The following is a 57,671-nucleotide window of genomic DNA, read 5'->3' on the forward strand; positions in this document are numbered from 1 at the left end:
GGGGTGCGGCCGGACCCTGGGCCCAGCCGGGCGGGATCGATCTTCGCCTTGTACCGGCCGTAGGGTTCAAGGGCGCTGCGTGGCACCCCTGCGGCGTCGGCTATTTCCTCTATGGGGCGGATCGCGGCGTTTCTCGCAATCTCCAGATCGCTCATAGGGTCAACGTATCAGCCGCCGGGTCGAACCTCAGGAAAGCCCGGCGTTCTCAAGGATGTACTGCGTCATCGGCGCGTAGAGGCCCGGCTGTACGTTGTCGTCGAGGGGAACGGCTACCTCGAGCTGCCCTTCGGCCTCGGAGATGAACAGGCCCGGGTCATTGCAGTCGGCGAAGCCCAGGGCCGGGATCCCCACGCTTGCCGCATGGCCGGCCCACCCGTGGTCGGCGACAACCAGGTCGGGGGCCGCGGCGCCGCTCGCCTCAAGCTGGGCCAGGCTCAGGCGCATCGGCTCGGGGAAGTGGGTGTGCATGAGCCCTCCGTGCTGGTGCCAGGCAAGCACCGAGCACACCTGGCGGATGTCTCCTTCCCGGAAGCGGGCGCCTCCGGGCAGCTGCACCACGTGGGCTCCGGACCGTTCCGCCGCGGCAGCGAGCGCGGCATGCACGGGAAGGAGGCCGGCGGGGTGGCCGGTGGCGAAAAGGATGCTTTCCTTCGCCTCGACCGCCTGGCCAAGGCGGTCGGCGAACCGGTCGAGGGCTGCCACGCACTTCGCGGCATCGATTGTGTCCTGGCCGACGGTGTGTTCGCGGTCCGCGCTCGTTCCGACCCGTTCATGCATCAGGTCGAAAACCTCGTCGAAGGTCCACTCCCGGGTGGTGCGCACCCCGAACTCGAGGTGCTCGTTGCCCTCGAGGAACAGGCGCATGTGGCGCAGGTTGTCCTGACGCGGGGTGGCTACTTCGCCGGTGATCCGGACGTCGTTGAGGTATTGGGCGAGCTCGAAAGAATCCACCGTCCCATCCTAGGGGCGCCGCGGCTCACCTCACTGACGCCGTCTCGAAATGCTCGATCGCGCTCCGGTAGGACTGCGCCGTGAGCAGCGCCGTGCGCTGCCAGCCGAAGGCAAGGGCGTGCACCGCCGCTGCCCGGCCGAGGGATTCCCTCAGCCCCCGGTCATCGAAGAGTCTCTCGAGCGCTCCCGACCATTCCCGTGCCGAGTGCCCTTCAAGGAGAAGGCCGGTCCGACCGTCGCTCACGGCCTTGGGCAGGCCGCCCACCCTGGCGGCGAGGACAGGTGTGCCGCAGGCCTGGGCCTCGAGGGCGACGAGGCCGAAGGATTCGCTGAAGGAAGGCATGGCAACCACGTCGGCGGAGCGGAACCAGTGGGCCAACTGCACCGCCGACACGGGCGGGTAGAGCCGCACGGTGTCGTGAAGGCATGCCTCATCGATCATCGGTTGGAGCTGCAGCGCTTCCGAGCCGCTGCCGGAGCCCAAAATGCTCACCACCAGGGGAATGTCCGGCCTGCGGGCGGCGAGGTCGCGCACGGCGGCCACGAGCACCTGCGGGCCCTTGAGTTTCTGGATGCGCCCAGCGAAGACCACGTGGAAGGCCCCTGGGGGGAAGGCGAGCAGTTCCCGCGAGCGGCCGCGTGCGGCGGAGTTGAAGATTTCCAGGTCCACGCCGGGGGCGACGACGTCGATCCGGTCCGGGGACGCCCCGTAAAGCGACTCGAGTTCCGACGCCTCAGTTGTGGTGTTGGCGATCAGCCGCGCAGCGCCGTCGACGACAGCCTGCTCGCCCCGCACCCGCACGAGGGGCTCCGGCGTGCCGAGGCTCTTCATATGAAGGTTTTTTACCTTCGCCATGGTGTGCATCGAGTGTACGAGCGGAAGGTTGAGGTTGCGGCCCACCGTCAGGCCCACGGCTCCCGAAACCCAGTAGTGGGAATGGAGGACATCGAAGTGCCCATCGGCGAGGAGGCCCGCCACCTCGGTCATGGCGCTGGCAAAATTGCCCGCAAGCCCTGGGAGGGCTTCCTTGGGGATTCGCCGGCTGGGCCCGGCCTTCAGGTGGTGAACGCTCACGCCGTCTGCAATGTGTTCACGCTCGGGGCGACCCTCGCCCGCCTCACGGGTGAAGATCTCCACCTCAACGCCGACCTCGGCCAACTGCAGGGCAACAGAGCGGACGTAGACGTTCATTCCCCCGGCGTCACCGGCCCCCGGCTGGGTCAACGGCGAGGTATGCAGGGACAACATTGCCACGCGTCTTACCGGGGGCATGCCATCTCCTCTCCCCGCGATCGGCACAGGCAGTGCGCTCAATCCGCTTGAAACCATATAACGCCGGGAGGCGGTGTCCCATTCCGCGTGGGTGCCAGGAGCACAGCGCGGGACGCGGCGAGTGCCCGATGCCGCTTATGCAGGGAGCCCGCACCGTGCGGCGGCGCGGGCTCCCTGGGCCGGACCTGAACCGGCCCGAGTCAGCGGTCGGCGAGGCGGAGGCAACGTGGATGAACCAGTCACTTGATGTACATGGTGTGCTGCGGGAGGACGAAGCGTTGCGCTCCATCCCATGCCTCGTCGACGCGCTGGGTCCGGACCCGGTGCCAGACGGAGATGCCGGTCCGCATCCGGAAAAGCAGCGACCGGACCTCCTTCCGCCGGTGGAACCCCGGCACCGCCCCGGGGCGGTCCTCGGGATTCGGGGGCCGGTTGTCCTCCCCGATGGCCGGAGCATCCGCCGATGGCGCCGGACGGCTTAGTGACCCCGCCATAAGGAATTCCCCGCAGGGGCTTTGAGGTGGTTTATCAAAAGGATCCGGTGATTTCACCGGAAAAGAATCAGCAAGGGGCTGGGAATTGGGCATGACTATCTTTCGGAACGCAGAATGGGAGCTATTTCGTCGAGATGCGACGAATGCCATAAAAGGAATAAGGCGGGTAAACCGGAGGCCGGCTCATCCGAAAGCACGGCGGGAGGGTTCAGCGGCGGGGCATCGCCCCGGGGCCGTCGGCTAAGCGCTGAGGCGCGGGCGGACGGCGACGGCGGGAAGGACGCCTCCGGCCATGATGCCGCTCAGAGTGATATACACAATCCCACCTCCTGTCCGGTCGTACAACAATAGATACGGCAGTCTGCATCCGCGGGCCGTTGCCCATTCGGAACGTTCAAGAACTACGGAATAAAAACTACAGCACCGCGGTGCCGCCCGCATAGTGCTTTAACGAAATTAGTCGGAAAAAAATCGGGGAATCAGGTTTACAGGTTCCAGTACACAATCGCCGGGGTCCGTTTGTCCCAGCCGAGCGCACACACGGCCGCCGTGCCGAGCACGAAGCGCCGCCCCTCAAGGGCCTGGAATTCCAGCCAGCGTGCTGCGACGACCCGAAGGAAATGCCCATGAGCCACGAGCAGCGCGTTCTGGACCGGCCGAGCCGTGGGGTCCGGGTCCGCCGGTGTCCCGCAGCCTGCCTGGACGCGGGCGATGATGCGGTCCGCCCGCTCTGCGACCTGTGCCAGCGACTCCCCGTTGGGCGCCCCGTCGTTCCAGATCAGGTAGTCGGGGTTTTCCCGGCGCACCTGGGCGCTGTTCCTGCCCTCGTTGTCTCCGTAGTCCCACTCGTGGGCATGAGGCACCACCTCGGCCTCGGGGAATCCGGCAAGTTCAGCAGTCCGCCGGGCCCGCTGGAGGGGCGAAGTCATCACCAGGTCGAAATCAATCCCCTTCAGGTGGCGGCTTGCCTCCCTGGCCTGGTCCTCGCCGCCGGAGGTCAGCGGAATGTCGGTCAGTCCGGTGTAGTTGCCGTCCCTCGACCATTCCGTCTCCCCATGCCGGAGGAGCCACAACCGCGGCAGCGGTGTGCCGGCGGCGGTGAGATCCGGGCTTGCTGCACCTGTGAGCGGGCTCATGCTGGGTCCTCCTGGGATTCGGGCTGCTGCGACCACCACAGCCGCAGCCTTGCTTCGGCGGCCCCGGCGCCAAGAGGGCCGTTTTCCATGCGTTCCTCCAAAAGATACCGGTATGCACGTCCAACCACCGGTCCGGGACGGATGCCAAGCAGGTCCATGATCTCCTGCCCGTCGAGGTCCGGGCGGATGGCAGCCAGTTCCTCCTGCTCCGCGAGGACCGCGATCCGGTCCTCGAGGTCGTCGTAGGCAAAGGCAAGCCGCTCGGCCTTGCGCCGATTCCTCGTCGTGACGTCCGAGCGCGTCAGCCGGTGGAGGCGCTCGAGCAGCGGCCCGGCGTCGTTGACGTACCGCCGTACCGCGGAATCCGTCCAGCCGGCCTCGCCGTAGCCGTAGAAGCGCATGTGGAGCTCGACCAGCCGTGACACGGCCTTGACGGTGTCGTTGTCGAAGCGCAGGGTGCGCATGCGCTTGGCCGTCAGTTTCGCCCCGACGGCATCGTGGTGGCGGAAGCTAACCACGCCGTTCGTCTCGAACCGGCGGGTGGCGGGCTTCCCGACGTCGTGCATCAGCGCCGCGAACCGCAGCACGAAGTCCGGTCTGGGAACGGGACCCTCAGCATCGGTCTCGAGGCCGCAGGCCTGTTCAAGGACCTTGAGCGAATGCTGGTAGACGTCCTTGTGGCGGTGGTGCTCGTCGACCTCAAGGCGCAGTGCGGCAACCTCGGGCAGGACATGGTCGGCGAGGCCGGTTTCGACAAGCAGATCGATTCCCCGGGCAGGCTCGGCGCCGTTGATGAGCTTCACCAGTTCATCGCGCACCCGCTCGGCGGAAATGATGCTGATCCGCTCGGCCATGTCCGACATCGCCGCCGCAACTTCGGGGGCCACCCTCACGCCGAGCTGGGAAGCGAACCGTGCGGCGCGCATCATGCGCAGCGGGTCATCGGAGAATGACGACGACGGGGCGCCGGGGGTGCGCAGCAGCCCCGCGTGGAGGTCTTTCACGCCTCCGGAGGGGTCCACAAGCTCCAGCGAGGGAAGCCGCAGGGCCATCGCGTTGATCGAGAAGTCACGCCGGAACAGGTCTTCTTCAAGGCTTGTGCCGAACGCCACCGTCGGCTTGCGGGAGTCAGGGTCGTAGGCTTCGGCGCGGTAGGTCGTAATTTCAATTTGGTGCTCACCCTTGCGCAGGCCGATCGTTCCGAAGGCGCGTCCGATCTCCCAGTAGGCGTCCGCCCACCGACGCACGACGGCGAGGGTCTGGTCGGGGTCGGCGTTGGTTGTGAAGTCGAGGTCGGGCGAGATCCTGCCGAGGAACAGGTCGCGGACCGGACCTCCAACGAGGGACAGTTCATAGCCGGCTCCGCTGAAAAGCTCCCCCAGGTCGGTTACCACCGCGGGCAGGGGGGCGGTCAGGGTCGAATTCTCCAACGGGTGCACCATAGTTCTTTAAGGGTGCCAGACGCAGGCCCAAACTCCACTTCCGGCCAGCCCAAATCTGTCTTGTGGGCGGCGGCAGCGGCGTCGCGACGCGCGCGGGCGCGACGGGCGCCGTCATTGTGGGTGCTGAAAGATCGTTAGAGTGGACTGCATGGACCGACCCGTTCCAAGTGCACCCAAACGCACCCCGTTGACTGTGTCAATGGGTAGTGCGGGCACGCCTGCGCCGCACCATCAGCTGCCCACGGTGGAGGAAGTCTCGGCGGGTGGAATCGTGGTCGACGCCTCTTCCGGGTCCCTGAACGTGGCGATCATCGCCCGCCTGAACCGTGGCGGACGCCTCGAGTGGTGTCTTCCAAAGGGGCACCCCGAGAATGAGGAAGACAGCGAGCAGGCCGCGGTCCGGGAAATCGAAGAGGAAACGGGAATCAAGGGCAACGTCGTCACGGCCCTTGGCAGCATCGACTACTGGTTCACTGTCAGCGGACACCGGGTACATAAGACCGTCCACCACTTCCTGCTGCTTGCCACCGGCGGCAACCTGACGATTGAGAACGACCCGGACCATGAGGCCGTTGACGTGGCGTGGGTGCCGCTCAACGAGCTGGGCCGGCGCCTCTCCTTCCCCAACGAGCGTCGCATCGCGGACCTCGCCCGCGAGGTCCTTCCCGACTACCTGGAACGCCCCTAACTCTTTGAAGTGAGACGATAGTTCTCGATGTCGGAAACAAACACAGCTTCAATTCCCCTCCAGGACACCGGTGTGACACCAGCCAGATCCCGGCCCGGCGCTGCCGCGGCACCCGAGGCGTCAGGACCGGCGGACCCGGACACCGAGCGTTCCGGACCCGCGGCGGACACTACCGCCCGCTCAAGCGCGATCATGGCCGCCGGCACCCTTGTCTCGCGGCTGCTCGGCCTGATCCGGGTGGCGCTGCTCGCTACGGCAATCGGCACCCTCGGGCAGGTCTCGGACCTCTTTCCTGCTGCGAACAACCTTCCGAACTTCATCTACCTGATGATTGCCGGCGGGGTCTTCAACGCAGTGCTCGTCCCACAGATCATCCGGGCGAGCCGCAATGAGGACCGCGGCGCCGACTACATCAGCAGGCTGTTGACGCTGGCGGTCTGTGCCCTCGCCGTTCTCACCGTGCTCGCCACGCTGGGCGCGCCCTTCATCGCGGATCTGGTCAGCAATGTGTCCGGGGACCGCCTCGCCCTTGTAACGACCTTCGCCTACTGGTGCCTGCCCCAGATTTTCTTCTACGGGCTCTACGCCATCATCGGCCAGGTCCTTAACGCGAACGGGTCGTTCGGGCCCTATATGTGGGCGCCCGTGGTGAACAACATCATCTCCATCGGGTTCCTCATTGCCTTTATAGTGCTCATGGGCACCGAGCACGCGGTCAGCCACACCCCCGAGTCCTGGACGTTGTCCCACACCCTCCTCCTGGCAGGGGGGACGACCCTCGGCATCGTCGCCCAGGCGCTCGTGCTGATCATTCCCCTCCGGAGGCTCGGCCTCGGGCTGACGCCCCGCTTCGGGTGGCGGGGGGTGGGCTTCGCACAGACAGGCAAACTGGCCTCGATCACCATCATCACGATGCTGATCGGCAACGGCCTCTACCTGGTCAACCAGTGGGTTGCGACGATCGCCACCGAGGCGCGGGAGGCATACCTCCAACGCACCCCGCCGCAGCCCATTGCCGGTCTGGCGAACCTTGAGGTCGGGTCGCTGGTGTACGTCCTTCCCCACTCGGTGATCGCCGTCTCCCTGGCCACGGTGATGTTCAACCAGCTTGCCGCCGCCCACGCCGACAACGATTTCGCAGCACTGAAGGAAACCCTTTCCCGCGGGCTGAGGACCATCGGCGTTGCAACAGTCTTCGGGGCCGCCGCCCTGCTCACCCTGGCCGGCCCGCTGGGCATGCTTTTCAGTGGCGGATCCGCCCAAAGCGGCGCCATCAACGCCGTCATCATCTCGATCCTGGCGCTTGGCGCACCATTCCTGAGCGCCAACTTCTTCCTCAACAGGGTCTTTTACGCGAGTGAGGACGTCGTCAGCCCGCTCAAGATCCAGCTGGTGCTTTCAGTCCTCGGGGTCGGCCTCGCGCTTGCTGCGGGCACGTTCATGCCGGAGCTCATCGTCCCGATGCTGGCGGTCGCCTACTCGGTCGGCAACGCCGTCGCAGTGGCGGTCAGCCACTGGTTCCTTGTCCGGAAGTTCGGTCCATACGGCGCCGGGCATATCTTCGATGTGCATGTGCGCCTGACGCTGGCCGGCATCGCCTCCGCCGTCGGGGGGTCCGTGGTGCTGTGGCTTTTCGGCGGCTACGACCCTGATGGTTTCGTCTGGCAATCCGTCGGCCACGCCGCGCTGGTCCTGGTAATTGGGGGTGCAGTGATGCTCCCCATCTACCTGGGCGCGCTGAAGGTGCTGAAGGTGACGGAGCTGAGTGAGTTCCTTGCCCCGCTGCTCGGGCGGTTTCGCCGCTCCGGGTAGTAATCCAGAGAAGTCAACGTAAAACCCGGGGTTCCACGGGCCGACCGGTAGCATGGGTAAAAATCAGCCAGCATTCCGCGGGAGGAACACGTGCCAGAAGCAGTAGACGTCGGTTCAGTACTAGGAGGCCGATACAAGGTCACCGGCTATGTGCTGGCATCTGCTGACAAGGACCTTGTGCTTGACGGTATTGATCAGGTACTCAACCGTCCGGTCAGTATCCTTGTGGCATCCCCAGCGAACGCCGGCCAGGTGGCCGCTAGCGCGCGCGAGGTGGCAACGGGTGAGCGCCCGGGAAACATCCAGGTGCTCGATCTGGGGATCACCGACGGCGGGACGTACCTGGTGACGAACCGCGCCTCGGCCCCCGATCTGCTGGACCTCATCGTCCAGCAGGACGCCCCGTACATTGAGCCTTTCTTCACCGATACGCTTGGGTCGGAAATTTTTGGTGTTGCCCGCTCCACGGAGCCGGAGAGCTTCGACAATGACGATCACTTCGACGAGGAGCACCGCCCCGAGCGCCGTTCCCGGTTCTCGAACATGTCGCGGAAGTTCGGCCGTTCCGGCGCAGCCACCGCAGGGGCCGTTGTCCCCGATACTGCCGGGCAGCAGATCACCGGCGTCCAGCAGGTCTCTCAGCAGTCGCGGAGCGTCCCGCCCCCTCCCCGCACGCCGCCCGCCTCCTCAGCCCCTGAAAAGGGCAGCTGGCCCGGCAATGCCAAGGTGACCCGCCTCGACGAGGAATCGAGCACCTCACCCTCCGGTCAGCGCGGCGGAGCAGCCGTCGGGCTGGCGGCAGGTGCAGCAGCTGCAGGTGCAGGTGCCTCCGCCGCGTCGGCATCGTCGGCACGCACTGCCACCCGCTTCCCTGCTGCCGCACGCACCAACGGCGACACGGTGGACTACGAAGCCGCGCAGGGTGGCGACGACGTCGACTACGGGAACGAAGATTACGACGAGCCACGGGAAGGCCACCGGAAGTACACCCGGGTGCTGGTCGGTCTGGTACTCGGCGTCCTCCTGATCACCGCCGTCGTCCTCGCCGCGACACAGCTCGGCAGCCTCCGCAACCCGGTTGCCGCTGATTCACCCTCCGCAGAAGCAACCCAGGACGCCGGCCAGGCGGCGCCAACGGAGGCGCCAAGCGCGACCGAGGCACCGGAGCCCACAAAGGTTCCCCCGGTCGCCACCGGAGTCACGCGCCTTGTACCCGGAAACCAGGAACTGGATGCTCCGAATGATCCAAGCCTCCCATTGATCATCGATGGAAACCCCGCGACATTCTGGGGAAGCTACGTTTACGCAAACGACGCTTTCGGTGGCCTCGCCCCGAACCTGGCGCTTGTGGTGGAGCTCGAGGAAGAGTCGACGATCTCCGAGGTGAAGATCGACCAGTTGAACGGGACCGGGGGAAGCTTCGCCCTGCTGCTCAACGACGAACCGACGCTCGAGGGCGCCGAACAGATCGCCCAGAGCGGGTTCACAGCACCATCGGTCACCATCCCCGTCCCCGATGGCGCCGAGGGGCCGGCCACCGCACGGTACGTGATTGTCAACTTCACCCAGCTACCGCGCCTCTCGAACATTCAGGCTCAGTTCCCTTGGGGCCTGCGGATCGCCGAGATCGCGGTCTCCTAGCGGGGAATAACGCTCGACCGAACGGTCAAGCCCGACCTGCGGCTGCCGGAGATCACCCCTGTTGTGCGTCGCGGACTCCTCCCTGGGGAGGTTCGCGGAATAAGCTGTGCCCATGTTCGGTTGGAATAGAAGCTCGCGGTGCCCCATGCCTACCGGCAGCCCGTGCGCACCCAGACAGGAAGGTTCACTGAAAACGTGACAAATCAAACGCAAACCGCATCGGTAGACGGAAACGTGGCCGGAGAGAAGGTCCACGATGTCATTATCGTCGGGTCTGGCCCGTCCGGTTACACAGCGGCGATCTACACTGCACGGGCCAACCTGAAGCCCCTGCTCATCGCCAGCTCTGTTACCGCAGGCGGGGAGCTGATGAATACGACCGAGGTCGAGAACTATCCGGGATTCCCCGAGGGAATCATGGGCCCCGAACTGATGGAGAACTTCGAGAAGCAGGCAGCCCGCTTCGGCACGGAGATCCTGTTCGAAGACGTGGTGTCTGTTGAATTGACCGGAGACATTAAGAAGGTGGTCATCGCGACCGGGGAAACCTTCCTCGCACGCTCGGTGATCATTTCCACCGGCTCCGCCTACCGCAAGCTGGGGATCGCGGATGAGGAGCGGCTCTCGGGCCGCGGAGTCAGCTGGTGTGCCACCTGCGACGGATTCTTCTTCGGGAACCAGGACATCGCCGTCGTCGGCGGCGGCGACTCCGCCCTCGAAGAGGCCCTGTTCCTGACCAAGTTTGCCCGAAGCGTCACGGTGGTCCACCGCCGCGACACCCTGCGTGCCTCCAAGATCATGCAGGACCGCGCCCTGGCACACGAAAAGATCCGCTTGATGTGGAACTTCGAAGTCACGGGAATCCATGGCCAGGACAAGGTTTCCGGGCTCCAGCTGAAGAGCACCGTCGATGGGTCCACCCAGGACCTCGACATCACCGGCCTCTTCGTCGCGATTGGAAACGACCCCAGGATCGAGCTGGTCAAGGATCAGCTCACGCTGACCCCCGAGGGCACGATTGCCGTCGCGGGGCGCACCTCCAAGACCTCGCTGCCGGGCGTCTTTGCTGCAGGCGACGTAATCGACCCTACTTACCGTCAGGCAATCACCGCCGCCGGCTCGGGCACAGTGGCCGCAATGGATGTTGAGCACTACCTCGCAGACCTTGGGGTCGCCTCAACTGCTGCAACAGTGCCCACGCCTCCGGCAGAAGCCGTTTCCGAAAAAGCTTCAGTCTAATTCCAATAGAGGAGAACCTATGAGTGCGAAAAATGTAAGCGACGCTTCCTTCGAAGCCGATGTCCTTCAGGCAACCAAACCGGTTATGGTTGATTTCTGGGCCGAGTGGTGTGGCCCCTGTCGGATGCTTTCACCCATCCTCGACTCGATCGCCAGCGAGCACGCCGAGAAGATCGACGTCGTAAAGCTCAACGTCGACGACAACCCGGCTATCGCCGCCAAGTACGGAATCACCTCCATTCCTGCCGTATACGTCTTCAAGGGCGGAGAGGTCGCGGCGACTTCAATCGGAGCCAAGCCGAAGCACGTCCTCGAGCAGGAGTTCGCCGAGTTCATCAAGTAGCACCCGCCGCGGGACACGTTCCCAGGTAGCAAAGGCCGGTCCTCCTCTGGAGGGCCGGCCTTTCTGTTGAGAAGGGGCTGAATGTCACCTACTCCGTATGGGGCGGCGAGCCGGCGGCCCGCACAAGGTACACCCGGTTCCACGTGAAACGCAGCGATGCGCTCACAGATTGTAAGCAACCCTCCGGGAGGTGCCGGCCGTCGGCTGGAACAATCCCGTCTGCCCTGACGACACAGGAGTGCCGCGGATAGGCAGGTGAGCGGACTACCCGTCCCAAGGTCGTAACGAACGGTCCGCTAACGCGATCCTCAAACGTCCCTGAACGACCGCCTGAGGCGCGGTTGGGGAGGGCGCCGGGTTCAGACCGCCCAGGATCGCGAATGACCGCCATACGCCTGCTGGAACCTCTGACGCAGGGGCGATCCCGGCCTGACGGCAGGGCGCCGCACCGCCGGACGACTTGGCAGGAAGCGCCCGCAAGACTGATGCCAACACCGACCTTCTTCGTCGACACCAGTGCGTCCTATGCAAACGGTGACCGTCTCGAAATGACCGCGGCAGGAGTGCTATCCGGCCAACAACGGGGCGGGGCGTGCCGGCCGCGGGTTCCGGTCGACGCCCGGTAGCGACACCGAAGCCTGCTGCTTCCGGTTCCGGATCTCGCGCAGCACCTCAAAGTGTCAAGGACGGTTCGAGGTGCTGTGCCATGCAGTGCGTGCCTCCTCTTTGCCCCAGCCACTCACACCGTCCTGTGAATCGCACGAGCTTGGAGGTCGTAGTCGCGCTCGTAGAGAATCGATGGACGGGAGGACCGGTTGCACGTCGTTTCACGTGAAACAGCAGGCCTGCTCGGGTCGGCCTCGTCACGTCCACGATGTCGTGCTCCAACACGCAATGAGAAGGCGATGAGCGGATCGGAACAAGCCGGAAGCACAAACATCTAAACGCCTACAGGTAGCTAAGGCCGTTGCGCGCCCGCCCTCCTGGCAGTGATCCACGTACCGCTTTCGTGAACGCATTCCCCGGCAGCGCGCACGAATCGTGCACGACATTCCCCACCACCACAGTAGGTCCTTGTGATGCGGCTCGGCGCCTATCCGGACCGGCATGGGCGGCCAAGGCCCCCAGGCTTTCCAACTCCGGGCGTCCGACCCATCTGATGGCAGTATGCGGTGAACCGCTGTCCGGGCAAGGCCGCGCAATGCACCCTCGGACGTTTCACGTGAAACCTTTGTCTGATCCACTAAACGCCCATTTGGTGCCCGTGGATGCTAGGACTGCGCGCCGGACCCTGTTTCACGTGAAACGGTCGGCGGCGCCACACGAACGCTCATCCGAGGTGGGAAGAATCGGTGCAATAGCAGTGGGCACCTTCGGCAGACGACCGTGGCAGCGGCTGTCCCCCTCGAGAGAACGAGCATTGCATCGGCCGGGAAGGGACTAGGAGAAGGCACGGGGCCTCCCAAGCTTCCCGATACGCGCGGCAAGCCGACCGTTCCCGCGGCTCCCGCAGGTCTTCTTCGGCAGTACTGCCCGCTAGGGACGCAGGAGCCAATCCGCCCCCGGGATACAGCGATCAGCGGGCCATCCCGAGATACAGGCTGCTTCCCTTGGAGTGGTTGCGCCTAGGAGCCCCCAACGCGGATGCCCGTCATCCGAGCCGCGAAACCAAAGGGCAGGGCGATGTGGGAGCGCGGACCATGCCCCAGCCCCACATATCCGCACATCGCGGTCCAATCCGCCCCGACGAGTTTCACGTGAAACACACGTCAGCACGTTGTCCTGCAGGTCGACGGCCAGTCTCGCCTTGATGGTTTCGAATCGTTCCAGTACGGCGGTGAAAAGTGCCTGCTGCAGGCGGTGGCATACACAGGGAGCGGTGCCTCCCTTGGTTGGCGAATCGAGGTGCGACCAGGGATCCGCTAGCCGCGCCCCCGCGCGCAGGCGCTCCGGGAATGGACCGCCGCGGACGGCTGGGCGTGCCGTCTGAGGGTGTCTATTCCCGCTCTAACCCCCCACGGAGCGCTCGGCGGCTGAGGTGGACAAGCGGCCCGGTCCGTTTCACGTGAAACACCGACTTGTCCTGGTCCTCAGGCCTACGTACCCGGGCACCTTTGCTTCACCTGAAACGTCCGCTGACCCGACTTCAGGTGGGGCAGAGCGCGAACCAGCGGCGTTTCACGTGAAACCCAGCGGGAGCTAGGACTGTCCCGGCGAGAGAACAGACATGATGCGGTTCAGGTCGTCAACGCTCGCGAATTCAATGCTGACCTTGCCCTTCCGCGCGCCCAGGGTGATCTTTACGTTGGTATCCAACCGATCGGATAGCGATGTCGCCAAGTAGTCAAGGCGCTCGTGCCGCGCAGGATTACGAGGGGAGGCCGGCTTTGCGGCTCGGCGCAGCCCATCGCTCATCGAGACGATCTCCTCGGTCGAGCGCACCGAGAGGCCCTCAGCCACGATGCGCTGCGCCAGCTTTTCAATCTCGGCCGGGTCGGACAGCGCCAACAGCGCCCGTGCATGTCCGGCGGAGAGCACACCGGCAGCGACACGCCGCTGCACGAGGGGTGGGAGCTTCATCAGCCTCAGAGTATTGGATATCTGGGGCCTGGACCGGCCGATGCGCTCCGCAAGCTCCTCGTGCGAGCAGCCGAAGTCCTCGAGCAGCTGCTGGTACGCTGCTGCCTCTTCGAGCGGATTCAGGGAGCTGCGGTGCAGGTTCTCGAGAAGCGCGTCGCGGAGGAGATCATCGTCGGCGGTGGAACGAATTATCGCGGGAACGGCAGCCAATCCGGCTTCACGGGTTGCGCGCCAACGCCGTTCGCCCATAACGAGCTCGTAAGGCGCACTCCCTTCTTCAGGGGAGGGGCGGACGACAATGGGCTGGAGGACCCCGATTTCGCGGATCGAGTGCACGAGCTCGGCCATTTCGTCCGCGTCGAACACGGATCGTGGCTGTTTCCGGTTGGCGTGGATGGCGTCGATGGGCAGTTCGGCGAACCGAGCCCCGGGCACCTCAACCAGTTCCGTGCCTCCGGAGCCGTTCGAAGCGGGGGTTGCCTGACCCGGTTCACGTGAAACGGCGGCCGTTTCTGGCGCGAGCGCAGCTGTTTCCGGAGGGAGATCCGAACCCGGGTCGGATTCTTCGACCGTCGACCGTTTGCCGTCCGACGGGATACCCGCGTTCGACGGATTCGCCTCCTCTTCGGGAGCTTCGACGGCAGGGGCAACACCGGACTCGCGCGCACCCTCCGTACCGCCCGGCCGGATGTCCTCAGTCGGCGCCTGTCCGCTCAGCTTGTCGGCTCCCGGTGCAGAAGACGCCGCTGCTGCGGCGGCGGGCGGAGCCATCTCGCTGTCATTGCCCCGGGCTCCAACCGCATGTAGTTGACCCCCGACGTTGTGCGCCAGCGCGGGCTGTACATCGTCGGTGGCGCCCACCCGAGTCTCCGGCGCCTTGTGCTCGGCCGGCGCGAATTCCGTTGCTTGAGCGGTTTCACGTGAAACAGTTTTCGGCTTCGCCGGGGTCTCGGATGTATTCCGTTTCCCCTTGGGGGCGGAGGCGGCGCCGTTCTGATCCCTGCCGGCCTCTGCATCCCTGGAGCTCGGCGCGGTGCGGGAGCTTGGAGCCTTGCTGGTCTTGCGGCGGGCGGGTGCTACCAGGGCATCCTTGTTGATGCCACCGCGGCTGGCGCTGCGCGCCTCCTCCGCCGAGTTGGCCGCTCCCGTCCCCGATTCAAAGAAGAGGTCGGCGGGACGTCCCGTCGAGCTCCTGGTCGCAACCTCCGGCGTCGCTTCCTCTACAGGTGCACTTGGAATGAGGGCGCCAAGCCCCCGGCCGAGGCCGCGGCGTTTTTCAGCCATTGGTGATCCTTTCAGGGTGCGCACACAGGAACTGCCCGCGACAACAATCAATAACGCCAGTCTACGGTGTAGGCTCCGCCCTCAAGTAAAGGACTAGCCGCGTTCCGCAATCTCCGCCGCAGCCTCGAGGTAGGAGAGAGCGCCACTTGAGGAAGGGTCGTAAGTCATAACCGTCTGCTGGTAGCTCGGGGCCTCGGAGATTCGCACCGAACGCGGAACCACCGCCTTGAGGACCTGCTTGGGGAAGTGCTCCCGCACCTCCGCCGCTACCTGGGCGGCAAGGTTGGTCCTGCCGTCGTACATGGTCAGCAGGATCGTTGAAACGACGAGGTCGGCGTTCAGGTGCTTTTGAATCATTTCGATGTTCTTCAGCAGCTGGCTGAGCCCCTCGAGCGCGTAGTACTCGCACTGGATCGGAATCAGCACCTCGCGCGCGGCGACGAAAGCATTGACCGTGAGGAGCCCGAGGCTGGGTGGGCAGTCAATGAACACGTAGTCCAGCCGCTCCTCGCCGTTCTCGGCGCGTTCCTTCGCATAGACGTCTATCGCCCGCCGCAGCCGCTGTTCGCGGGCCACGAGGGAAACAAGTTCGATCTCTGCGCCCGCGAGATGGATTGTGGCCGGTGCACAGATCAAGTTGTCGATGTCCGGGCACTGCGCCACCACCTGGCCAAGCGGCATGTCGTCAATAAGGACGTCATAGATGCTGTCTACCTCGGCGTGGTGCTCGATGCCCAAGGCGGTCGAGGCATTTCCCTGCGGGTCGATATCGATGACGAGCACGTTCAGCCCTGCCGATGCGAGGGCGGCAGCAATATTCACGGTCGTGGTGGTCTTTCCCACGCCGCCCTTCTGGTTGCTGATGGTGACAACCCGTGTCTGTTCAGGCCGGGGAAGTTTACGGCCCAGGAGCTTCTCCCGCCGCCGCGTCTCGCTTGCCAGCTCCCGGCCCAAAGGCGAGGAGTCGTCTATCGCTTCAATCACATTCTTGCCCTTGGTTACCTTTGCAGCTCCGTTGTCCGGGGGTGTGCCGTCCGTGAGGGAGAACGTTGTTTCACGTGAAACAATCCCGGTGTTCGCGGGGTCTGCAAACACTTCCGGTTGAATTTGTCCGAGACCTACCGCCAAAGGAGCGCCAGCAACCAGCAACGTCGGGTTCTTCTTCGTTGCGCTGTCTTTTGTGCTCACTCGATAGCTCACTCTCAACATGCCAGGCAGTGTTACTTCTAAGACTAGCGGCTTGGGGCGGGTTTCCCGCCCAGCGCCGCCGGGCGGAGGGCAGGTAAGGGGGCTGCACGCCGCCCTGGTACCGATCCGGGCGCCGGTTAACCCACAGTGATTCGAACCACCGTCGTCGGTTCCTGCAGCACGTCAGCTCCAGCGGTCAGGATCTCAACATTGGATCCACCAAGGCGCCGGATCGTCTTGCCCGCCTTGGCAACTTCCTCCGCCGCGCTCTGGCCCTTAATCGCAAGCACCTGCCCGTGGCCGCGCAGCAGGGGCATGGTCAGGCCGGCGAGGTTGGTCAGGGCGGAAACCGCACGGGCAGTCACGAAGTCGACATCCACGGTTTCAACGGCTTGTTCCGCTCTCGCCCGGAGGACCCTCACGTTCTGCAGGGAAAGGTCGTCAACGACTTCGTTGAGCCAGGCCACCCTGCGCTCAAGCGGTTCGATCAGCACGAGGGAGAGATCCGGCCGCGCAATCGCCAGTGCGAGTCCGGGGAGCCCGGCGCCGCTTCCGACGTCGGCGACCGTGGCATTTGGTTCGATCAGTTCAGCAATCACAGCGCAGTTCAGCACGTGTCTTCCCCACAGCCGGGGAACCTCCCGCGGGCCCAGGAGGCCGCGTTCAATCCCCGACGTTGCGAGGTGGTGGACGAACCGCTCGGCAAGGCCGAAGCGTTCGCCGAAAACGGCTTCAGCGGCATGACGCTCTTCGCCGCTGATGTCTACGGTGCCAGCTCCATCGGACGCCCCGAGATCCGGATCAGTCATTGGCAGCGGAAACGACGATGTGCCGTCCGGCACCTTCACCCTCCGATTCGCTGACGAATCCAAGCTCGGCGACGACGTCGTGGACGATCTTGCGCTCATAGGCCGACATTGGCGAAAGCACCACTTCGCCACCGGTTTCCTTAACCTCGGCCACAGCATCCTCGGCGATTTGCCTCAGTTCCTGGCCGCGGACGCCCCGGTACCCGTCGACGTCGAGCACCAGCCGCGATCGCGCCGATGTCGCCGTGAGCACGGAGAGCCGGGTCAGTTCCTGGAGAGCTTCAAGGACTTCGCCGTCCTTGCCCACAAGGGACTTCAGCCCGCTGTTGGCGCTGTCGTCCGAAACAATCGAGATGTACGTCCGGCCGCTGCGCACTTCAATGTCGATATCCCCGTCGATATCGGCAATGTCGAGGAGTTCCTCGAGGTAGTCGGCTGCGACGTCGCCCTCATCCTCGAGCTGGGAGGCTTTGGATGCGGCGCTGGTCTCTGCCTCAAGTTCCTCAGGGGGGCCGATTTCATCGTTCTCGATGCTCATTTTTTCTTCCTCTTCTTCCGCTGTGGCTGTACACGCTGAACCCGTGGCTGCGGCACTGTCTCAACGATCGGCTCGGACTTGCGCTCACCCAGGAGGGGCACCATGGGCAGCCCCTTCTTGGCGCGCCGTTCGGCCAGCGCCTTGGCGGCGGGCGAACCCGGGGTGGGCATGCGGCGGATCACGTAGAACTGCTGGGCCATGGTCCAGACGTTCGTGGTGGTCCAGTAGATCAGGACGCCGATGGGGAAGTTGATGCCGCCGATGCCGAAGACCAGGGGAAGGATGTAGAGCATGATCTTCTGCTGACGCATGAAGGGGCTCTGCATTGCCTCCTCGGACATGTTCTTCGCCATGATCTGCTTCTGCGTGATGAACTGCGAAGCGGTCATTGCGATGATCATGAGGACCGAGAGGATGATCACGCTCAGGTTGATGTTGCCGCCAAAGCTTCCGAGGAAGGTCGAGGACAGCGGCGCCCCGAAGATGGTGGCATCGTCGAACTCGTGCACTGCCTCCGGCGAGAGCGCCCCGATCCCGGCGTTCTCATCGCTCGCCTTCGAGATCCCGTTCAGGACGGTGAAGAGGGCGAAGAAGAACGGCATCTGAATCAGGATCGGCAGGCAGGCCGCGAACGGGTTCGTCCCGTGCTTCTTGTACAGGGCCATCTGCTCCTGCGTCATTGCCTGGCGCGAAAGCTGGTCGGTCTTGCCCTTGTACTTTTGCTGGAGCTTGCGCAGGTCGGGCTGCAGGGCCTGCATACCGCGCTGTGCCTTGATCTGCTTGACGAAGACCGGGATCAGGGCCGCCCGGATGACCACAACCAGGCCGATGATGGAAAGCGTCCAGGTCCAGCCCGACGCCGCATCGAGTCCCAGGAAGGTGAAGCCTTCGTGGAACATCACCATGATCCAGGACACCAGCCACCGGAAGGGGAAGAGTATCGTCTCGAAGAAATCCATGTCAGTTAGCTCCTCGGACCGCGGGGCGGCTTTCGTCATCGTCCGGAATCACCGGGTGGTTCAACACAACAATTTTGGGGACTTTTCCATCGGGAAAGGCGCGCGGGCCCTCCGGGACGTGGTCGACACCGCCGTCGTTCCAAGGATGGCACCGCAGTAGCCGGCGCGCGGCGAGGGAACTGCCGCGGATGGCGCCGTGAACCGTAACTGCTTCAAGGGCGTAAGCCGAGCAGCTCGGATAAAACCTGCATACCTGCCCATAGAGGGGGGAGACAACCTTCCGGTATGCCGTCAACAGGAGGATCAGCACTAACCGGGGGAGGTCGATGAGGCGGGCAAGGGTTGGAGCATGCCGGGAACCGGTGGTTCTCACGATGCCCTGCCTCCGTCTTTGCCATTAGGTGAAGTGGTCAGCCGCCGCGTTGCGGCGGCCACCGCCTTCTCAAAGTCCATGCTGATGTCGTTCCAGCCGGCGGCCGCAGAAGCCGGCAGTGCCCGGACCACCAGATCGATCCCATGCGGGTGATCGGACACGTAGTGGGCAGCTGCTTCGCGCAGTCTCCTCTTAACGAGATTCCGCGTCACCGCGTTCCCTACATTCTTCCCTACGATGAAGCCGACCCGGGTCGGATCCACATCCCGCGTGGCTGCCGCATATAAAACGACGTTCCGGCGCCCAGATCGGGCACCGGAACGTACAGTCCGCGAAAAGTCCGTCGAGATGCGAACCCGGTTGGCCTTCGCGAGCATCTAATGCGCCTCTCCAAACAACCCGGAAAAGTATTTGATACCGCATGATCCAGCCCAGGGGCTCGATCGCGGGACTGGTTGAACCGCCTAGGCCGAAAGCTCGGTGCGGCCTTTGCTGCGGCGTGCCGAAAGAATGGCACGGCCTGCGCGGGTACGCATGCGAAGGCGGAAACCGTGCTTCTTGGCACGACGGCGGTTATTCGGCTGAAAGGTCCGCTTGCTCACTGTGATTACTCCAAGACGATCTTGAGATGCGCCCGGCCCATTGCAACAAGGGGGAAGAACAGACTGACGCGACTAAGGTACATACCCGCAATCGCTCGAAACGCCGTCACGGTCCCGAGGCCTCTTACTACCCGGAACTGTTGTGATGGCATGCGAAATGCAGACATAAAGGACTACATAACGTTAGGTGACCCGCCCTACCAGCGTCAAACCGGAAAGAACCGCCCTGTGGGGCCCGGGTTATCCCCACCTGTGGACAACCGGGGCCTTTGAACGGGCACATCCGACCCCCGAGACGCACCGTCCACAGGTCTTTGTACGCCTACTGATCAGTGTTTGCCCGCTATCTTCTGTACTTTGCATCCCTTAGTCTTGGCTCTGGCCCGTTTATCCACCATCTGTGTAAAACCCTGTGGATGACGGGCATTCAAGTGCACAGCGTGGCTTAAGGGGCAGTAGTGGTGGAAACAGACGAGGTCAACGACGTCGGCAGCTCATGGCGGAAGGTGATCCGCACTCTTGAGCACGACGACCGTGTCACACCTCGCCAGCGCGGATTCGTCGTCCTGGCGCAGGCCCAGGGGCTCATTGGAACGACGATGCTGGTGGCCGTCCCCAACGAACTCACCCGTGAGGTTCTGCAGACGCAGCTCAAGGCGGCGCTCGATGAGGCTTTGCATTCGGTGTTCCGCGAGGACATCCAGTGCGCCTTCGTCATCGACCCGGAACTTACGCCCGTAGCGGAGGAGGAACCCGCCCCGGAGCCGGATCCCTCTCCCGAGCAGCGCGGCGAACCCAAGCCCTCGCCGACCCCGCCGAGCAACTCCCACGAATTCGGCCGGCTCAACCCCAAATACATCTTCGACACCTTCGTCATCGGCTCGTCGAACCGTTTCGCCCACGCAGCGGCCGTGGCCGTGGCCGAAGCCCCCGCCAAGGCCTACAACCCGCTGTTCATCTACGGCGATTCGGGGCTGGGCAAGACCCACCTGCTCCACGCCATCGGACACTATGCCCGCCACCTCTACACGGGAATCCGGGTGCGGTACGTGAACTCGGAGGAGTTCACCAACGACTTCATCAACTCGATCCGCGACGACGAAGGCACGAGCTTCAAGCAGACCTACCGCAACGTGGACATCCTGCTGATCGATGACATCCAGTTCCTTTCGGGCAAAGACCGCACCCAGGAGGAGTTCTTCCACACCTTCAATGCGCTGCACAACCACAACAAGCAGGTGGTGATCACCTCCGACCTGCCGCCCAAGCAGCTGTCGGGCTTTGAGGAGCGCATGCGGTCCCGGTTCGAGTGGGGCCTGCTCACCGACATCCAGCCGCCGGAACTTGAGACCCGTATCGCCATTCTGCGCAAGAAGGCGATCAGCGACAGCCTGAGCGCCCCGGATGACGTCCTTGAGTACATCGCCTCGAAGATCGCGACGAACATCCGCGAGCTCGAAGGGGCACTGATCCGGGTCACGGCCTTCGCGAGCCTCAACCGGCAGCCCGTTGACGTGAATCTTGCTGAGATTGTCCTCAAGGACCTCATCTCCGACGACGGTGCCCAGGAAATCACCTCGACGGTGATCATGGCCCAGACCGCCGACTACTTCCAGATCAGCATGGAAGAACTCTGCAGCAAGTCGCGCACCCGCACCCTGGTGACGGCGCGTCAGATCGCGATGTACCTCTGCCGCGAGCTAACGGACATGTCACTTCCCAAGATCGGCCAGGAACTCGGCGGACGCGACCATACGACCGTGATCCATGCCGACCGCAAGATCCGCGAACTCATGGCCGAACGCCGGGCGATCTTCAACCAGGTCACCGAACTGACCAACCGGATCAAACACAAGCAGCGTGAGGTCTGAAAATCCGCGCCGTTGCGCGGTACCACGGCCGTGAAATTAACAGGTGTGGACAGACCTGTGGATAACTCGGTGAACAAGTGTCCGCTTCCTGAGGAAAACCGGCATGCTGGCTGTGGATCCGCGCAATGACAAGGATTTTGCCCACAGCCCCCGCATGCAGGCCGGCGTTCAGCCTCACAGGTTGTCCACAGGCCACATCCGCGCATCCCGGCGCAGCAGGCCGGTTATCCACAGTTTCCACAGCAGTTATTAACACTACGAACCTTAACCTCCAAAGCTTTTCAAATAACATTTCCCCTCCGGGTTCCCTGCCCGAACCCCCGACCCCCTCTGTCTGGGACTGCCCCCGCCGGTCTGCGCAACAGGCCCGCAGCACGACGGGCTGGCAGGCTAAGCTGTCTCCAAGCAGGGTTGTCTCCGCCGTGCCCTCCCGTGCGATGAGTCCGGAGCGGACATGGAGTCAGGCTCCCGCACCTCAGTGTTGGTTCTACCCACTCAGTACGTTGTGAAAGGCGGCATCTTTCCGTGAAATTCAGAGTTGAACGGGACGTTTTAGCGGAGGCTGTCTCATGGACGGCACGTTCGCTTTCTCCGCGGCCGCCGGTCCCCGTACTGGCCGGCCTGCTGATCCGTGCCGAAGGTGGAACGCTGAGCCTTGCCAGCTTTGACTACGAAATTTCCGCACGGCTGGAGATCCCGGCCGACATCGCCGAGGAAGGAACCATCCTGGTTTCCGGGCGGCTCCTCGCCGATATCTGCCGGAGTCTTCCTTCGGCCCCGGTCGAGGTGGCAACTGACGGTTCGAAGGTCACACTGACCTGCCGCAACAGCCGGTTCAATCTTTCGACGATGCCCGAGGCCGAGTACCCGGAGCTTCCGAAGCTGCCCAACGTCAGCGGCGTCGTTGACGGGGAAGCGTTTGCCCAGGCCGTTTCCCAGGTGATCATTGCCGCGAGCAGGGACGACACCCTGCCGATCCTCACGGGTGTGCGGATGGAGATCGAAGACGACCTGATCACCCTCCTCGCCACCGACCGGTACCGCCTTGCGCTCCGGGAGGTGTCTTGGAAACCGTCGACTCCGGGCATCTCCACCTCGGCCCTGGTCAAGGCAAAGACCCTCAGCGAGGTCGCCAAAACACTCGGCAGCGCCGGTGATCTGAACATCGCCTTCTCGGAGGACAGCGAACTGATCGGTTTCGAGAGCGGCGGCCGGCGTACGACCTCGCTTCTCGTGGACGGCGACTACCCGAAGATCCGATCACTGTTCCCCGAGACCACTCCAATCCATGCGGTCGTTGAGACCTCATCCCTCGTCGAAGCGGTGCGGCGTGTCTCCCTCGTTGCCGAGCGCAACACACCGGTCCGGCTCACCTTCACCCAGGGCCAGGTTGCCCTCGACGCCGGCACGGGCGAGGATGCCCAGGCCTCCGAAGCCATCGAAGCCGCCCTCGACGGCGACGACATCACCGTGGCTTTCAACCCGCAGTACCTCAGCGAGGGACTTGGGGCGTTCAGCAGCAAGTTCGTGCGTTTCTCCTTCACCGCGCCACCGAAACCCGCGGTGATGTCGGCCCAAGAAGATCAGGCAGGCGAGGACCGGGAAGACTACCGCTACCTCCTGATGCCCGTCCGGCTTCCCAACCAGTAGCCGGGCACCCCCCGGAGCCCGAGGGCTCCAGCCCCACCCCAGAAAGAGGATTTTCAATGCACATCGGCCTCATCGGACTCGGCAAAATGGGTTTCAACATGAGAGAACGTTTGCGGCGTGGAGGAATCACGGTGACGGGTCTCGACCGGAACCCCGGCATCACAGATGTTTCCTCCATCGACGAGCTGATCCAGACGGTGCCCAGCCCGCGGCTCATCTGGGTCATGGTGCCGGCGGGGGCCGCCACCGACGCCGTCGTCCGTGAGCTTGCCGGCTCGCTCCAGGAGGGGGACCTGGTCATCGACGGCGGCAACTCGCGGTTCACCGACGACCAGGCCCACGGTGCCCTGCTCGCGGAGAGGGGAATCGCCTTCGTCGACTGCGGCGTCTCCGGAGGAGTGTGGGGCCTGGCCAACGGTTACGGCCTGATGGTGGGCGGGTCCGCCGCGGATGTGGAGCGGGCGATGCCTGTGTTCGATGCCCTTCGTCCTGAAGGCGAACGCCAGGAAAGCTTCGTCCACGTCGGTGACATCGGTGCCGGCCACTACGCCAAGATGGTCCACAACGGCATCGAGTACGGGCTGATGCAGGCATACGCCGAAGGGTATGAACTCCTCCAGGCCAAGGACATCATCAAGGACGTTCCGGGAACTTTCACCGCCTGGCAGAAGGGCACGGTCGTCCGGTCCTGGCTCCTCGACCTCATGGTCAATGCGTTGAACGAGGACCCGGAGCTGGCGCGCATCGCCGGTTATGTCGAGGATTCCGGCGAGGGCCGCTGGACTGTGGAGGAATCCATCGCCAACGCAGTACCCATGCCGGCGATCACTGCATCGGTCTTTGCACGGTTCGCCTCGCGGCAGGACGATTCTCCCGCGATGAAGATGGTTGCCGCACTGCGCAACCAGTTCGGCGGCCACGCGGTGCGGCCGGCGAACACCGACCCCTCGTGAACGGCGGACGGTGTACATAGAGCATCTCTCCCTCACGGACTTCCGCAGCTACAAGCACCTCGACACCGAGCTGTTCCCTGGAGTTTCGGTGTTCGTGGGGCCGAACGGTGTTGGCAAGACCAACATTGTCGAGGCCATTGGATACCTGGCGTCGCTTTCGTCGCACCGGGTAACGACCGACAAACCCCTCATTGGCTTCGACGCCGAACGGGCGTTCGTGCGGGGCCAGCTGGTGCGCGCCACCCAGCGCACCAGCGTCGAGGTCGAGATCAATGCCGAAGGCCCGAACCGGGCCCGGATCAACCGGGCTAATCCGGTTCGGGCACGTTCCGCTGCGGGAATACTTCGCACGGTGCTGTTCGCTCCCGAGGATCTGGCATTGGTCAAGGGCGATCCCGCCGGCCGGCGGCGTTATCTCGATGACCTTTTGGTGACCCTGATGCCGCATCAGGCCGCCCTGCGCTCGGACTACGAGCGGGTTCTCAAGCAGCGCAATGCGCTGCTCAAGTCGGCCCGCGCCGCGGGACGGTTCTCCACCGGCCACGAAGCGACCCTGGAGGTGTGGGATCAGCACCTCGCCGAATCGGGTTCGAAGCTGCTCGCGGCAAGGGTGGAACTTGTTTCGCGGCTCCGGCCGCACCTGGCGCGTGCCTACGCCCAGCTCACCGAGGGCTCGAAGGAAGCCGGTGCAGCCTACCGGTCGAGCATTTCGGCGGTCTTCGATGACGACGACGAACCCGGCCATCCCGGCTCCGGCCCCGAAAACCTCGAGGGGATCGGCCAGGAGGAACTGACTAAACGTTTCCTTGAGGCATTGATCCAGCACCGTCGGAAGGAACTGGACCGGGGCATCTCCCTCGTGGGACCGCACCGGGATGAACTCGACCTCACGCTCGGACCGGCACCGGCGAAGGGCTATGCCTCCCATGGCGAGACCTGGTCGGTGGCCCTCGGGCTGCGGCTTGCCGCCTACTACCTGCTCAATGTCGAAGATCAAACCGCCGGCGCGACGCCGGTGCTGATCCTTGACGACGTCTTCGCGGAGCTGGACACTGAGCGCAGAACCCGCCTTGCCAGCATCGTGGCCGGAGCCGAGCAGGTTCTTGTCACGGCCGCCGTCGCGGGCGACATCCCCGACGAGCTGTCGGGGCGGCAACTGAAGGTATTCCCTGGAGGAATCGATGTCGAGGCGGGATGAGGAACAGGAGACCCCCGACGCCCGGACCCTGTCCGGGCCGGAAAGCGACGCCAACAGCGAACCCCCGCCGCCCGACGAGGTTGAACGGAATGCGCCGCAGGCACTGCTGAACCGGCTGCGGGCCGCCTCCGCCTCCCGCGGAAATCCCCGGGTTTCGGCATCGCGCCGCACACCCTCGGCGCCCCGGAAGCGGTACTCGCCCGACCCGGTCTACGGAGGAAGGGATCCAGAGGGCCTCGGAAGGGTATTCAACCGGATGCTCTCCGAACGCGGATGGAACTCCCCGGTGGCAGTCGGTTCGGTGCTGGCCCGGTGGAACGAACTTGTGGGATCCGAGATCTCCGCCCACTGCACCCCGGAGAGCTTTGATGGGAACACCGTTCTGGTGCGCTGCGACTCAACAGCCTGGGCCACGCAGCTCCGCCTGATCAGCCCCGACCTGATTCGGCGGTTCGACGCGGAACTCGGCCCCGGAGTCGTGACCCGCATCTCCGTCCTTGGCCCGGCAGCTCCCAACTGGAGGAAGGGCGGCCGATCGGTGAAGGGGCGCGGTCCTCGCGACACCTACGGGTAGTGGATCGGCCGATTCCTCCGGGTGCCGCAGACGCCGCCGCCGGGAAGGGCCGCGGAATCGCCTCGCGCCGTGTGGCGCTCTCAAGCCCTTGGAGACGTATACGTCCCTAGCCCGGCACCCGCGGTCCGCTCCAAAGCGGCATTATTGGCCAGTGAAGGGCGGTTGATGCCGGAATCTCCGGTGCCGCAGGGTAGAATAGGATAGGTTTTTTCCTTTCCAAAACATTGAGGAGTCGACTGCGCCTGTGGCAAACGACAACGAGTTGAACGCTAGCGATGTAAAAATTGGGGTCGGCGAATCACCCGCCCTCGCAGCAGCGACCTCCCACAGCTACGGCGCCAGCGACATCACGGTGCTCGAAGGCCTTGAGGCGGTGCGGAAACGCCCCGGCATGTACATCGGATCCACAGGTCCCCGCGGTCTTCACCACCTTGTCTATGAAGTGGTCGACAACTCCGTCGACGAGGCACTTGCCGGGCATGCCGACAGCATCCAGGTGACCCTGCTCGCCGACGGCGGCGTGCGGGTCATCGATAACGGCCGAGGCATCCCTGTGGACATGCACCCAACCGAGGGCCGTCCCACAGTCGAAGTCGTCATGACCATCCTTCACGCCGGCGGAAAGTTCGGCGGCGGCGGCTACGCCGTGTCCGGTGGCCTGCACGGCGTCGGCATCTCGGTTGTGAACGCGCTCTCGAAGCGCGTCGAGACCGAAGTGCGGCGCCAGGGCTACGTGTGGCACCAGTCCTTCGCCGACGGCGGCAAGCCCGTCGGAGAGCTGGTCCGGGGCGAGGAAACCTCCGAGACCGGAACCACGCAGACGTTCTACCCGGATGAGACCATCTTCGAAAGCGTCGAGTTCGACTACGAGACGCTCCGCGCCCGGTTCCAGCAGATGGCGTTCCTCAACAAGGGACTGCGGATCAGCCTCGTCGACGAGCGGGCCGACATCGAGACCGATGAAATCACCGAGCACCACGAGCCCGGAGAGGAACCCGAGGACGACACCCCGAAGCACCGTCACGTCGAGTACCTCTATGAAAACGGGCTGCTCGACTACGTTCGGCACCTGAACTCCTCCAAGCGCGTCGAGGTCATCCACGAGGACGTCATCGCGTTCGAAACCGAAGACACCGACCGCAAGATCGCCGTTGAGGTCGCACTGCAGTGGACGACCGCCTACTCGGAGAGCGTCCACACGTACGCCAATACGATCAACACCCATGAGGGCGGAACCCATGAGGAGGGTTTCCGTGCCGCCATGACCACGTTGATCAACAAGTACGCGCGCGACAAGAACATCATCAAGGAAAAAGACGACAACCTCACCGGCGACGACATCCGCGAGGGCCTCACCGCCGTCATCTCCGTGAAGCTCGCCGAACCGCAGTTCGAGGGCCAGACGAAGACGAAGCTCGGCAACTCCGAGGCCAAGGGCTTCGTCCAGCGCGTGGTCACCGACCAGCTCGGCGACTGGCTTGAGCGCAACCCCGGCCCGGCCCGCGACGTTATCCGCAAGTCCATCCAGGCCGCCCAGGCGCGCCTTGCCGCCCGCAAGGCGCGCGAGTCGACCCGCCGCAAGGGCCTGCTCGAGTCGGGCGGAATGCCCGGCAAGCTCAAGGACTGCCAGTCGAAGGACCCGGCCAAGTCCGAGATCTACATCGTGGAGGGCGACTCCGCAGGCGGCTCGGCGGTACGGGGACGCAACCCCGAAACCCAGGCGATCCTCCCCCTGCGCGGAAAGATCCTCAACGTCGAACGGGCCCGGCTCGACCGGGCACTGGGCAACAGCGAGGTCCAGGCCATGATCACCGCCTTCGGCGCGGGAATCGGTGAGGACTTTGACGTCGCGAAGGCCCGGTACCACAAGATCATCCTGATGGCCGACGCCGACGTCGACGGCCAGCACATCACCACCCTGCTGCTGACGCTGCTCTTCCGCTACATGCGCCCGCTGATCGAAAGCGGCTACGTGTACCTGGCCCAGCCGCCGCTGTACCGCATCAAGTGGTCGAACGCGCCGCACGACTACGTCTTCAGCGACAAGGAACGCGACGAGACGATCCGGAAGGGCCTCGCCAACAACCAGCGGCTCCCCAAGGACAACGGCATCCAGCGCTACAAGGGACTCGGCGAGATGGATTACACCGAGCTCTGGGAAACCACGATGGATCCCGATCACCGCACGCTGCTGCAGGTCACGATGGACGACGCCGCCGCGGCCGACCAGGTCTTCTCGGTGCTGATGGGCGAGGACGTCGAATCCCGGCGGAACTTCATCCAGCAGAATGCCAAAGACGTGCGGTTCCTGGACATCTAATGAACCGCCGGCACCCGCCGGCAGGATGGGTTGCGGGCCTGCGGGCCCGCACGCCATCGGCGCTTTCCCAGGACGGCGGCAGCGGGCCGACAGCCTGCAACTCTTGTTGCTTCAAACAGTTATAGAACGGGAACTGACTTATGAGTGATGACACCATCGGTGACGGCAATGGTCCCGACGCGCCCCTCGAGGGAGAGGTCCTGACCGACCGCATCGAGCAGGTGGACCTGCAGACCGAAATGCAGCGTTCGTACCTCGACTACGCGATGGCCGTCATCATTGGCCGGGCCCTGCCGGATGTCCGCGACGGCCTCAAGCCCGTTCACCGCCGGGTGCTTTACGCGATGTTCGACGGCGGATACCGCCCGGAGCGCTCCTTCAACAAGTGCGCACGCGTTGTCGGTGAAGTGATGGGCCAGTACCACCCGCACGGCGACACGGCCATCTACGATGCGCTCGTCCGCCTCATCCAGGACTGGACCATGCGCTACCCGCTGGCCCTGGGCCAGGGCAACTTCGGTTCCCCCGGCAACGACGGTGCGGCAGCCCCCCGTTACACCGAAACGAAAATGGCCCCGCTGGCCATGGAGATGGTCCGCGACATCGACGAGGAAACCGTCGATTTCCAGGACAACTACGACGGCAAAAACCAGGAACCGACGATCCTGCCGTCCCGCTTCCCGAACCTGCTGGTCAACGGCTCCTCCGGCATCGCCGTGGGCATGGCGACCAATATCCCGCCCCACAACCTGCGCGAGGTCGCCGACGGGGTCCAGTGGTACCTCCAGAACCCCGACGCCTCCAAGGAGGAACTCCTCGAGGCCCTGATCGTCCGCATCAAGGGCCCCGATTTCCCGACCGGCGCGCAGATCCTCGGCCACCGCGGCATCGAGGACGCCTACCGGACCGGCCGCGGGTCGATCACCATGCGCGCCGTGGTCAACGTCGAGGAGATCCAGGGCCGCACCTGCCTCGTTGTCACCGAACTGCCCTACCAGGCGAACCCCGACAATCTGGCCATCAAGATCGCCGACCTGGTCAAGGACGGCAAGATCAGCGGCATCGCCGACCTGCGCGACGAGACGTCGGGGCGCACCGGCCAGCGCCTGGTGATCGTCCTCAAGCGCGACGCCGTCGCCAAGGTGGTCCTGAACAACCTTTACAAGCACACCCAACTGCAGGACAACTTCAGCGCCAACATGCTGGCCATCGTTGACGATGTTCCCCGCACGCTCAGCCTCGATGCCTTCATCCGGCACTGGGTAACCCACCAGCTCGAGGTCATTGTGCGCCGGACCCGCTACCGGCTGCGGAAGGCCGAGGAAGCGGCGCACATCCTGCGGGGCTACCTGAAGGCCCTCGACGCCTTGGATGAGGTAATCGCGCTGATCCGTGCCTCCCAGACGGTCGACGACGCCCGGAACGGCCTCATGAGCCTGCTCGAGATCGACGAGCTCCAGGCGGCTGCGATCCTCAACATGCAGCTGCGCCGGCTTGCCGCCCTCGAGAGGCAGAAGATCCAGGACGAGCACGACAAGCTCGAGCGGGAGATCACCGAGTACCAGCGCATCCTTGCCTCCCCGGAGGTCCAGCGCTCAATCGTCTCAACCGAGCTCCAGGAGATCGTCGACCGGCACGGCGACGAGCGCCGCACCGAAATCCTCATGGGCTACGACGGCGACATGAGCATGGAAGACCTCATCCCCGAAGAGGAGATGGTCGTCACCATCACCCGCGGCGGGTATGTCAAGCGCACGCGGAGCGACAACTACCGCCAGCAGGCCCGCGGGGGCAAGGGCATCCGTGGAGCACAGCTGCGCGGGGACGACGTCGTCGAACACTTCTTCGTCACAACGACGCACCACTGGCTGCTGTTCTTCACGAACCTCGGCCGGGTGTACCGGGCGAAGGCGTACGAGCTTGTCGAGGCTGCCCGCGATGCCAAGGGCCAGCACGTGGCGAACCTGCTGGCCTTCCAACCGGACGAGACCATCGCCCAGGTCCTCGACCTCCGCGACTACCAGCAGGCCCCGTACCTTGTCCTTGCCACGAAGCGCGGGCTCATGAAGAAGACGAGGCTCGAGGACTACGACACCAACCGTTCGGCCGGCGTCATCGCGATCAACCTTCGCGACGGCGACGAACTCGTTTCGGCGCAGCTCGCCTCCGAGACCGACGACCTGATGCTTGTCTCGCGCAAGGGCCAGTCTCTGCGCTTCACGGCCACGGACGACGCGCTGCGTCCCATGGGCCGGGCCACCTCGGGCGTCACCGGAATGAAGTTCCGCGACACCGACGAACTCCTTGCCGCAGCCGTCGTCAGCGACGACTCCTTCGTGTTCATCGTGACCGAGGGGGGCTTCGCCAAGCGGACGAAGGTCGACGAATACCGGGTCCAAGGCCGCGGCGGACTGGGCATCAAGGTCGCGAAACTCGCCGAGGAGCGCGGCGACCTCGTCGGCGCGCTCGTGGTGCAGGAGGGCGATGAGGTCCTCGTTGTGATGGAGGGCGGCAAGGTGGTCCGCTCGGCCGTGACCGGTGTCCCGGCCAAGGGCCGCGACACAATGGGCGTCATTTTCGCGAAACCCGACAAGAAGGACCGCATCATCGGCGTCGCCCGCAACAGCGAGCGGTCGCTCGCCGTTGATGACGACGCGGTCGAGGAAGCACAGATTGTTTCACTCGACGGATCTGAGACGCCCGGAGGTTCTACGACCAGTGACGCCGATGAAGTACCGTTGACGACAGAAGAAACGGCTGAGCTCAACGCTGAGTCGCCGGAAAACGGAGGTAGCGAGTGAGCCCGGCCAACACAAACCCGCGGTCATCCAGTGGGACAGTCCGCTCGTCGGGCGGTGCCCCGCGGGTGAATGCCCCTGCGCGCCCGTCGCAGCGCCCCGCTTCCGCGGGAACGAAGCCCGCGACCCGGCCGGGGCTGGTGAAGCCGGCACCGAAGGCGAAGGCCCGCAAGGCGCGCCTGCTTGTGAGCAAGATCGACCCCTGGTCGGTCCTTAAAATGTCCTTCCTGCTCTCCGTAGCCCTCGGCATCGTCACTGTTGTGGCAGCCATCGTCATCTGGACGGTGCTTGACCTCACCGGCATCTTCGACGGCGTCAATGAGCTGCTGCGCGAGATCGCCGGCTCGGAAAGCGGCGGGTTCGACCTGCGGCAGTTCGCCTCCCTCGGGCAGGTTGTCTCGTTCGCGACGATCATCGCCGTGGTCAATGTCGTCCTGCTGACCGCGCTGGCAATGCTCTCGGCGGTGCTTTACAACATCTCGTCGGCACTGGTCGGCGGGATCGGCGTCACCCTTACCGACGACTGATCACCGGATCCTCCGGGACCGCGGGATGCGATTTGATGATCGGCAGGTCACTGCTGTAAAGTCGTATTTCGGCCCGATGAGGTATCGGGGCGTATAGCTCAGGCGGTTAGAGCGCTTCGCTGATAACGAAGAGGTCCCAGGTTCAAGTCCTGGTACGCCCACGGATCCACCACCAGCAGGAAACTGCGAGGAGACTACTGTGAAGAAGTTGCTGATTGCCGCAGCTGCAGCAGCAGGAGTTCTCGTTTACAAACGGTGGCAGGATTCCGAGAAGGAAAAGGCAGTCTGGAGCAAGGCAACCGACGAGGTTGAGTGAAATCGGGCCGCGGCAGTTGGGATATACTGACTAAGGTCCAAATTTGGGGGCATGGCGCAATTGGTAGCGCACCTGCTTTGCAAGCAGGGGGTTCGGGGTTCGAGTCCCCGTGCCTCCACCGTGAGAAAGGCCCTGACCAGCGGAAACGTTTGGTCAGGGCCTTTTGCTTTTCCCGCGTACAGGGCCAACCCGCGGTTACCCATCGTTTTCAGCGGCGAACCCATCATTTTCATCGCCGGACGGGCCGCCGAGGGCCTCCACCAGAACGCCCATGTCCGAGGCCACCGCCCACCGGAAGGCATGCGGCACCACCACCTGTCCCCAGCTCACCACGCGTTGTTCCTGGACGTGCCTTAGCACAAGGGGCATTGGCCTGCGGTAATGGGATAATCGAGACTGATGGGAGAGGTCGACGCGGCAGTAGCTGCCGGCCGCCCGCCAGCCCGCGGCCGTGTGCTCGTTGTCGATGATAACGAGCAGATTCGTGCTGTGGCGAAGGCGACGCTCCAGCAGATAGGCATCGAGGTGACGGCCGCTCGTAACGCCGCTCAGGCGCTGGAGCTGGTCGCCCAGGCGGTCCCGGACCTCATCGTCAGCGACGTGATGCTGCCGGACATCGACGGGTTCTCGCTCGTCGAGCGCCTGCGCGAGAACCCCGGGACGCGCACCATCCCTCTCGTCTTCCTCATTGAGGGGCGCACGCCGGGAGACATCCGTGCCGTTCTGGAGCTCGGGACAGACGACTACGTCACCAAGCCCCTGCGCCCGGGGGAGCTGGCCGCGTGCGTCCGCGCGAAGCTCGCCACGCGCACGCTCCCCGAGGAACGTCTTGGCGACGAGCCCCGCACTGGTGTATTGAGCGCCCACGTCCTTCGCGACGAGCTGCACCGGGAAATCGCGCGCGCGGTCCGTAGCGGTCGGCCGGGCGTTCTCGCGCTCGTCGAACTCAACGAGTTCGAGGCCGTTCACAGCCGCCTCGGGAATCGTGTCACGGACGCCGTTGCGCTGCGCTTCGCCGACAGTGCTGACGCTCGGCACTGGGCCCGCGCAGACGTTCTTCGCGTACCGCCTGTCGGCCCCCGAGGTCCACCGCCGCCGGTGGTGGTTCGTGTGGTATTTCGTGGCCGCGAGCATCTTCTACACCGAGTTCAAGAACGTCATCGGGCGAGTCGCGCAGGTCAAGGAACTGGCCGGCGAACGCGTATGGACGGTGACGCCGCGTGCCTGACGCGACGCCACAGACCCAGAAGGCTCAGTGCCCTGCCCCGCGAGGCCCGATCATCAGTGCAGTCCGCACTTCGTTGTCCTGTACACGGTGAAGGGCGGTTTCCAAGTCACCTATTTAAGAATCTGGTCACTCTCTGGAAAGGGCGTTGACGTGCTCTCGGGCCCTCCCCCTCAAGGCACGCCATGTGTTGCCCAGCCGATACGCACCTGGGCACTGGCCTCCTGAAGCTTCTAAGCGCTTCCCGCTGAACCTTCTGCCGGCGCTCCGCTCGCTGGAGTCGACTGGTGATGAAGCACTCAAAAAAGATGTGATTTCCGGTTCGCCGGAAATACAAGGAATTCACAGCTGTGGAAAACCAGTGAAAACAGCGACTCCCAAGCAGGGGGTTCGGGGTTCGAGTCCCCGTGCCTCCACTTCCTTTGTTTGTGGTTGGTTGTTCCAGAAGCATCGATGTGCCGGGAATCCGCGCGCTGCCCGAGCGGTGCACACGGGCCGCCCCGGAACGTGCCATAGGGTTTACTGGTGGTCATTCTTCTCTCAGTGCTCGGCGTCGTGGGCGTCGCGGCGTCCGGCCCCATCATGGCCGCGACCGCCGCACCTGCCCTCGCCATCGCGTTCTGGCGGAACATGCTCGGAGCCTTGATCATGGGAGGGCCCGCGGCAGTCTCCAAACGGGCGGAGTTCCGTGCACTGACTCGAACCGACTATTCCCGGCTTGCCGTCGCGGCGGGCGCGCTGGCCCTGCACTTCACCTGCTTCATCACGTCGCTGAAACTCACCTCGGTTGCCGCAGCAACAGCCCTTGTGTGCCTCCAGGTCGGCTGGATCGCCGTCTTCAATGCGGTCCGCGGCTCCCGCCCCCCGGCGGCCGTCGTGATCGGGCTGAGCATCGCGTTCGCCGGCGTCGTCGTGATCACCGGGTTCGACCTCCAGCTTTCCGCTGACGCCATCCTCGGCGACGTGCTTGCCCTCGCAGGCGGCGCCCTCGCCGGCGTCTACCAGGTGGCGGGCGCCGCGGCCCGGCGCACAATGTCGACGGGAACCTACACCACGCTCTGCTACGGCGGGTGTGCCGTCCTGCTGCTTGTGCTGTGCCTGGTCTTCCGCCAGCCGCTCACCGGTTTTCCGCCCGAGGCATGGGCGGGCATTCTTGGGGTGACGCTCGTGGCCCAGATCATGGGACACAGCGTTTTCAACCATCTCCTCGCCGTTCTCAGCCCGCTCGTGGTCTCGATGATTATCCTCCTCGAGATTCCCGGGGCCGCGCTGCTGGCCGCCGTCTTCCTTAACGAGGTGCTTCCGGGCGGAACCTACGCGGGGCTGCTGCTGATCCTCCTGGGGCTGGCGGTGGTGCTCAGGGGGCAGACCCGGTCCCAGACCCGGGCGCCGACACCCAGGACCGCCGCGCAGCCGCCGGCCATGGGTGGGGACTGACGCGGGGACTGGGCGCTTTAACGACGAAGGGCGCGGGAGGAAGGCTCTTGGCCCTCCTCCCGCGCCCGCTGACGCAGGAACTAGCTCGTTGCGTCCTTCGGAGGTGCTGCGTGCTTTGCCTTGTCCGTTGTCTCGGCAGCGGCGGCCGGCTTAGGCGTAGTGGGGGTGGCGGTTGTGTCGTCTTCGACGACGACCACTGCCGGCGAATCGACCGTCTCGACGACGACGGGCGCCGGCTTGACCGGTGCAGGGGTCTTCCAGGGGTCTTCGACCGGCTTGGAGGCGCGCCAAGCCGCGACGCCTGCCGTAGCGGCGGCGGCGATAATCCCGAGGATCAGCCACACTTTGGAGCCGGAACGGCGCTTCTGCCGCTTCTTGAGGTCTTTGGAGGCCTGCATTGCCGCTGCGGCGAGGGCACGCTGGGCGTTCCGGACGGCCTTCTTGTTGCCCGTCATCCGGGTGACTGCCGAGGTGACCGAGGGGGGAACCGTGGCACCGGCGACCGAACGCGACGCCGAGTCGGCGGCCTCGCCAAGCTTGTAGGAAAGGGCCGGAATATAGTCGTCGACGACCTTGCCCCGAGCCATGACGATCGCCGGTCCCGCCTTGCCCACGGTCTCCTGGACCCGCGGCGTCGTCTGGTCGATCACCTGGGTGATCCGCGGACCCACCCGGTCGAGCCGTTCCTGGATCATCGGAGACACGGTGGCTATGCCGCCGGAAAGCCCGGTGGCCGCCCTGCGCACGCTCTCCTGGATCCGGGGGGTGGCCGTTTCGAACCCGCGGTCCCACCGCGGCTTCGCCCAGCCGTACGCCGCGCCAACATGGGGGGTTGCCCAGCCCCGCGCGGCAGCAATGCCCGCAATCACGCCTTCGTCGAACGCTCGTGTTGTCTTTTCGTTCTTCTTCACAAGTACCTCCAGCAGATCGTGACTCGTTTTGGTCAGCCTACGTGCTATCAGCAGGCCATGCTATTCACGGGGAGAGTTCCCCGGCTTTTTCACTGTGCGCGGAATGGGCTCGCACCAGCATATTAGGCGGTAATACGCCGTGGAAGAATGGGCTCCATGACTGCTATCCCCACCGCAAAGGCAACCATCCACACCAACCACGGAGATATTCTGGTTGACCTCTTTGGCAACCATGCGCCAAAGACGGTCAAGAACTTCGTCGGTCTGGCCACCGGCCAGATTGCATGGACCCACCCCAAGACGGGCGAAGAATCGACAAGCCCCCTCTACGACGGCACAATCTTCCACCGCATCATCAAGGATTTCATGATCCAGGGTGGCGACCCGCTGGGCCAGGGCATCGGCGGTCCGGGCTACCAGTTTGACGACGAAATCAACCCCGACCTCGACTTCATCGAGCCCTACAAGCTCGCCATGGCCAACGCAGGGGTTCAGGGAGGGCGCGGCACCAACGGGTCGCAGTTCTTCATCACCTCGGTGCCCACCACCTGGCTCCAGGGCAAGCACACGATCTTCGGCGAGGTAACCGACGCTGCATCGAGGAAGGTGGTTGATGAACTCAACGCAATCGCCACCGACATGCGCGACAAGCCGCTCGAGGATGTCGTCATCACGAGCATTACCGTAGAGCAGCTTTAGGCTTCCGTGTCCTACGGAGTACCTGCGGGCAGTCCGGCGCAAGATGCGCCGGTCTGCCCGCGCCATCCCGACCGGGTCAGCTACGTCCGCTGCCAGCGCTGTGGCCGTCCGGCATGCCCGGAGTGCCAGCGGCAGGCAGCCGTGGGCATCCAGTGCGTCGACTGTGTTGCCGAACAGGCCCGGAACGCGCCAAAGACCACAACCGCCTTAGGCGGAAAAGTGCGCTCCGGCCGCCCGATGGTGACGCTCGGGATCATCGCTGCGTGTGTGGGCCTCTTCCTCCTTCAGCTGGCGGTACCGGGACTTACCTCAGCCCTCCAGTACGCTCCTCTCTACACGGCCGGTTACCCTGGCGTGATCGAGGCCGAGCCCTGGCGGATGCTCACCGCGGCCTTCCTTCACTCCCCGGGATTCCTGCTCCACATCGCCTTCAACATGTATGCGCTGTGGATCCTCGGCCAGGCCCTTGAACCCGTCCTAGGCCGCGCCCGGTTCCTTTCCCTGTATCTGCTGGCCGCACTCGGCGGTTCGGTGGGCGTCCTGCTCCTGAGCAACCCCCTCCAGCCGGTTGTCGGTGCCTCAGGCGCCGTGTTCGGCCTGTTCGGGGCCCTGTTCATCATTCAGCGCAAGCGGGGCGGAGACGTGCGCCAGCTCGTCGTGTTGATCGCGATCAACGCCGTGCTCGGCTTCGTTGTCCAGGGAATCGCCTGGCAGGCGCACCTGGGCGGGTTGCTGACAGGCGCTGCGGTCGCCGCCGTCTTTGCCTACGCCCCGCGGGGCAGGGCGCGCGCCCGGATCCAGTGGGCCGGGATCGGCGCCGTAGCGGGACTGCTCGCGCTGTTGAGCGTCGCTGGAGTGTCACTGATTTCGGCCTGACCCTCCACCAACTCCACAACCCGAGAGGGCCCGGCAACCAGCAATGGCTGCCGGGCCCTGCTTTATCCACAGGGTTTATCCACACGGGGGACAACTTACACACATGTAGTTCCACAGATGTGGACAAGGAGCGGGCCGAATCCCGCACCCCGCCGGGGGTTTTCCTCAGATTTGTGCACACCTGTGGATAACTTCATACACAGGTGTGCACATCCCTCTCTTACTCCGGCGCGATGCGTCAGCGTCAGGCCATCTGGCCGCGCGGCATGCGTCACCATCGACGATTCCGCCCGAGGGGGAACCACGGGGATGCCCCGGGCATCCATGCGCGAAGGATCCTATACGCGGAGCCACAGCACGGAGTGGGCCTCAATGCTGACACCGGAGGACAGACCCATGCGGTGGCCGGAGATGAGCTCATGGGCAGCGGCGGGCATCCCCGAAAGGGTCCTCGCGGAGACGTCCTGGCTTGTCTCGGCGAAATTCGCAAGGATGAGGACCGCCGAACCACCGACGGGTGCCGAGGCGGGCCGCTGGTAGCCAAGGACGTGCGGATTGTGGGTGTGGAACGGGATCAGCTCCCCGCCGGCGAACTCCGGTGTCACCGATCGGATCTCAATGAGCCTGCGCAGTCGGCTGAAGATTTCACCAGCCGCCGTGCGTGGATCCGACCTCTGGGCGTACCGCTCCGCGGGGTACGCCGGCCGCCCGACCCAACGGGTGTCGTCGGCTTTGCCGGGATCAAGCGCATAGTCGTAGTCATTGAGCTGCCCCACCTCGTCCCCAAGGTAGATCAAGGGGATTCCACCGGTGCTGAGCACAATGGAATGGGCAAGGACGATCCGGTTTACGGCCGCCGGGTCCCCCGCCTCGAGTCCGGCCAGTGACGCCGTTGTGCCGGAGATGCGGCAGTCGCCTGTGCGCGGATTCTCCTGGAACGGGACACCGCGTGCGAAGCTGCCCGGAAACCGGTTGACGAAGAACGCATTGAGGAACCGCCGGTGGTCGAATCCGCCGATCCCGAATTCCGCGGCGTCCTCATCGGAGAAGGTCCATCCAATGTCGTCATGGCTGCGCACATAGTTGACCCATGCAGCGCCGCTGGGAATCCTGTGGCGGCGCTCAAGCGCCTGGGCCAGGAGCGCGACTTCGCGGGTGGCCAGCGAGTTCCAGATCAACGCCATCTGCAGCGGGTTGTAGCTGAGCTGGCATTCGCCGGGACTGATGTACTGGACAACCTCGTCCGGGTGGACGATCGCTTCGGATTTGAAGAGCAGGGAGGGTGCCGCGAGCCGGCAGACAGCGTTGAAGGCCTGGAGCAGCAGGTGTGCCTCCGGAAGGTTCTCACAGGCGGTGCCGAGCTGCTTCCAGACGAACGCGACGGCATCCATCCGGAGGATGTCCACGCCCAGGTTGGCCAGGAACAGCATCTCCCGGGCCATGGCACGGAACACCGCCGGATTGCGGTAGTTCAGATCCCACTGGAACGAATGGAAGGTTGCCCACACCCAGCGTCCGTCGTCGAGCTGGATAAAGGAACCGGGGTGGTCATCGGGAAAGATTTCGCGGACGGTGCGCTCGTAGGCGTCGGGCATTTCCCGGTCCGGGAAGATCAGGTAGAAACCCTCGAACTCCGGATCGCGGGCGCGCGCCTTCAACGCCCACTCGTGCTCGTTCGAGGTGTGGTTGAAGATGAAGTCAAGGACCAGGGAGATGCCATTCGCGCGCAGCTCTGCCGCGACCGCGGCAAGTTCCTTGATGCTGCCGAGGGCCGGATCGACCTCGCGGTAGTCGGAGACGGCGTATCCGCCGTCGGAGTTTTCAGCGGGGGCGAGGAACAGCGGCATCAGGTGGAGGTAGGTCAGGCCAAGTTCCCTGAAGTACGGGATCCGGGACCGGAGGCCCGAGAGGTCGCCGGCGTAGAGATCCACATAGCAGACCCCTCCGAGCATGCGATTGGACTGGAACCAGTCCGGGTTCCCGGCCCGCGACTCGTCGAGGACCTTCAGCTCGGCCGGCCGGTCCTGCCAGGATTCGGCCGCCTCGACGGCGAGCAGTGCCAGCTGGTCATCGGCTCCCTCGCCGTAGACGCGCCGGAACAGGGCGGCCAGGCGGGGGAATTCGGCGTCGAAGCGGGATTCGAAGGATTGCCAGTCGGCGTTGGAGGTTGCTTCGCGGCGTACGCCAAGCACCGCGGCACGAACCGGATCTCCTTCGAACCTCTCGTGTCCAACCATGGGGCAAGCCTATTCCAGGGCGTTCCCCCATGGGATGGCAGCCACAATGCACGTTTTGCGGAGATAATGCAACCCGCCGGGAGGGCGGGCTTCAACGCCGCCGGGTACTAGCGCCACCGGGTGGTCATCAGGAAGCCGACAATCGCGATGCCGAAGCCGGCGACGATGTTCAGGCCCTCCCAGGGCCGCACCGGCATCGTTCCCTCTGAGATGTAGTAGACGATGATCCACAGCAGCCCGATGATCATCAGCCCGAACATCACCGGCTTATACCAGACCGGGTTCGGTTTGGGCTCTGATGCTGCGACCCTGGCCGGGGTTTCTCGCTTGCGGGGCTTTGACTCGGGCACTTTTCCTCCTCGACGGGCCGGCTGGTCAGCCGGCCTTCCTGTGTGCGGCACGGCCGCCCGCTGCCCAGGTGCCGGTTCGGTGTTCCCGACCCGGCGCTTGGTACGGTTTGCTCTCGATTCTAGTCAAAGAAAGCACCGGGAAGGATCGGCGGAAACCCTTCCCCCGCCAGCGACTGGTCCGCCGCCGGACTGGGCAGGAAACCGCTGCCGAAGGCGGGCGGTATTATTAATGGTGCGGATCGTCCTTACCGTGACCGGTGGCAGCCGGCCCGGCGTCCGGGATCCGCCTTTCACGACGCCGGACCCTGCTTTCGACGATTGGCTCTTTCCCATCATGGCTACAACCCGGATTCTCGTTGTCGATAACTACGACAGCTTCGTCTACACCCTTGTGGGCTACCTTCAGGAGCTCGGCGCCGAGACGACCGTGGTCAGGAATGACGACGTCACCCTGGCCGAAGCGGCAGCCCTCGCGGAAAGCCGCGACGGCGTCCTGATCTCTCCCGGTCCAGGCACCCCTGCTGACGCGGGCGTGTGCATCGACCTCATCCAATGGTGTGGAGCCAACGCGAAACCGATGCTCGGTGTCTGCCTCGGCCATCAGGCACTTGCCGAGGCATACGGCGGGACGGTAACCCATGCGCCCGAGCTCATGCACGGAAAGACCTCGCTGGTCGAGCACAACGGCACAAGCGTGTTCGCCGGACTGCCCTCACCGGTGACCGCCACCCGTTACCACTCCCTGGCAGCTGTGAGTGAAGACATCCCGGCGGAGCTGAGCGTTACTGCGCGCACGGCCAGCGGAATCATCATGGGCCTTGAGCACAAGAGCGCCCCGCTGTGCGGCGTGCAGTTCCACCCGGAGTCGGTGCTCACCGAGGGCGGCTACCAGATGCTCGGCAACTGGCTCGAGTCCCTGGGCCTCAGCGGAGCCGCAGCCCGGGCGGCTTCGCTCAGCCCCCTGATCTCCCACTGAGGCGGTCTCCCACTGAGGCGGGTTCCCACTGGCCCGGTCTTCACTGAGCCGGCCTCCTGCTGGTCACCTTTCCCCGCAGAGTCTCGCGAGCGTCCGCCTCCGGACCGCTGACTTCAGGGGCCTAGGGCTCCTTGGTGGTGGCCGAAGCAGTGGGCTCGGGCGAGGGATCGGACGAGGGCTCGGCCGGCGCCTCGGGTTTCGGCGCCACGGCAATTTGGATCACGATCTCGGTGCCCTGTTCCACCTCGCTTCCGGCCTTTTCGCTCTGGCCGGTCACAAGGCCCGGCTCAAGCACGCTGTTTTCGACCGGTTCGATCCTGTAGGGCAGGGCAACGGCGGGATCCTTAAGCAGTGCTTCCGCCGCCGCCTGGGTCAGCCCGCTCAGCGAGGGCACCTTCACCTTCCCGTTCGAGAGGACGAGGTTGACCGGACTGTCGACCGGGACAGACGTGCCGGGCTGCGGGTCGGACGAGATAACCCTGCCTTCGGGAACCTGTGCGCTGGTGACCTCGGTGATTTCGCCGCCCTTGAGCCCCACTACTTCAAGTGCGTCCCTCGCCGATGACTCGGTCATTCCCTTGATGGTTTCGGGAACCGGAACGTTGGCCGGTCCTTTGGATACTATGACGACAACCCGGGAATCCGGCTCAACGAGGGCACCGGCGGCGGGATCGGAGCTCACGATGAGCCCTGCCTCGACCGTTGCGTTGAACTGTTCCTCGGCGAGCGGCATCAGATCGGCGTCGTAGAGCAGGCCGAACCCCTTCGTCTCGGTCAGGCCCGCAACCTTGGGCACCTCAACGACGGGGGCCGCTTCTGGCCGGGACTGGCCGAGGTTGTAAAGGACTGCGAAGCCTGCTCCGAGCACCAGCAGCACCGCCACGAGGAAGACCGCCAGCCACGCACCGCGGCCGGATTTCCTGCGCGGCTCGGCTTCCTTCGCCGGTTCCTTCCCCAACCCGGCAGGCAGGAGGGCGTTGTCTTCGCCCGGACCGTGCCCGCCGTGCCCGGATTCGTCGGAAATCTTGGTCAGCATGCGGGTGGACGGGGCGTCCTGGTCATCGGCAGCGGGCACTGCACCGCCAAGGACGGGCGCGGCCCGGGTCTTGAGGGTATCGAGTGCCTGGGTGGGAGAGGAGTCCCCGTCGTAATAGGCGACGCCGCGTCCGGCGGCCTCAAGGACGGTGCGGAAGGAATCGGCGTCCTGGAACCGGTCCTCGCGGTCCTTGGCCAGTGCCTTCGCGAGCACCGAGTCGAGGGCGGGGGTGATCTCCGGGTTGAAGCTGCTTGCCGGAAGCGGTTCCTCACGCACGTGCTGGTAGGCAACCGAGACCGGGCTGTCACCGATGAACGGCGGCCGTCCGGCCAGCAGTTCATACAGCAGGCATCCGGCGGAATAGAGGTCGCTGCGGGCATCGACGGTTTCTCCGCGCGCCTGCTCGGGTGAGAGGTACTGGGCCGTTCCCACGACCGCCTGGGTCTGCGTCATTGTGGCAGCCGAATCCGCAATCGCCCGGGCGATGCCGAAATCCATGACCTTGACGGTGCCTTCGGGGGTGATCATGACATTGGCGGGCTTGATGTCGCGGTGCACAATACCGGCGCGGTGGCTGTAGGCGAGGGCCGAAAGGACCCCTGCCAGATGCTTCAGCGAGTCTTCAACGCTCAGGTCGCCCGATTTCACAAGTTCCCGGAGCGTGCGGCCGGCGACATATTCCATGACGATGAACGGGACCAGGACCTCGTGTTCGGGGCGGTCGGGGATTTCCTCTTCGCCGGTGTCGTACACGGCGACAATGTTCGGGTTGTTCAGGCCTGCGACAGCCTGGGCCTCCCTGCGGAAACGGGACTGGAACAGAGGATCCCGTGCGAGATCGCGGCGCAGCACCTTGATCGCCACGGCGCGGCCGAGGCGGATGTCCCGGCCGAGGTGCACGTCGGCCATTCCGCCCCTGCCGATGAGCTCACGGACCTCGTAGCGCCCGTTGAGTATTCGTTCAGCAGTCACAGGGTTACCTTCCACTGGATTCCGTCACCCCTGTGACGTAGGGGACGCATCGGGCTCCGGGCTTTCATCGGGCTCGGTCGGCTCGGGACCCGAAGAGACGACGTACCTGACCTCGGATCCTTCATCGACGTCGGTGCCTTCCGCTGGAGCAATCTCGATGACGGTGCCGGCCGGTTCGGATGATGCCTTTTCGCCGCCTTTCACGGGTGAAAGGCCGGCATCAACGAGACGTGCGCGGACCGTTCCTTCATCCTGGCCGACCAGGCCACCGGGAACCGTCGACTGCTCCGGACCCTGCGAATAGATTACTTCAATGGCATCACCGGGATTGAGGGTTCCCACCGGGTTCAGTTCGAGGACAGTGTCAACCGGCTGATCCGACGTCACCGGTATCCGGGAGACGGCGAGACCGAGGGCCGAGAGCTCCGCGGTCACCTCGTTCACGTTCCTGCCCAGGTACTCCGCGGGATTGATGACGATTCCCTCGACTTCGGGCGTCGTCTCCACCGGGGTAGGTGATTCCGAGGTCGGGGTGGGAGCGGGAGCGGGAGTGGTGGCCGTGGGCCGGGGGCTCGGAGACGCGCTCCGGGTCACTGCCGGCGCGGGATCGGCGTTGCCGCCCGCGAGCAGCGGCCACAGGATGAGGCCGGCCACGGCGGCCAGCGCCAGCAGCGAGAGCACGATGACGGGGATGAGCCAGGGATTGCGCCGGCGTTCCTCCTCCCCGGGTCCGTTCCCGTCGGCCTCGTCGTGGTCGACTTCCTCCGACCAGTCACGGGAGGCGGCGATTCCGCCGGCGCCAGCGGCGGCGCCTGCAGCACCAACCACGGGCAGGGCTGACGTCGAGGGAGCAGGCACGGCGCGGGTCGCCGCCGTATCGGCAAGCGGCACCGCCGCAGTCGCGGCCTCGTTGCTGTCTCCGAACAGCAGCATTCCCGGAACGGCGGCCTCGGCCTCGCGGATCGACCCGGCGCGGATCGCATCGACCGCGCGTGAGAGGGACTCGGCGTCGGCCGGGCGCTCCACCGGATCCTTGGCCAGCATGGAGGAGATCAGCGCCCGCACGGGGCGCGGGATGGTGTCGGGCAGCGGCGGCGGGGCGTCGTTGACTTGGGCCAGCGCGATGGCGATCTGGGACTCCCCGGAGAACGGCCTGCGCCCGGCGAGGAGCTCATAACCTATTACCCCAAGTGCATATATATCGCTGGACCCGGTGGCGGGCTGGCCGGTTGCCTGCTCCGGCGCCAGGTACTGGGCCGTGCCCATGACCTGGCCCGTTGCCGTCAGCGGAACCTGGTCGGCGAGGCGCGCGATGCCGAAGTCCGTGATCTTGACGCGCCCATCGGGCATCACCAAGATGTTTCCGGGCTTTACATCGCGGTGGACGAGTCCCTGCCGGTGCGCGACGGCGAGGGCGGTCGCGGTCTGCCCGATGATGGAGAGGGTGCGGTCCGGAGAGAGCACCCCTTCGCGTTCGATGACGACCGACAACGGCTGCCCGGGCACCAGTTCCATGACGAGGTAGGCCGAACCGCCCTCCTCGCCATAGTCGAAGACGTTCGCGATCCCCTCGTGGTTGAGCAGCGCGGTGTGACGGGCCTCGGCGCGGAAACGGTTGAGGAACGCGGGATCGCCCGAGTACTCCTCCTTGAGGATCTTGATGGCAACCACCCGGCCGAGGATCTGGTCCCTGGCCTTCCAGACCTCGCCCATCCCGCCGATGGCAATGCGGTCGGTCAGCTGGAACCTGCCGCCTAAGGTGATCCCTGATGTAGGTCTCACTTGTTCAACACCGCCTCAATGATTCTCTTTGCACTTGGACTGGTCAGCTGCGCACCGGTGGCGATGTCGACATCCTCCATGACGATCGTTACTGCTACTTGGGGGTCCTCCGCCGGCGCGAAACCGGTGAACCAGGCGTTGTCGCCCCTCCCGGACACCTCGGCCGTGCCCGTCTTGCCCGCCACGGCGACGCCGGGGATCTGCGCGTTGCGGCCGGTGCCGTTGTTGACAACGTTCACCATCCAGTCAGTGAGCTGGTTGGCCGTATCGGAGCTCACCGCTTCGCTGAACACCTCGGGCTGCGGGGAATCGATCAGCTCCAGGTCGGCGGCCCGCACCGACTTGATGAGGTTGGGCGTCATCAGCACTCCGTCGTTGGCGATCGCCGCGGTCACCATTGCCACCTGCAGGGGGGTGACCTTGACGTCGAACTGGCCGATCGCCGACTGGGCGAGTTCGGGCTCGCTAAGGTCCTGCGGGAACTGGCTTGGCTCGACGCGGACCGGGATGCTCAGACCCTCGCCGAATCCGAACTTCGCGGCCTGCTCGGCAATTGCCTCCTGGCCCAGGTCCCACGCGATCTGGGCGAAGGGGGTGTTGCAGGACTGCTCGAGCGCGAATTCAAGGTCCGCCGTTGTGCGCGAAGCACACGTTCCGTTGACGTAGTTCGGCAGGCCGGCATCGGTGCCGGGCAGATCGAGCACCGGCGGGTTCGGGATCTGCGACTCCGCGTCGTACTTGCCGGACTCGAGCGCCGCGGCGGCGTCGACGAGCTTGAAGACCGACCCCGGGGCGACCAGGGATTCGGTGGCCGGGTTGAGGTAGATGGACAGGCCCGGGACCTCGGAAAGCTTTGCCACATTCTCCTCAACCACGGCGGAATCGTGGCTGGCCAGCAGGTTCGGGTCGTAGCTCGGCTTCGACACCATGGCCAGGATGTTTCCCGTCTTCGGGTCGGTGACCACGATTGACCCGCGCTGGCCCTCGGGAATCAGGTCCGAGGCGAGCTGCTGGATCTGCGGATCGATGGTGAGCTCCACCGAGGCACCCGACGTCTGCGCCCCCGAGAACAGCTGCACCAGGCGTTCGTAGAACAGTTCATCGCTGGTCCCCGACAGCAGGCCGGCGGCAGCACTCTCAAGCTGGGTCGAGCCGGCCACCAGAGAGTAATAACCGGTCAGGTGGGCGTAGAGATCCGGTTCCTTGTAGACACGCTGGAAGTTGAACTGGTCGTTGGAGGGCACCGACTCGGCAATCGCCTTGCCGTCGACGAGGATCGCCCCGCGCGGCCTGCCGAAGTCCTGGTAGAGCTGCCGGTTGTTCCAGTCGTTGTCGTTCAGCGCTTCGGCTTCAAAGAACTGGACGTAGGTGAGCGAGCCAAGGATCAGGGTGAACATGCCGATCGCGACGATCCACGCCCTGCGGATTGCCTGGTTCATCGGGACACCCCCTTCGAGGGTCGGGGAGTCCGCCGGGTGTTCTCGGCGGACGTGTCGGGAAAGGCACTGCGCAGCGGCGCACGCGGGGCCGGACGGCGCGCCGTTTCCGAGATCAGGAGCAGCAGCGCAACGATGATCCAGTTCGCCAGGAGCGACGAACCGCCCGCCGACATGAACGGGGTCGTCAGCCCGGTCAGGGGGATCAGCCGGGTGATTCCGCCGATGACGACGAAGCACTGCAGGGCGATCGTGAAGGACAGACCGCATGCGAGCAGCTTCCCGAAGCCGTCCTTGGTACCAAGGGCGGCGCGCACGCCCCTTGAGACGAGGAGTACGTAGAGCAGGATGATAGCGAAGATGCCGACAAGCCCAAGCTCTTCGCCCAGTGCCGCAATAATCATGTCGCTGTTGGCATATGTCACGAGGTCAGGGCGCCCCTGTCCCAGCCCGGTGCCGAACAGACCGCCGTTCGCCAGCCCGAAGAGTCCCTGGACCACCTGCCCGCTGCCGCCGGGGGTGCGGTTATACACCTCGGGGTCGAACGCGTTGAGCCAGCTGTCGAAGCGCAGGGCCACATGGCTGAAGAGTTCAAGCGCGATGAAACCGCCGACCGTGATCATCGACAGGCCGATCAGCACCCAGCTGGCACGGCTCGTCGCCACGTAGATCATGGCCATGAACAGGCCGAAGAACAGGATTGACGAGCCGAGGTCGCGCTGCAGGATCAAGACCCCGATGCTGACAAGCCAGGCCGCGAGCATGGGGGCGAGGTCCTGGAACCGCGGCAGCTGCAGGGGCCCGAGTTTCTTCCCTGCCAGCAGGATCAGGTCGCGGTTCGTCGAAAGATAGCCGGCGAAGAACACGGCAAGCGAGATTTTTGCTATTTCGCCGGGCTGGAAGGTCCCGAAACCAACCGAGATCCAGATCCGCGCGCCATTGATCTCCAGTCCCAGCGGGGTGAGGGGCAGAAGGAGCAGCACCGCGCTGGCGATCAGCGAGATGTACGTGAACCGCCGCAGGATCCGGTGGTCGCGCAGGAAGATCAGGATGACCGCGGCCGACACGATGGCCACGCCCGTCCACAACAGCTGCTGCGGTGCAACCGGCGTGAAGTTGGGGTTCTGCATCCGGGGAAGGTCGAGGCGGTGGATCATTGCGAGCCCGATGCCGTTGAGGGCAAGAACGATCGGGAGTATTACCGGATCGGCATACTTGGCCCGGAACCGGAGGATGATGTGGACGAGCAGGCCCATCCCCGCCAGGGTTGCTGCCTGGTTCCAGAAGTAGGAGTTGAACTGCTCTTCCCGCTCCAGCCCGGCAACGAAATTCGCGCCGATCGCCACAGCCAGGGCAGGCAGGAGCAGCAGCGCCTCGGCGTTCCTGCGCGACTTGGGAACCGTCAGGACATCGCTCACTGCGTGCCTCCACAATCCGGACCGGCGACAGCGCCGGATTCAGGGGACGGCGACACCGACGGGGCCGCCGTGCGGGCGGGGCTGCTTGAGGCCCTGGCACCGGATGCGTCCGAGGGGGTGGCGGTGGGCCTTCCCGACCGTGAACCGGTGGGTTCTGCTGAAGGAGTGCGGGATGGCCCCGCCGCCCCGGAGGGCCGCGGGGATGCCCCGGGTGAGCCGGAGGGCCGGTCGGTGGCTTTGGTAGTGGCTTCGCCCCCGGCGCTGCCCGGCGTGCAGGGAAGGGCACGCAGTTCGCTGCGGAGATCCTCAACGATGCGCTCGGCCTCTTGCAGATCGCGTGCCGGAAGGGTCATTGCGAGCTGGGAACGGTGGTGCTCGGGCAGGTTGGAGACGGGGATGTTGGTTACCTCGTGGAGTTGGCTCAGCCGGATCGGTCCAACGCTCTGTGACACGCCGTTGTAGATTGCCACCTTGTCATCGGAGTTCCCCACGTAATAGCGGGTCTGTGTCCAGGTGTAGCCGAAGCCGACGACGGCTAGGAGGATCAGCGCTGTGAGGGTGACGAACGCCGGGGCGAGCCAGCGCCGCCGGACCGGCCGGTCCTCGCCGCCCTCGTCCTCAAGCCCCGTCCCGGAGGCCTGGGCCTTGTGCGTGAGCATGAGCGCGGCGCGCCGCTCCGAGGAGCGCTGCGTGACGATGGGAATCTGCCCCGTCTCGGTGGCGAGGGCGGCAGAACCCACAAGGATGTGCGGGCGGGTCAGGAGGTCCTGGCGGATGATGTCGGCACGGATGGCGGTGCCGGGCAGGTCCGTCGCATCCGAGGCCGGCCCGCTGCCGTTCTTGGCGGCGGCTTCCTTCGGTGTCTCCCTCTCCCCTGCGGCTTCACGGGCCCGCGGCAGGGCCGGGGGCGGTGCCGCGGTCAGGTCCTTTTCGGTCGCTTCGACGATTTCCACGACGGCGACCGTCACGTTGTCGGGCGACCCGCCGGCCAGGGTCAGTTCGACAAGGGTGTCGACGCACTCGCGCAGGTCCCTGGTCTCCCGGAAAACCTGCTCCACGGTGGAGTCGGGCAGGACGGCGTTGAGGCCGTCCGAGCAGAGCAGCCACCGCTCTCCGGGAACAATGTCCAATGACTGGAGGTCGAGCTCCGGGCTGGCATCGACGTCGCCAAGCACCCGCATGAGCACGTTCTTATGCGGATGGATGTCGGCTTCCTCCGGCCTCAGCCGGCCTTCGTCGATGAGGCGTTGGACGAACGTGTGGTCCTTGGTGATCTGCTCGAAGACACCGTTGCGCAGCCGGTACGCCCTCGAGTCGCCGATGTGTGCCAGTTCCACGCGGTCGCCGTTGAGCAGCAGCGCGGTGACCGTCGTGCCCATTCCCGCGAGCTGCGGGTTGGTGCTGACCAGTTCGGACAGCAGCGAGTTCGCTGTCTGGATTTCATCCGCCAGCTCGGTGCCGGCGTCGCCCGCGTAGGCGTCGCGGTCAAGGTGGACCAGATCGAGGACGGTGGAGGCCGAGGCGACGTTCCCGCCGGCGTGACCGCCCATCCCGTCGGCGACAACGGCAAGATAACGGCCCGCATACGCTGAGTCGTCATTCTTGGCGCGGACCATTCCCACATCCGAGCGAGCGGCGAACCGCATCACAAAGGGCACTATCACGGCCTCAATTCAATGACCGTCTTACCAATCCGGATGGGCACACCCGGCTCCACGGGAAGTGCACGCGTCAGCTGGGTGCCCGCAAGGAATGTTCCATTGGTCGAACCGAGGTCCTCGACGAACCATCGGCTTCCCTGGGGGAACAGCCGCGCGTGCCGTCCGGAGGCGTAGTCGTCCTCAAGGACGAGCGTCGCTTCCTGGGCCCGGCCCAGAAGGATCGGGCTGGTTGCCAGTTCCAGCGTCGTGCCGGTCAGGGGGCCTTCGGTGACAACGAGGCGGCGGGCCTGTGGACGCGACGGTGGTGCCTCCTCGACCAGCTCGGGATGCCGCCGGGCCTGCCGGGGCGTTGGGGTTCCGGTCTTGTTGCGGCGTCCCACCACCAGGTCGCGGCGGATGGCGCTGACGGTGCTGAGGACAAGGATCCACACAAGAATCAGGAACCCGTAGCGCAGCAGCGTCAGGGTCAAATCGCTCATACCTGGCTTCCGCCTTTCTGCACGGGAACCAGGCGGAACGTCAGGCGGGTGCGGCCCATGGTGATGGCCGACCCGTCGGTCAGTTCAGCCTGGCCCTGGACGCGCTCGCCGTTGACGTAGCTTCCGTTGGTCGAGCCGAGGTCCACGGCGAGGGCGCGCCCGTTGGAGTACCGGATTTCCAGGTGACGGCGGGAAACCCCTGAATCTTCGACGAGGATGTCGGCTTCCGAGGAACGGCCAAGGATGATCGATCCGGCATTGAGGGAGTAGCGCTGGCCGTTCAGCTCCAACACGGGCTGGTATCGCGTCGGCTGGTGACGCGGAGCGCTCGGGGCAGCGGGAACGCGGGGACCTGACTGCTTTTCCATTGTTGAATCTATTTCGAGGACTCCCGGTTTGAGGGCGGGATCGTGGGCGAACGACACCCGCACCGGCCCTTGAAGGGTGTACTGCTGGCTGTTGACGTGGCGGATCACGACATCGCACAGCTCCTCGGCGAGGGCGGACCCCCATTGCTGGGCCTGCTCAAAGTCGGGGTCCGAGAGCCGGGCGGTGAACCCGTTGGGGGCGAGGGTCCGGCCCTCCGCCAGGACAATCGACCTATTGTCGAGTTCCTTGCGCAGGGCGCTGGCGATCTCCACGGGCTGGACCCGGGAGGAGGTGCCTTTGCTGAAGGCGCCGCGGACGATTTTCTCGAGGCCCCGCTCAACGTTGTCGAGTATGCCCATGTGCTGCCTCCTCACCCTTCATCGATCCCAGCTTTGCTCTTGCCGTTTTGGTCATTTCGTGTTCGAGGCAGAACTGAAGAAGACAGTATCGACTCGGGCACGTTCTCTTCGATACTACTTGGATGGCCTGTGAAAGGCCTTAACGCGGGCCGCGCCCCGTTCCGCAGCGGCCATCGGACGGGCGGGAGCCGGCGACTCCCCGGCCGGCCCAGGGCAGGTGCGGAGGCGCCGTTTAGGTATTTTCTTCTGTGCTCGGCTATGCTTGTTTCTGCTGTTCACAAGTAAACCGGCACTGTCCGGGAGGCTTGGAAATTACTTCGCGCGAGTGGCGGAACGGCAGACGCGCTGGCTTCAGGTGCCAGTATCCGAAAGGGTGTGGGGGTTCAAATCCCCCCTCGCGCACCACGATGATGGTTCAGGCCATCGGCAACGCCCCGGTCTCCACCGGGGCGTTTTGCTTTGCCCGCTCGGCCCGCTGATTTCGTGGCCCGGGAATCAGCGGAAGTCCCGGGACTTGGTGGTTGCCTTGAGTGACAGCATCTCGAGCCGGTCCGCCACGAGGTTCACCACGCCTTCCGCGGACCGTTCAAGGACACCCCGTACGATGACGCTGCTGGCTTCCCGGGCAACCCGGTGGTAGCGCTGCCACACACCCACCGAGCAGACGACGTTGACCAGTCCTGTCTCATCTTCAAGGTTCATGAAGGTGATGCCGCTCGCCGTTGCGGGGCGCTGCCGGTGAGTGACAACCCCGCCCACCTCCACCCTCCGGCCCGGCTCCGCCACAAGGAGGTCCGCCGCGCTCAGCGCGCCCCGGCGTTTCAACCGCGACCTGACATGGCGCACCGGGTGGTCATCGGGGGTGATGCCGGTTGACCACAAATCGGAGCCCACCTTGTCGATGTCGGAAAGCTCGGGCATCAGGGGAGGCTGGATGTAAACCGCCGTTCCCCGGATGTGCCCTTTCCGCTCCGTTGCGGCGGGACCGGCATTCCACAGCGCCTCGCGCCGCGAGAGTCCCATCGAATCGAAGGCTCCCGCCGCCGCAAGGGTTTCAAGCTGTGAAGCGTTGAGCTCCGTACGGCGCACGAGGTCGGCCATGTCTTCGAAGGGGCCGTTCAGGCTGCGCTCGGCCACGATTTTTTCGGCGACCTTCACCCCGATGGACTGGACGCTGGCCAGGCCAAGGCGCACCGCGTAGTTTCCGTCCCTCCGGTGCCGTGTTGAATCGAATCCGGCGCTGCGGTCAAACGGTTCGACCGGGGGCTGGTTTTCCTCGACGCAGCAGTCCATGCCCGTCGTGCGGCTCCGGGGATCCTCCCCCGGAGAAAAATCCGGGAGCGGTTCGAGGTCCGCGTGAACTCCCGAAAAAAGGATGTCAGGACGCAGCACAACCGCGCCGTGGCGCCGGGCGTCGGCGACCAGCGTCTGCGGCGAATAGAAGCCCATGGGCTGTGCCCGCAGAAGGGAGGCAAGGAAGGCGCCCGGGTAGTGAAGGCGCAGCCAGGCGCTGACGTAGACCAGCAGGGCGAAACTGATTGAGTGGCTCTCCGCGAAGCCGAAGTTGGCGAAGGCCTGGATCTTGTTATAGATCGCATCGGCCGTGGCGGGATCGATGCCGTTTGCCGCCATGCCCTCGTACAGCTTGGCCCGCAGCGAATCGATGCGTTCTTCGCCGCGTTTGGACCCCATGGCCCGGCGCAGCAGGTCCGCGTCGGCTCCGGAGCAGCCGCCCACCACCATCGCCATCTGCATCAGCTGTTCCTGGAACAGGGGAACTCCGAGCGTCCGTTCGAGGACGGGCTTGAGGTTGGGGTGGAGGTAGCGCACCTCCTCCTCGCCCATTTTGCGTTTGATGTACGGATGGACGGCTCCGCCCTGGATGGGCCCGGGGCGCACCAGGGCCACCTCGATGACGAGGTCGTAGAACTGCCGCGGCTGCAGCCGGGGAAGCATGCCCATCTGGGCCCGGCTTTCCACCTGGAACACCCCCACCGAGTCGGCGAGGCACAGCATGTCGTAAACACCCTGTTCCTCTTTGGGGATACTTGAGAGGCTCCATTTTTCACCGAAATGCTTTTCGACGAGGTCGAAGTTGTACTGGATGGCGGCAAGGATGCCCAGACCCAGCAGGTCGAACTTCACGAGGCCCATCCAAGCGCAGTCGTCCTTGTCCCACTGCAGGACGGTCCGGCCCTCCATCCTTCCATTCTCAATAGGGCATGCTTCACCGACGGGCCGGTCGGTGAGGACCATTCCCCCCGAATGGATGCCGAGATGGCGGGGAAATTTCAGCACGCTCGTCGCCAGGTCGATCACCGGCTGCGGGATGTCGTGGTCGGTGCTTGAGACGAGCCCGCCCCAGCGCTCAACCTGCTTTGACCAGGCATCCTGCTGCCCAGGGCTGTGACCGAGCGCCTTGGCCATGTCCCGCACCGCGAACTTGGGGCGGTAGGTGATGACGTTGGCGACCTGCGCCGCATTGAAACGGCCGTACTTCCGGTACACATACTGGATGACCTCCTCGCGCCGGTCGGAGTCGAAATCCACGTCGATGTCCGGTTCCTCGTCACGCATGCTCGAGAGGAAGCGTTCAAAGGGAAGCTGGTATTTGATCGAATCGACCGCGGTGATTTCCAGCAGGTAGCAGACGGCGGAGTTCGCGGCGGAGCCCCGGCCCTGGCAGAGGATCCCCCGGCTGCGGGCGAACCGCACGAGGTCGTGCACGATCAGGAAGTATCCGGGGAAGTTCTTGCTCTCAATGACATCGAGCTCGCGCTGGATCCGTTCCCGCACCTCCTCCCGGCCGGTGTAGAGCCGGTCGGCGCCCTCCCACACGAGCTGCCTCAGGTAGCTCATCTGGGTGTGGCCGTCCGGCAGTTCAATGGTGGGCAGTCCCGGCTTGACGCTCCGCAGCCGGAAGGCCAGATCGTCCGCGATGTCGACCGTGCGTTCAACGGCTCCGGGATAGTTCCGGAACCGGGCCGCCATTTCAGCGCCGCTGCGCAGATGCGCGGCGCCGGCCGCCGGAAGCCATCCGTTCATCTGGTCGAGGCTCCTGCGGGCACGCACCGCCGCCAGCGCGGTGGCGAGCCGGTGCCTTTCGGGTGCGGCATAGTGCACGTTGTTTGTGGCGAGCACCGGCAGCTTCAACCGGGAGGCAAGCGCGGCAAGGGCGTCATTGTGGAAGGTGTCCAGCGGGTTTCCGTGATCGAACAGCTCAACGGCAACGTTGTCCTGGCCGAACAGGTCTCTCAGGCGTACGAGTTCGGCCTCCGCTGCCGCCTCGCCGCCGGCGGCAAGGGCCTTTCGGACAGGTCCTTTCCGGCAGCCGGTGAGGATCAGCCAGGCGCCGGCCGCTGCGTCGGCGAGGGATTCAGGGCTGTACCGGGGCTTTCCCTTTTCGGCGCCCTCAGCGAGCTGGGCCGCGGTAATAGCGCCGGCAAGCCGGTGGTAGCCGGCAGACCCCCGGGCAAGCACCACCAGGTGGCTGCCTTCCGGGTCGGCTTCCCCGTTCTGCGGTTTGGAGAGGCCAAGGGAGAGCTCGGCACCGTAGATGGTTGACAGCTCCGGATATTTTTCGGCGGCTTCGGCGAAGCGGACCACCCCGTACAGTCCGTCGTGGTCGGTCAGCGCCATGCCCCGCAGCCGCAGCCGCTGCGCTTCCTCAACAAGCTCCTCGGGGCTGCTCGCACCATCGAGGAAGCTGAAGTTCGAGTGGGCGTGAAGCTCGGCATAGGCAACAACAGGCCCGGAGCTGTCCGGCTCGGCGGCCGGGGGAGGCGTGTAGGGCTGCCGTTTCCGTGACCATGCCGGGCTGTCTCCGCCGTCGGCCCCGACGGGAGGCGCACCGGGGCGGGTGGAATCGGACAGGTTTCGTTCGAAGTCGGACCATGGAACGGGAGGGTTGCTCCATCCCATCGTCTTTCCCCCTTCAAACGGTTTGTTGTTATCTGCTGCTTCGGGCCGGCCTAGTCGTACATCGCCTCGGCCCACCATTTGTGGTTTTCGAGAAGGAGCAGCCAGGCCGATCCCGAGGAATCGACCAGTTGGAAACGGTTGAGGATGCGCCCCTGCGGGTCCCACCAGCGTTCACTGATGGGCCAGGGGCCCGCCCATGCCTGTACTGGCCGCCGCTTCCCGGTGTCGGTGCCCGTATAGAAGAAAGCGGGTTCGGCGTTGAGCAGCCCCCGCCCGTTCACGTCGATTCCGTTCCCGCGCGCATCGAGGACCCCCGCCGAAACCGGTTCAGCGAACACCGTGGCGGGCATGGGTCCGGGCAGCCGGCCGGGCCAGGGCTGGTCCTCCTCCGGCGCGGAACCCGGCGGTGCATCGCCCCAGGGAATGTAGACGCGGCGGTCCGCGAGGAGGCGGCCTCCGGCGATGATTGCCGTCAGGACGGCGCCGTGGCCCAGCATTCCCTGGACCCGGGCAAGACCGTTGTTGATGCTTTCGTCGGGTCCGGTTCCCCAAAGCCCGTCCGCGTGGTCGCTGAGGCTCTCAACAACGTCGGGGGCCACGGAAACCCGGGTGATGCCGGAGCTCAGTCCGGGGCCCGCGGTTTCCCCTCCCTGCAGCTGCCAGCGGACCCGGTCGACGATGTCGTCGGCGTCGAACCAGCGGGGATGCCGCCAGATGTGCTCGGACACCTCACCGGATTCACTGTGCAGAACCACCCGCACGGCGGTGCTGACCAGCCCCGCCCCGCGAAGACCGCCGACGAAGCGTTCGGCCGGGGCGCGGAAGGCAAACGCCAGTTGGTCGATGCGGGCGAGCGGCGGCTCGAAGTCGACTGTGACATCGAGCTGGGCCTGGGCTTTCCGGGGCACCACCGTGAAATGGTCGAGGCCGCTGGCCTGCCGGTGTGCCCGTCTTCCCTCTTCGCCGAACCGATTGCGCACGTCGGCCGGGTTAAGGGCAGCGAATTCCCCAAGTGACCGGATGCCCAGGCGGCGCAGCAGCACCGCAAGCTTCGGCTGCTCCAGGACGTCGAGGGGGAAGGTGCTGAGGAACCAGGGGGAGCTTCCCGGCGGGATGATGCACAGGGGTTCTCCCGAACCGTCGGGGGCTTCGGCGGTTTTGGCTGCCTGCTCCGCGGCGAAGGGGGCGTCGGCGATCCCGATCCGGACATCGGTCAGGCCGATCGCGGCAAGGGTCGCAAACACAACGGACGCCGTCTCCTCTTCGCCGCCGTAGTAGCGGGAAGGGCCCTGCACCCGGAGGGCGCAGAGGCCGGGGCGGATCACCTGGACCCCGGGAACGATTGTCTCGACCGCGGCAAGGACGGGTTCGAAGCAGCGCTGGTCAAGGGCGGGGTCGTAGGGAAGGGCCACGAGGTCCGGGCAGAGGGCCTGCGCTTCGCGGATCCTCAACCCCCGGCGCACTCCGTCCTGGCGCGCAGCGGGGGAGCAGGCGAAGACTTCTCCCCGGGCAACCAGGGCAAGGGCCACGTCAGGGGCGAGGAGGTGTTCCCGGATTGCCGCGGTGATCGGCCAGTCGGGGCACCACAGCATCAGCGTCCGGGTTGCGTTGGTTCGGCCGGCCGTCAGCGGCGGCGTCCCGGCCGGTCTTTCCCCCATCAGGAGCTCACCAGCCTTGGCAGGAAGAGCGCATCCCCGCTTTCCCCACCGCCGGCGTCGTGGGCGGTGGGGAAGCCGGTGCCGGCGCCGTGCTGCAGGTCCGTCAGCCACAGGTACGCATGCCGGGGACGGCCGGAGGGGTGGGTCGCAGTGACCTTCATCCGGCGCGCCCGCAGGTGTCCCCGCCCCGCGCCGACCCCCTCCCAAGCGCTCTCCACAACGCCCAGGGTGGAGTCGCTCTGCTGCCAGTTTCCCAGGGTGATCATTGCGGTTCCCCGCTGCCGCAGCCGTGCTTTCAACCGTGCGGTGTCGGAGGGCGCCAGATGCTGGGGCGCACGGGTCAGGACCACCGACACAACATCGACCAGGGCAGCGGTGACGGTGAGCCACTGCGGGCCCGGAGAGGGAACAAGGATCAGCCGCTCAAGGTTGATCCCAAACTCCCTGGCCGCCTCGACGCTGAATTCGGGCAGGCCGATGACGCTGCACCACGCCCCCGTTGCTGACGGTCCTGCCAGCAGGGCCATGGCCAGGGTCGCCGAATTCCGCACCGAATAGGAACCCCCCGACTGCAGGCCGCCCCCAGGAAGAATCCGGGCCAGCGCCGGCACCGTGGGGAGCCTCCGCGACTCAAGGCGGCTGGTTTGCATGAGGTTGATGCGCGACTGCAGATCCAGCTCGGGGCCGGCCGTGGACGGCGCCTGGAACAGCCGGGGAACCCGGGTCCCGGAACTGTCGGAGGAGGGCTCATCCCATTCAAGGGCATGCCCGGCGGCTGCTGGCGTCACCCGTCAATATTCGAATATATGTTCTATTAAGTCAATCGACGAAGGAACGCTCTGCCCGGTGGAAAAGGTGCTATGGGAAAGGGAAAATCGGGTCGCGTATGCGGCGTTCAGCCGCGGTCGCCGCTTTTCTTTTCCCGCTCCGAATCGCGTTCCTTGAGGCGGGCGGCTTCGGCCCGGACGGCGGCCTGGGTGGAGCGCTCGGAAACCAGCCAGGCCGGCGGGGCCTGAAGGAGTGCCGAGATTTCGGCGGTCGTCAGTGCTTCGGTTATTCCGCCGCGGGTGAGCCCGCCGATTGAAATCCCCAGCTTCTGTGCGACCACCGGGCGGGGGTGCGGGCCGTTGCGGCGCAGCTCGGCAAGCCATTCCGGGGGCGTCTGCTGCAGTTCGTTGAACTCCGCGCGGGTGAGCTCCCGTTCCTGAAACTTTTGGGGGGCCGCTGGCAGGAAAATCCCAAGTTTCTTGGCTGCGGTGGCTGGTTTCATTGTCTGCGGGGTTTTTGCGGGGGTCATGTTCCAAGCGTAACCGGGCCCGGCACGGCGGCGCTTTCGGTGCGTTAGTGTGAGATGGTGCCCGAGTTTCAGCCCCGAACCCTTTCCGTCGGGTTTGTCGCGGGCGTCACTCCGGGCAAGTGGGTGGCCCGGTGGCGGGAACGGCATCCGGATGTCCCCCTCGAACTTCACCAGTACGATGACGGAGCCGCCGTCGCCGCCCTGCACGCGGCCGCGGCGGATGTGGTCTTCGTCCGCCTTCCCGTCGACCGTACGGGCCTGTTCCTCATTCCCCTTTACGAAGAGCAGCCCGTCGTTGTCGCCTCAAGCGAAAATGCCCTCTCCCTCTATGACGAGGTTCCGCTGGCCGAGCTCGAGGCGGAAAAGCGCCTGAGCGTCGAGGAGTGCGGAGGCCCCAAGATCGCCGTCGACGTCGCGGCCTCGGGGGCCGGGGTGGTGGTGCTTCCAATGTCCCTTGCCCGGCTTCACGCCCGCAGGGACGCCGTGTACCGCCCGGTGCCCGGGCTCTCCGGAACGACGATCGCGGTGGGCTGGCTTGAAGGCAACGACTCCGCCGACGTCGAGGAATTCATTGGAATTGTGCGCGGGCGGACCGAACGCAGCTCACGCCAGCCCTCCGCCAAGGAAAATCCGGGGGCCGGGAAAAGCGCGGCCCAGAAGGCCGCGGCGAAAAAGGCGGCTTCATCCAAGGCCGCTCCCGCGAAGGCGGGTTCACGGGCGGCGCCGTCGAAAAAGGCGGGAGCCCGCAATGTTCCGAAAGGCAAGGCCTCCCCGCAGGGCCGGCGCGGGCGGCGTCGCTAGCGGCGCCGGGAACCGCCACAGGGCACTGCCCCGCGCCGGCGGAAGGACCTCAGGCCTCGAAGTGGGTTTCGGGCTCGCCCTGGCCGATTGAGGCAACCACGTTGGCGGCGATGTCCCTCACCTTTTGGTTCCGGCTGCTCGAGACGGACTTGAGGATATTGAATGCTTCCTGCTGGCTGCACCGGTTCTGCGCCATGATGATGCCGATGGCG

Annotated in this window: 50 protein-coding genes, 3 tRNA genes and 1 pseudogene (2 of these 54 running past the window's edge); 24 read left to right on the top strand and 30 right to left on the bottom strand. The window is 65.2% G+C overall.

Going from position 1 to position 57,671, the window contains the following annotated elements:
- The 6 genes from AC4D2R_RS13695 to AC4D2R_RS13720 all read right to left on the bottom strand — a co-directional run.
- Window positions 1–155, bottom strand: partial view of a formate--tetrahydrofolate ligase gene (locus AC4D2R_RS13695; protein ID WP_490940564.1) — the start only. It extends 1,516 nt beyond the left edge of the window; 155 of the gene's 1,671 nt are visible here — the first part of the coding sequence; the start codon lies at window positions 153–155; its stop codon lies off the left edge, out of view.
- Between the two features lie 31 nt (window positions 156–186).
- Window positions 187–951 carry a phosphatase gene (locus AC4D2R_RS13700; protein WP_490940566.1) on the bottom strand — a complete coding sequence of 255 codons (765 nt, stop codon included), beginning with the start codon at window positions 949–951 and terminating at the stop codon, window positions 187–189.
- Window positions 952–976: 25 nt separating this feature from the next.
- Entirely contained in the window at window positions 977–2,224 is a 1,248-nt protein-coding gene (mshA, locus tag AC4D2R_RS13705; RefSeq protein WP_490940567.1) for a D-inositol-3-phosphate glycosyltransferase, read from the bottom strand.
- Window positions 2,225–2,463: 239 nt separating this feature from the next.
- Complete coding sequence (locus AC4D2R_RS13710) at window positions 2,464–2,718, bottom strand: hypothetical protein (RefSeq protein ID WP_490940569.1); 255 nt, start codon at window positions 2,716–2,718, stop codon at window positions 2,464–2,466.
- 485 nt (window positions 2,719–3,203) lie between these two features.
- Window positions 3,204–3,854, bottom strand: coding sequence for a histidine phosphatase family protein (locus tag AC4D2R_RS13715; RefSeq protein ID WP_490940571.1), 651 nt, complete (start codon window positions 3,852–3,854; stop codon window positions 3,204–3,206).
- A complete protein-coding gene (locus AC4D2R_RS13720; protein ID WP_490940573.1) occupies window positions 3,851–5,296 on the bottom strand; it encodes a CCA tRNA nucleotidyltransferase in 1,446 nt (481 codons plus the stop codon). The genes AC4D2R_RS13715 and AC4D2R_RS13720 overlap by 4 nt, the downstream gene beginning before the upstream one ends.
- 148 nt (window positions 5,297–5,444) lie before the next feature.
- Here AC4D2R_RS13720 and AC4D2R_RS13725 point away from each other — a divergent pair, with 148 nt between their 5' ends.
- The 5 genes from AC4D2R_RS13725 (at window position 5,445) to trxA (ending at window position 11,019) form a co-directional block, all read left to right on the top strand.
- Window positions 5,445–5,984, top strand: coding sequence for an NUDIX hydrolase (locus AC4D2R_RS13725; protein ID WP_490940575.1), 540 nt, complete (start codon window positions 5,445–5,447; stop codon window positions 5,982–5,984).
- 72 nt (window positions 5,985–6,056) lie between these two features.
- Window positions 6,057–7,796, top strand: a complete 1,740-nt coding sequence (gene murJ, locus AC4D2R_RS13730; RefSeq protein ID WP_490940577.1) for a murein biosynthesis integral membrane protein MurJ — start codon at window positions 6,057–6,059, stop codon at window positions 7,794–7,796.
- A gap of 90 nt (window positions 7,797–7,886) precedes the next feature.
- Window positions 7,887–9,437: an ABC transporter substrate-binding protein gene (locus tag AC4D2R_RS13735; RefSeq protein WP_490940579.1), complete on the top strand. Its 1,551-nt coding sequence runs from the start codon at window positions 7,887–7,889 to the stop codon at window positions 9,435–9,437.
- Between the two features lie 195 nt (window positions 9,438–9,632).
- Window positions 9,633–10,676, top strand: coding sequence for a thioredoxin-disulfide reductase (gene trxB / locus AC4D2R_RS13740; protein WP_490940581.1), 1,044 nt, complete (start codon window positions 9,633–9,635; stop codon window positions 10,674–10,676).
- 19 nt (window positions 10,677–10,695) lie between these two features.
- The gene (gene trxA, locus AC4D2R_RS13745) at window positions 10,696–11,019 is read left to right on the top strand and encodes a thioredoxin (RefSeq protein WP_490903097.1); all 324 of its coding nucleotides are present in this window, start codon (window positions 10,696–10,698) and stop codon (window positions 11,017–11,019) included.
- A 2,199-nt stretch (window positions 11,020–13,218) separates the two neighbouring features.
- On the opposite strand, the gene AC4D2R_RS13750 is transcribed toward trxA, so the two are convergent.
- The 8 genes from AC4D2R_RS13750 to rpmH form a co-directional block, all read right to left on the bottom strand.
- Entirely contained in the window at window positions 13,219–14,370 is a 1,152-nt protein-coding gene (locus AC4D2R_RS13750) for a ParB/RepB/Spo0J family partition protein (protein WP_490940659.1), read from the bottom strand.
- Between the two features lie 606 nt (window positions 14,371–14,976).
- Window positions 14,977–15,864, bottom strand: coding sequence for a ParA family protein (locus tag AC4D2R_RS13755; RefSeq protein WP_490940661.1), 888 nt, complete (start codon window positions 15,862–15,864; stop codon window positions 14,977–14,979).
- Between the two features lie 344 nt (window positions 15,865–16,208).
- Window positions 16,209–16,880 (bottom strand): 16S rRNA (guanine(527)-N(7))-methyltransferase RsmG, encoded by a 672-nt coding sequence (gene rsmG / locus AC4D2R_RS13760; protein WP_490940583.1) that lies wholly within the window; start codon window positions 16,878–16,880, stop codon window positions 16,209–16,211.
- A complete protein-coding gene (locus AC4D2R_RS13765) occupies window positions 16,873–17,418 on the bottom strand; it encodes a Jag family protein (protein ID WP_490903093.1) in 546 nt (181 codons plus the stop codon). The genes rsmG and AC4D2R_RS13765 overlap by 8 nt, the downstream gene beginning before the upstream one ends.
- Entirely contained in the window at window positions 17,415–18,377 is a 963-nt protein-coding gene (gene yidC / locus AC4D2R_RS13770) for a membrane protein insertase YidC (protein WP_490903091.1), read from the bottom strand. The genes AC4D2R_RS13765 and yidC overlap by 4 nt, the downstream gene beginning before the upstream one ends.
- Window position 18,378: 1 nt before the next feature.
- Window positions 18,379–18,753, bottom strand: a complete 375-nt coding sequence (yidD, locus tag AC4D2R_RS13775; protein WP_490940663.1) for a membrane protein insertion efficiency factor YidD — start codon at window positions 18,751–18,753, stop codon at window positions 18,379–18,381.
- The gene (gene rnpA / locus AC4D2R_RS13780) at window positions 18,747–19,127 is read right to left on the bottom strand and encodes a ribonuclease P protein component (protein WP_490940585.1); all 381 of its coding nucleotides are present in this window, start codon (window positions 19,125–19,127) and stop codon (window positions 18,747–18,749) included. Before rnpA ends, yidD begins: the two co-directional genes overlap by 7 nt.
- 87 nt (window positions 19,128–19,214) lie before the next feature.
- A complete protein-coding gene (gene rpmH, locus AC4D2R_RS13785) occupies window positions 19,215–19,352 on the bottom strand; it encodes a 50S ribosomal protein L34 (RefSeq protein ID WP_055854070.1) in 138 nt (45 codons plus the stop codon).
- Between the two features lie 461 nt (window positions 19,353–19,813).
- Between rpmH and dnaA the strand changes: the two genes are divergently transcribed.
- The 11 genes from dnaA to AC4D2R_RS13840 all read left to right on the top strand — a co-directional run bounded on the left by dnaA (window position 19,814) and on the right by AC4D2R_RS13840 (window position 31,677).
- The gene (gene dnaA / locus AC4D2R_RS13790) at window positions 19,814–21,223 is read left to right on the top strand and encodes a chromosomal replication initiator protein DnaA (RefSeq protein WP_490903314.1); all 1,410 of its coding nucleotides are present in this window, start codon (window positions 19,814–19,816) and stop codon (window positions 21,221–21,223) included.
- A gap of 525 nt (window positions 21,224–21,748) precedes the next feature.
- Window positions 21,749–22,873 carry a DNA polymerase III subunit beta gene (dnaN, locus tag AC4D2R_RS13795; RefSeq protein ID WP_490903085.1) on the top strand — a complete coding sequence of 375 codons (1,125 nt, stop codon included), beginning with the start codon at window positions 21,749–21,751 and terminating at the stop codon, window positions 22,871–22,873.
- Window positions 22,874–22,929: 56 nt separating this feature from the next.
- Complete coding sequence (gene gnd / locus AC4D2R_RS13800; protein WP_490940587.1) at window positions 22,930–23,826, top strand: phosphogluconate dehydrogenase (NAD(+)-dependent, decarboxylating); 897 nt, start codon at window positions 22,930–22,932, stop codon at window positions 23,824–23,826.
- A gap of 10 nt (window positions 23,827–23,836) precedes the next feature.
- On the top strand, window positions 23,837–25,024 hold the full coding sequence (gene recF / locus AC4D2R_RS13805; RefSeq protein WP_490940589.1) for a DNA replication/repair protein RecF: 1,188 nt from the start codon (window positions 23,837–23,839) through the stop codon (window positions 25,022–25,024).
- A complete protein-coding gene (locus AC4D2R_RS13810) occupies window positions 25,008–25,598 on the top strand; it encodes a DciA family protein (protein ID WP_490940591.1) in 591 nt (196 codons plus the stop codon). The genes recF and AC4D2R_RS13810 overlap by 17 nt, the downstream gene beginning before the upstream one ends.
- A gap of 244 nt (window positions 25,599–25,842) precedes the next feature.
- Window positions 25,843–27,918, top strand: coding sequence for a DNA topoisomerase (ATP-hydrolyzing) subunit B (gyrB, locus tag AC4D2R_RS13815; protein ID WP_490940593.1), 2,076 nt, complete (start codon window positions 25,843–25,845; stop codon window positions 27,916–27,918).
- Between the two features lie 140 nt (window positions 27,919–28,058).
- Window positions 28,059–30,719: a DNA gyrase subunit A gene (gyrA, locus tag AC4D2R_RS13820; RefSeq protein ID WP_490940595.1), complete on the top strand. Its 2,661-nt coding sequence runs from the start codon at window positions 28,059–28,061 to the stop codon at window positions 30,717–30,719.
- On the top strand, window positions 30,716–31,243 hold the full coding sequence (locus AC4D2R_RS13825; RefSeq protein ID WP_490940597.1) for a DUF3566 domain-containing protein: 528 nt from the start codon (window positions 30,716–30,718) through the stop codon (window positions 31,241–31,243). Before gyrA ends, AC4D2R_RS13825 begins: the two co-directional genes overlap by 4 nt.
- A gap of 87 nt (window positions 31,244–31,330) precedes the next feature.
- Window positions 31,331–31,404: transfer RNA gene (locus AC4D2R_RS13830), tRNA-Ile, on the top strand.
- Window positions 31,405–31,442: 38 nt separating this feature from the next.
- Window positions 31,443–31,559, top strand: a complete 117-nt coding sequence (locus tag AC4D2R_RS13835; protein ID WP_490903072.1) for a DLW-39 family protein — start codon at window positions 31,443–31,445, stop codon at window positions 31,557–31,559.
- 45 nt (window positions 31,560–31,604) lie between these two features.
- A tRNA-Ala gene (locus AC4D2R_RS13840) sits at window positions 31,605–31,677 on the top strand.
- A 77-nt stretch (window positions 31,678–31,754) separates the two neighbouring features.
- Here AC4D2R_RS13840 and AC4D2R_RS13845 read toward each other — a convergent pair.
- Complete coding sequence (locus tag AC4D2R_RS13845; RefSeq protein ID WP_490940599.1) at window positions 31,755–31,928, bottom strand: hypothetical protein; 174 nt, start codon at window positions 31,926–31,928, stop codon at window positions 31,755–31,757.
- 30 nt (window positions 31,929–31,958) lie between these two features.
- Here AC4D2R_RS13845 and AC4D2R_RS13850 point away from each other — a divergent pair.
- The 3 genes and pseudogenes from AC4D2R_RS13850 to AC4D2R_RS13860 form a co-directional block, all read left to right on the top strand.
- Window positions 31,959–32,288: pseudogene (locus AC4D2R_RS13850) on the top strand (response regulator); the annotation flags it as partial.
- A gap of 271 nt (window positions 32,289–32,559) precedes the next feature.
- The gene (locus tag AC4D2R_RS13855) at window positions 32,560–32,787 is read left to right on the top strand and encodes a hypothetical protein (protein WP_490940667.1); all 228 of its coding nucleotides are present in this window, start codon (window positions 32,560–32,562) and stop codon (window positions 32,785–32,787) included.
- 522 nt (window positions 32,788–33,309) lie between these two features.
- Window positions 33,310–34,221 carry a DMT family transporter gene (locus AC4D2R_RS13860; RefSeq protein WP_490940601.1) on the top strand — a complete coding sequence of 304 codons (912 nt, stop codon included), beginning with the start codon at window positions 33,310–33,312 and terminating at the stop codon, window positions 34,219–34,221.
- Window positions 34,222–34,301: 80 nt separating this feature from the next.
- Here AC4D2R_RS13860 and AC4D2R_RS13865 read toward each other — a convergent pair whose 3' ends face one another.
- Window positions 34,302–35,132 (bottom strand): hypothetical protein, encoded by an 831-nt coding sequence (locus AC4D2R_RS13865; protein WP_490940603.1) that lies wholly within the window; start codon window positions 35,130–35,132, stop codon window positions 34,302–34,304.
- 156 nt (window positions 35,133–35,288) lie between these two features.
- On the opposite strand from AC4D2R_RS13865, the gene AC4D2R_RS13870 reads away from it, so the two are divergent.
- Complete coding sequence (locus tag AC4D2R_RS13870; RefSeq protein WP_490940605.1) at window positions 35,289–35,831, top strand: peptidylprolyl isomerase; 543 nt, start codon at window positions 35,289–35,291, stop codon at window positions 35,829–35,831.
- 219 nt (window positions 35,832–36,050) lie between these two features.
- Window positions 36,051–36,707 carry a rhomboid family intramembrane serine protease gene (locus AC4D2R_RS13875; RefSeq protein WP_490940607.1) on the top strand — a complete coding sequence of 219 codons (657 nt, stop codon included), beginning with the start codon at window positions 36,051–36,053 and terminating at the stop codon, window positions 36,705–36,707.
- Window positions 36,708–37,045: 338 nt separating this feature from the next.
- On the opposite strand, the gene AC4D2R_RS13880 is transcribed toward AC4D2R_RS13875, so the two are convergent.
- The gene (locus AC4D2R_RS13880) at window positions 37,046–38,944 is read right to left on the bottom strand and encodes an alpha-amylase family protein (protein ID WP_490940609.1); all 1,899 of its coding nucleotides are present in this window, start codon (window positions 38,942–38,944) and stop codon (window positions 37,046–37,048) included.
- 107 nt (window positions 38,945–39,051) lie between these two features.
- Complete coding sequence (locus tag AC4D2R_RS13885; protein WP_490903060.1) at window positions 39,052–39,294, bottom strand: cell division protein CrgA; 243 nt, start codon at window positions 39,292–39,294, stop codon at window positions 39,052–39,054.
- 334 nt (window positions 39,295–39,628) lie between these two features.
- Between AC4D2R_RS13885 and AC4D2R_RS13890 the strand changes: the two genes are divergently transcribed.
- Window positions 39,629–40,270 carry an aminodeoxychorismate/anthranilate synthase component II gene (locus AC4D2R_RS13890; RefSeq protein ID WP_490903058.1) on the top strand — a complete coding sequence of 214 codons (642 nt, stop codon included), beginning with the start codon at window positions 39,629–39,631 and terminating at the stop codon, window positions 40,268–40,270.
- 121 nt (window positions 40,271–40,391) lie between these two features.
- On the opposite strand, the gene pknB is transcribed toward AC4D2R_RS13890, so the two are convergent.
- From pknB to AC4D2R_RS13925, 7 genes are read right to left on the bottom strand one after another with little or no spacing between them, the layout of a single operon-like run.
- The gene (pknB, locus tag AC4D2R_RS13895; RefSeq protein WP_490940611.1) at window positions 40,392–42,278 is read right to left on the bottom strand and encodes a Stk1 family PASTA domain-containing Ser/Thr kinase; all 1,887 of its coding nucleotides are present in this window, start codon (window positions 42,276–42,278) and stop codon (window positions 40,392–40,394) included.
- Between the two features lie 24 nt (window positions 42,279–42,302).
- Window positions 42,303–44,060: a protein kinase domain-containing protein gene (locus AC4D2R_RS13900; protein ID WP_490940613.1), complete on the bottom strand. Its 1,758-nt coding sequence runs from the start codon at window positions 44,058–44,060 to the stop codon at window positions 42,303–42,305.
- A complete protein-coding gene (locus AC4D2R_RS13905) occupies window positions 44,057–45,499 on the bottom strand; it encodes a peptidoglycan D,D-transpeptidase FtsI family protein (RefSeq protein WP_490903052.1) in 1,443 nt (480 codons plus the stop codon). Before AC4D2R_RS13905 ends, AC4D2R_RS13900 begins: the two co-directional genes overlap by 4 nt.
- Window positions 45,496–46,914 carry an FtsW/RodA/SpoVE family cell cycle protein gene (locus tag AC4D2R_RS13910; RefSeq protein WP_490940615.1) on the bottom strand — a complete coding sequence of 473 codons (1,419 nt, stop codon included), beginning with the start codon at window positions 46,912–46,914 and terminating at the stop codon, window positions 45,496–45,498. Before AC4D2R_RS13910 ends, AC4D2R_RS13905 begins: the two co-directional genes overlap by 4 nt.
- On the bottom strand, window positions 46,911–48,560 hold the full coding sequence (locus tag AC4D2R_RS13915) for a PP2C family protein-serine/threonine phosphatase (protein WP_490940665.1): 1,650 nt from the start codon (window positions 48,558–48,560) through the stop codon (window positions 46,911–46,913). The genes AC4D2R_RS13910 and AC4D2R_RS13915 overlap by 4 nt, the downstream gene beginning before the upstream one ends.
- A gap of 14 nt (window positions 48,561–48,574) precedes the next feature.
- Window positions 48,575–49,054: an FHA domain-containing protein FhaB/FipA gene (locus AC4D2R_RS13920; RefSeq protein WP_490940617.1), complete on the bottom strand. Its 480-nt coding sequence runs from the start codon at window positions 49,052–49,054 to the stop codon at window positions 48,575–48,577.
- Window positions 49,051–49,782: an FHA domain-containing protein gene (locus AC4D2R_RS13925; RefSeq protein ID WP_490903046.1), complete on the bottom strand. Its 732-nt coding sequence runs from the start codon at window positions 49,780–49,782 to the stop codon at window positions 49,051–49,053. Before AC4D2R_RS13925 ends, AC4D2R_RS13920 begins: the two co-directional genes overlap by 4 nt.
- 319 nt (window positions 49,783–50,101) lie before the next feature.
- Here AC4D2R_RS13925 and AC4D2R_RS13930 point away from each other — a divergent pair.
- Window positions 50,102–50,187: transfer RNA gene (locus AC4D2R_RS13930), tRNA-Leu, on the top strand.
- 90 nt (window positions 50,188–50,277) lie between these two features.
- Here the strand turns inward: AC4D2R_RS13930 and AC4D2R_RS13935 are convergent.
- From AC4D2R_RS13935 to AC4D2R_RS13950, 4 genes are all read right to left on the bottom strand, one after another.
- On the bottom strand, window positions 50,278–53,703 hold the full coding sequence (locus tag AC4D2R_RS13935; RefSeq protein WP_490940619.1) for an error-prone DNA polymerase: 3,426 nt from the start codon (window positions 53,701–53,703) through the stop codon (window positions 50,278–50,280).
- Window positions 53,704–53,753: 50 nt separating this feature from the next.
- The gene (locus tag AC4D2R_RS13940; protein ID WP_490940621.1) at window positions 53,754–55,361 is read right to left on the bottom strand and encodes a DNA polymerase Y family protein; all 1,608 of its coding nucleotides are present in this window, start codon (window positions 55,359–55,361) and stop codon (window positions 53,754–53,756) included.
- The gene (gene imuA' / locus AC4D2R_RS13945) at window positions 55,361–56,149 is read right to left on the bottom strand and encodes a DnaE2-dependent mutagenesis accessory factor ImuA' (protein ID WP_490940623.1); all 789 of its coding nucleotides are present in this window, start codon (window positions 56,147–56,149) and stop codon (window positions 55,361–55,363) included. The genes AC4D2R_RS13940 and imuA' overlap by 1 nt, the downstream gene beginning before the upstream one ends.
- A 107-nt stretch (window positions 56,150–56,256) precedes the next feature.
- Window positions 56,257–56,658 carry a DUF5997 family protein gene (locus AC4D2R_RS13950; protein ID WP_490940625.1) on the bottom strand — a complete coding sequence of 134 codons (402 nt, stop codon included), beginning with the start codon at window positions 56,656–56,658 and terminating at the stop codon, window positions 56,257–56,259.
- Between the two features lie 57 nt (window positions 56,659–56,715).
- On the opposite strand from AC4D2R_RS13950, the gene AC4D2R_RS13955 reads away from it, so the two are divergent.
- On the top strand, window positions 56,716–57,459 hold the full coding sequence (locus AC4D2R_RS13955) for a LysR substrate-binding domain-containing protein (RefSeq protein ID WP_490940627.1): 744 nt from the start codon (window positions 56,716–56,718) through the stop codon (window positions 57,457–57,459).
- Window positions 57,460–57,508: 49 nt separating this feature from the next.
- Here the strand turns inward: AC4D2R_RS13955 and AC4D2R_RS13960 are convergent, their stop codons facing one another.
- Window positions 57,509–57,671, bottom strand: partial view of an ANTAR domain-containing protein gene (locus AC4D2R_RS13960; RefSeq protein WP_490940629.1) — the final stretch only. It continues 572 nt past the right edge of the window; 163 of the gene's 735 nt are visible here — the last part of the coding sequence; the start codon falls outside the window, past its right edge; it ends in the stop codon at window positions 57,509–57,511.

The organism is Arthrobacter sp. TJ-217 (genome assembly GCF_058269255.1).

Bases quoted from the DNA above. Each gene is read 5' to 3' on its own strand.
- AC4D2R_RS13710 (WP_490940569.1), bottom strand. From the start codon at position 2,718: ATGGCGGGGTCACTAAGCCGTCCGGCGCCATCGGCGGATGCTCCGGCC.
- AC4D2R_RS13810 (WP_490940591.1), top strand. From the start codon at position 25,008: ATGTCGAGGCGGGATGAGGAACAGGAGACCCCCGACGCCCGGACCCTG.
- AC4D2R_RS13880 (WP_490940609.1), bottom strand. From the start codon at position 38,944: ATGGTTGGACACGAGAGGTTCGAAGGAGATCCGGTTCGTGCCGCGGTG.
- AC4D2R_RS13940 (WP_490940621.1), bottom strand. From the start codon at position 55,361: ATGGGGGAAAGACCGGCCGGGACGCCGCCGCTGACGGCCGGCCGAACC.
- AC4D2R_RS13905 (WP_490903052.1), bottom strand. From the start codon at position 45,499: ATGAACCAGGCAATCCGCAGGGCGTGGATCGTCGCGATCGGCATGTTC.
- AC4D2R_RS13915 (WP_490940665.1), bottom strand. From the start codon at position 48,560: ATGCGGTTCGCCGCTCGCTCGGATGTGGGAATGGTCCGCGCCAAGAAT.
- AC4D2R_RS13720 (WP_490940573.1), bottom strand. From the start codon at position 5,296: ATGGTGCACCCGTTGGAGAATTCGACCCTGACCGCCCCCCTGCCCGCG.
- AC4D2R_RS13935 (WP_490940619.1), bottom strand. From the start codon at position 53,703: ATGGGATGGAGCAACCCTCCCGTTCCATGGTCCGACTTCGAACGAAAC.
- AC4D2R_RS13890 (WP_490903058.1), top strand. From the start codon at position 39,629: ATGGCTACAACCCGGATTCTCGTTGTCGATAACTACGACAGCTTCGTC.
- AC4D2R_RS13715 (WP_490940571.1), bottom strand. From the start codon at position 3,854: ATGAGCCCGCTCACAGGTGCAGCAAGCCCGGATCTCACCGCCGCCGGC.
- AC4D2R_RS13950 (WP_490940625.1), bottom strand. From the start codon at position 56,658: ATGACCCCCGCAAAAACCCCGCAGACAATGAAACCAGCCACCGCAGCC.
- yidC (WP_490903091.1), bottom strand. From the start codon at position 18,377: ATGGATTTCTTCGAGACGATACTCTTCCCCTTCCGGTGGCTGGTGTCC.
- trxA (WP_490903097.1), top strand. From the start codon at position 10,696: ATGAGTGCGAAAAATGTAAGCGACGCTTCCTTCGAAGCCGATGTCCTT.
- AC4D2R_RS13750 (WP_490940659.1), bottom strand. From the start codon at position 14,370: ATGGCTCCGCCCGCCGCCGCAGCAGCGGCGTCTTCTGCACCGGGAGCC.
- AC4D2R_RS13765 (WP_490903093.1), bottom strand. From the start codon at position 17,418: ATGAGCATCGAGAACGATGAAATCGGCCCCCCTGAGGAACTTGAGGCA.
- rsmG (WP_490940583.1), bottom strand. From the start codon at position 16,880: ATGACTGATCCGGATCTCGGGGCGTCCGATGGAGCTGGCACCGTAGAC.
- AC4D2R_RS13925 (WP_490903046.1), bottom strand. From the start codon at position 49,782: ATGGGCATACTCGACAACGTTGAGCGGGGCCTCGAGAAAATCGTCCGC.
- rnpA (WP_490940585.1), bottom strand. From the start codon at position 19,127: ATGCTCGCGAAGGCCAACCGGGTTCGCATCTCGACGGACTTTTCGCGG.
- AC4D2R_RS13920 (WP_490940617.1), bottom strand. From the start codon at position 49,054: ATGAGCGATTTGACCCTGACGCTGCTGCGCTACGGGTTCCTGATTCTT.
- gyrA (WP_490940595.1), top strand. From the start codon at position 28,059: ATGAGTGATGACACCATCGGTGACGGCAATGGTCCCGACGCGCCCCTC.
- gnd (WP_490940587.1), top strand. From the start codon at position 22,930: ATGCACATCGGCCTCATCGGACTCGGCAAAATGGGTTTCAACATGAGA.
- mshA (WP_490940567.1), bottom strand. From the start codon at position 2,224: ATGCCCCCGGTAAGACGCGTGGCAATGTTGTCCCTGCATACCTCGCCG.
- AC4D2R_RS13870 (WP_490940605.1), top strand. From the start codon at position 35,289: ATGACTGCTATCCCCACCGCAAAGGCAACCATCCACACCAACCACGGA.
- AC4D2R_RS13845 (WP_490940599.1), bottom strand. From the start codon at position 31,928: ATGCCCCTTGTGCTAAGGCACGTCCAGGAACAACGCGTGGTGAGCTGG.
- AC4D2R_RS13725 (WP_490940575.1), top strand. From the start codon at position 5,445: ATGGACCGACCCGTTCCAAGTGCACCCAAACGCACCCCGTTGACTGTG.